Source organism: Brevibacterium mcbrellneri ATCC 49030 (assembly GCF_000178455.1).
GTDB classification, from domain to species: domain Bacteria; phylum Actinomycetota; class Actinomycetes; order Actinomycetales; family Brevibacteriaceae; genus Brevibacterium; species Brevibacterium mcbrellneri.
On sequence record NZ_ADNU01000007.1, the window covers coordinates 1 to 57,671 of the forward strand.

Genomic DNA, 57,671 nt, shown 5'->3' on the forward strand with positions numbered 1-57,671 from the left:
GAAGTACGTGTGGTGGGACCAGGACCAGCAACGCTGGACGGGAAGCGACATCCCGGACTTCCCAGCCGACCGCGCGCCCGACTACGAACCGCCGGAAGACGCTGTGGGACCGGCTGCTCTTGCCGGTGATGACCCGTTCATCATGCAAGCTGACGGTAAGGGCTGGCTGTTCGCGCCCACGGGTGTGGTCGACGGGCCGATGCCCACGCACTACGAACCGCCGGAATCCGCGATTCCGAACCCGCTGTACGACTCGCAAAACAGTCCAGCGCGCATGACGATCGCAGACGACATCAACCTGTACGCGCCGGGCAGCGGCGAAGCGGGCAAGGACGTGTACCCGCACGTGTTCACCACGTATCGCCTCACGGAACACCACACGGCTGGTGGAATGAGCCGCTGGTTGCCATACTTGGCGGAACTCCAGCCAGAAATGTTCTGCGAAGTGTCCCCTGAGCTGGCTGAACTTGAAGGTTTGACTCACGGGGATTGGGCCACGTTGATCACGCCGCGTTCGGCGATTGAGGCCCGCGTGATGGTCAGTGAGCGGTTCACACCTCTGGACATCAACGGGCGCACGGTTCACCAGATTGGTTTGCCGTACCACTGGGCGCAGGGTTCGCACGCGGTGGTGTCTGGGGATTCGGCGAATGACCTCATTGGTGTCACCATGGACCCCAACGCGCAGATTCAGGAATCCAAGTCGATCGCGGTTGCGATCAAACCGGGGCGCAGGCCACGTGGTGAAGCGTTGCGGGATTTGGTTGATAAGTACCGGGCCGAGGCGGGAGTCACCTTGGATACCGGACACGACCTCCCAACGCAGGAAGGTGCAGTTCCTCCGCCGGGCGAAGGGCCCACACCGGTCGAAGGCGCTGAGGCGACGCGGGAGAATCAAAAGTGGGATGATAAGCGTGCGCGATTTAATCGAGGTGACAAGTAATGGGCCAGCTAGCTGGAGCGACCGACCCGATTGCTGATGCCAACTGGCACACTCCTCACGAGCGCAAGGGCTTTTTCACCGACTCCTCCATTTGTATTGGGTGTAAGGCTTGCGAAGTTGCGTGCAAGGAGTGGAACCGGAACCCGCAGGACGGCTCCTTGGAGATGCTGGGTTCGTCCTTTGACAACACCGGTGGTCTAGGTGCGAACACGTGGCGACACGTGAAGTTCGTTGAGCAGGGCAAGGACGATATTGCTACGGCACGGGAATCCGGTCGCAAGCTGGTGAGCCTGGGTATGCCGCAGGTGCGCCCGGCTAACAGCTCCCCCGAGGCGCGGGCCACCTTGCCTGCCCCGTCAGAGGACCTGTCGAATGTCGATGTTTTGGGTGGTTTGGCTAATCCCACCGGCTCGGAGGCGACAGGCGCAGACGCGCAGCCGGATACCCCTGAGTTCCGCTGGTTGATGAGCTCGGATGTGTGTAAGCACTGCACGCACGCCGGGTGTTTGGATGTGTGCCCCACGGGTGCGCTTTTCCGCACTGAGTTCGGCACGGTTGTGGTGCAAAACGACGTGTGCAACGGGTGCGGAACCTGTGTTGCTGGGTGCCCGTTCGGGGTGATTGAGCGTCGTGACGATGGCACGGTGAACACGAACCCGGACCGTGAGCCGTTGGACCAGGAAGTACCCAATCCGGGCACGGCGAACAAGTGTACGCTCTGTTACGACCGGCTGGTAGAGGGTCAGACCCCTGCGTGCGCGCAGACGTGCCCCACCACGTCAATTAAGTTCGGTGACCATGACACCATGGTCGAAACCGCGCAAGAACGCGTGGCTGAGCTACGTGAGTCCGGCATGACTGAGGCGCGGTTGTACGGCGCCAACCCCAATGACGGTGTAGGCGGAACGGGCTCGGTGTTCCTGCTTCTGGACGAACCTGAAGTGTACGGTCTACCACCTGACCCACGGGTGCCCACGGCGGATCTGCCCAGTATGTACAAGCGTGCGGGAGTGGCTGCGTTGGGTATGCTCGCGGCGGCTACGGTTGCGTTTTTGGGAGGTCGCAAGTGACGCAAGAGTTCGACAGCTACCGGCCTCCGAAGCGCGAAAAGCGTTTCCGGAATTTCTTTGGGCAAGGTGGCAAGCGTAAAAAGCGCGGCCGAGGTGGCGAAGACCTCATGGTGGATGAGGCGCAGTTTGAGTCGTATTACGGTCGCCCCATTGTGAAAGCGCCACCGTGGAAGCATGAGATTGGCGCGTACCTGGTGCTGGGTGGAATCGCCGGTGGTTCTGCTCTGTTGGCGGCTGGCGCTCACGTGACGGGGCTGCACGAGCTTCGCCGTAACGCCAGGCTCACGGCTCTGGGTGCGATTAGTGCCGGTGCGGTGGCGCTGATTGCTGACCTGGGGCGTCCCGAACGTTTTCTTAACATGATGCGCACCGTGAAGGTCACGTCCCCTATGAGTTTGGGGTCGTGGATTTTGGGTGGTTTTTCCACAGGTGCGGGTGTGGCTGCCGCGGCCGAGGTCGTGCGCATGTTGGAAGGTCACATCCCCGGCGAAGATACTGCGTTGGTCAAGGCCGGTAAGAAGACCCTATTCGCTGTGGAAACCCCGGCAGGGTTCCTCGCGTCGGCTTTGGGTGCGCCACTTGCCGTGTACACGGCAGCGCTCTTGTCCAACACAGCAGTTCCCACCTGGAACGCGGCCAGGCGAGGGTTGCCGTTTGTGTTTGCCTCCTCGGCGTCTTTGGCAGCTGGAGGTGCGGCCATGGTCACCACCTCCCCAGCGCAGGCAGGGCCAGCGCGACTTTTAGCGCTCATGGGTGTGGCCGGTGACCTGATTGCGCTGACGTGGACCAAGAAGGACATGCACCCGTTGGAGGCCGAACCGCTTGAGATTGGGCACGCGGGCAAGCTCATGCACTTGTCCGAGGCGTGCGTGATCGCCGGTGGTGTGGGCACTGCCCTGGTGGGGCGCAACCGGGTGGGTGCGATTGTGTCGGGCGCGTGTCTGGTGGCAGGTTCGGCGCTGACCAGGTTTGGGGTCATGGACGCAGGGCACGCGTCAACGCAAGACCCTAAGTACGTGGTGGAACCGCAGAAGGCCCGATTGCGGGCACGTCAACAGGCGGGTATCACGCACGACTCAATCGTCACGTGAGGTGACTGGCTGAGCGTAAAGACTGCGTAAGCCTGCGGTCATAACTCTAAAACGTCGCCACTCCAGTTGCGCCGTAGCCACCTGTCGTGTGATGCAACCACGACTGCTCCTGGGTACCCCGGAATGGCTGCCTCAAGTTCAGTGACGAGCGCCAATGACAGGTGGTTCGTGGGTTCGTCCAGCAACAGCACGTCTGGCGGATCGGCCAGCTGGCTCGCCAGGGCCAGGCGACGTTGCTGTCCCACGCTTAAAGCTTCGACGGGACGGTTTTGGTCCCAGGGCGCGATCAGCCCAAACGTCGACAGAGGAACCTGCTCCGCCCGTGCAACTCCCACCATGTCTGTGTACGCCTGCGCTACCGTGCGACCTGACCCCCGGCGGTGAGGATCGGGGAGAGTGGTCTCCTGCGCCAGCATTCCTACGCGCACACCACTACGACGAGTCAGGACACCTCGGGACGGAGATAAATCGCCAGCAAGCACGTGAAGCAAAGTGGATTTTCCCACCCCGTTTGCACCGGTGACCAGCAGTTTTGTAGATGGACCAACCGTGAGGGACACTGTAGCAAGCCGGTTCTCAACGCTGACGTTGACGGCGCTGAGAACGGTACCAGTTTTAGCCGGTTCAGGTTGATTAGCGGCGGTCAGACCTTGGAACTCTAGCTCTCGAGGTGGACGCTGAATTTGTCGTTGTTGAAGCTCCTCTAACCGTGCACGAGCGTCGTTCACGCGGCGCGAGACAACTTTAGCGTTCCGGTCAGCGTAGAACTTTTTGGCCATTCGAATCTCACTACGAGGTTCGCGTCCCGGATGGCCGACCGTCCGGCTGTTACGCAACGTGGCGCTTAACCGTTTGAGTTCTGCTTGTTCTTCTTCGTATTGGAGCTCCCATCGGTTTCGGACCTGTCGACGTTCATCCAGATAGTCGGTGTAGGTGCCCGTGTAGCGAGTGACGCCCACGCCTGAAGCTGGACCGGCCGAGGTGTCTTGTGCCTTATGCGGTACTGGGCGGGGGTCAAGGTCAACCAAGCCGGTGACAGACTCATCGAGGAACGCGCGATCGTGACTTGCTATCAACACAGGTCCGGTCCACTCGGCCAACATTTGGAACAGGTGCTCGGAAGCTGCGTCGTCCAGATGGTTGGTGGGTTCGTCCAACAAGAGTACGTCCGGTCGAGAAAGCAACAGCCACACCAGGGATAGGCGGGCGCGCTCGCCACCTGACAAGGATCCAGTAGGAAGCTCACGGTCGAGGTGAGCGAGCCCGAATCCTGCCAGCGTTGTGCTGATCCGGGTATCTACTTCCCAGGCTCCCAACCGTTGAGCGGTTTCCAAGGTTGCGGAAAGGTGTTCGGCAGCACCTGGCGCATATGGATCTTCAGCCAGCGCTTGTGAAGCCTGTTCAACTGCTTCTGTGGCACGCCGGACATGGGCTACGGCAGATTCGAGGGCGTGAGCGACAGAATCGTCCATGTCAAACGGCGGACGCTGGTGTAATAGGCCCACCGTAGCCAGTCCCCCTGGCCGAGACACGCGGACAATTCCGGTGTCTGGTTGAGTGTGTCCAGCAATGATTCGCAATAACGTGCTCTTGCCAGAGCCGTTCTCCCCGATCAATCCCACACGGCTGTCAGCAGGAACGGAGAAAGAGATATCGGTCAGGACACGACGGTCGCCAAATGATTTAGAGATCCCCTCAATTTGAAGGTGAGCAGGGGATGACGCAGGTGAGTTGGTGGTAGACATTAGGATCCTCGTGGTCGCGCGGTCTCCCGCCGGGCACGGCCTCGGTCGCGGGAGCGGAACGAAGATCACTTGAGCATGAGGCCATCATACACAAGGGGCTTCACCAGATGTGTGGCAGGGGCCGTGCTTAGCTGATCTGGATGCCAGGTTCGTCCGTTGTGTAGCCAATTACCGGGTGGCCCGGAATCTCACCTACGAGCAATAGTCCGCCTGAGGTTTGAGCGTCAGCCAACAGGATCACGTCGTCATCGCTGATGCCCGAGTCCACCTGGAACTGTTCAGCCAGGTTCGACTTCACCCAGTCCAAGTTTCTGCGTGATCCACCGGGGATGAACCCTTCGCTCACGCTTGTTCTGGCGGCGTCCAATACGGGCACAGCGGACATGTCGATGCGGGCACCCACGCCGGATGCACGGCACATTTTGAACAGGTGACCCAGCAGGCCAAAGCCGGTGACGTCGGTTGCTGCTGTAATGCCAGCTTGTGTCGCGGCAACCGCAGCGTCACGGTTGAGCGTGGTCATGGATTCGACCGCTTCAGGAAACACGTCGCCGGTTGCCTTGTGACGGTTGTTGAGGATTCCCACGCCCAGTGGCTTGGTCAACGTAATGGGAAGGCCGGGCTTGGCAGCGTCGTTGCGCATGAGCGCGTCAGGGGTCACGGTACCGGTCACGGCCATGCCGTACTTGGGTTCAGGGTCGTCCACCGAGTGCCCACCGATCACGGGAACTCCCGCTTGTTTACCGACCTCTAGGCCACCGGCCAGCACGTCCTTGAGCAGCGACGGCGGCAGGACCTCACGAGGCCAGCCCACCAGATTGATGGCCACAACAGGGGTGCCACCCATCGCGTAAATGTCGCTGAGCGCATTAGCCGCTGCAATGCGTCCCCAGTCGAACGCGTCGTCAACGACCGGGGTGAAGAAGTCGGCTGTTGAGAGCACCAGAGTGTCGTTGCCAATGCTCACTGCGGCCGCGTCGTCACCGTCGTCTAAGCCAACGACAACCGAGTCGTAGTCTTGGCCGGCCAGTCCTTTCACAGCTTCTTCGAGTTCGCCCGGCGGGATTTTGCAGGCGCATCCGCCACCGTGAGCAAGGGACGTTAAACGTGGAAGATCGTGAGCAGTCATGGCCCCAGCGTATCCCAGGCTCACGTATTTCCAACCCCTACTTGTCTCAGATGGTAGGTTTTGCTCATGGAGGCGTCCGGGTCCTGGTGGGCCCCGCAGTCTTCAAAACTGTTGAAACCGAGTAGCTCGGTTTGGCGGGTTCGATTCCCGTCCGCCTCCGCCACAGGAAGGGGACACGTGTCTGAAGATCCGCGTCGCAATTTGCCACGCACCGATACTCTGCTGGCCAGCGACTGGGTTCGCGCGGCCTCAACCCGCCTCAACGCGACCACCACGCGGGCAATCGTCCGACGGCACTTAGACCGCGCACGCACGCAACCTTCTTTCACCTCGGCGAGCTTCCGTGACGACCTCGTCGCCGACCTCACCCGTTTCAACTCCGGCATTTACCGCGCCACGATCAACGCGACAGGCGTGGTGGTCCACACCAATCTGGGCCGCGCCCCGTTGAGCCCGTGGGCCTCGGAGGTTGCCGGGCACACCGCCGCGTACGTCGACATTGAGATGGACCTGGAATCCGGCAAGCGGGGGCGCCGAGGTGTCGAAACCACAGACGCTCTCACCCTCCACGTGCCGGCCGCTGAGGACGCGCTGGTGGTGAACAACTGCGCCTCAGCGCTCATGCTCGTGGCGGCACAAAGCCGCCCCGGGCGAATCCTGCTTTCGCGCGGGGAGTTCGTGGAAATTGGGGCGGGTTTCCGTTTGCATGAACTCATGCGTTCGGTCGGCGCCACCATCACCGAGGTGGGTTCCACCAACCGCACCCACCTGGCTGACTATCGGCGTGAGTGTGAAGCAGGTGAGGTGTCCGCGATTCTCAAGATTCACCCATCCAACTATGCGCAGTCCGGGTTCACGTCCTCCCCTAGCACGCAGGCGCTCGCACAGCTGGCGCGCGAATATGACGTACCGCTTGTTGTGGACATCGGTTCGGGCCTCTTGGCACCCAACCCGCACTTGCCCAACGAAGCCGATGCCACCTCGGAGTTGGAGGCGGGTGCAGACGTCGTGCTGTTTTCTGGAGACAAGCTGTTAGGCGGCCCGCAGGCCGGCATCATTCTGGGCAAACGCGAACTGGTCACGCAGCTTGCGACGCACCCGCTGGCGCGCGCGGTGCGGGCCAGCAAGTTCGTGTTGGCCACCTTGGCGGCAACGGTCGTGGGTGAGGAACCACCCGTCCACACGTATGTGGGGCTGTCGTCTGAGAAGCTCCGTGAGCGCACCGAAGCACTGGCGGCAACGCTCAACGCCGCCGAGGTGTCAGTCGACATCACGCCCCACGCCGGTCGCGTGGGTGGTGGCGGTGGCACCGGAGTGGAACTTCCCGGGTGGGCCGTGCGACTGCCGGAGTCGTTTGCGAAGCCGTTGCGCGTGGGTGAACCGTCCGTGGTCACGCACGTGCAGGACGGAGCGTGCCTGGTAGACGTGCGGTGCGTTGACCCGTCAGACGAACACGTGCTTGCGTCGCGGATTATTGAGTGTGCCCGGGCGGCGGGCAATGCAGGCGCGGGAACTGCACACACGGGTCACTGACATGTCGTTTGTTGTTGCCACGGCCGGACACGTGGATCACGGTAAGTCCGCACTGGTGCGCGCCCTGACCGGGTCGGACCCAGACCGATTAGACGAAGAAAAGCGGCGCGGTCTCACGATTGACTTAGGCTTCGCGCACTGCACGTTGCCCAGTGGCACGCACGTGTCGTTTGTTGATGTTCCCGGCCACGAACGCTTCATCGGCAACATGCTGGCTGGGCTCGGTCCGGCTCCTATCGTGTGTTTCGTTGTGGCCGCGGATGAAGGCTGGTCGGCGCAGTCCACTGATCACCGTGACGCGCTGGAGGCCCTGGGAATCACCCGAGGTGTCATCGTGCTCACCAAGTGCGACTCGGCAACGCCGGAACAGATCGATCACGTGAGTTCCCAAGCCCGCACCGAACTCAGCTGCCTGCCAGACGCGCCCCTGGTGACCACCTCGGCGGTCACTGGGGACGGGCTCCCGGAACTCCTTGCCGCCCTGGACGCGGTCACCAGCGCCACGCCCCCACCTGCTACGGACGGGCGGGTGCGTATCTGGGTCGACCGCGCGTTCTCCATCACCGGCGCGGGCACGATCGTCACGGGAACCCTGGGCGAAGGCACGGTGACTACCGAGCAGAACTTGGAGCTCACCTCGGCGCAGGCCCGCACCCGGATCACGGTCCGGGGGTTGCAGAATCACAACTCCGCAGTCAGTAGCATCGCGCCGGTATCCCGGGTGGCGCTGAACCTGCGCGGGGTGTCTGCACAGGACATTTCCCGAGGTGACGCGCTCATCACGCCGGACGCCTGGCACGTGGCGGACGTTGTGGACGTCGCAGGCGTGGCTGTGGACACGATTCCTACCGATGTCACCGTCCACATTGGCGCGGCCAGTTTTCAGGCGCACGTGCGGCCCTTGTCCCACCGCTTCGCACGCCTGAAACTGTCCCGCTCGATTCCCGTTCAGGTGGGTGACCGGCTGGTGGTGCGCGGAAGCGGGGAACGCGCGGTGCTGGGCGGTTTGACCGTGCTGGACGTGGACCCGCCCGAGCTTTTTCGTCGCGGATCTGCAGCTGAGCGCGCCCACGCCCTTGACCACTACTCCCCTGCCGATTTCACGGCTGAACTGACCCGTCGCGGATGCGTGCGGGAGTCCGCATTAACCACGTTCGGCTACGACGTGCCTGGTGAGGCTGATCAGCTGCCGGCGGGCGTTCAGCGCATGGGCGCGTGGCTGGTGCGCGATGACGTCGTGCGCACCTGGGTGGCCCAGGTTGCGCGCGTGATTGAGGACGACGCCCGCGATCCGTTGTCTCGGGGCGTGCCGCTTGCGCAGTTGGCGAAGAGTGTGGGTTGCCCGCGTGAGTTGGTGGAAGGGCTGGTTGAGTCCCCCGCCGAGGTGGTTTCCGGGTTTGCCCGTCTGCCGGGCTCAGGTTCTTTGGGGGCTGCAGAGGCTGGTGTCGCGGAGTTGGAGCGGCGTTTGTCTGAGCACCCGTTTGATGCGCCGGAAGCCCGGGATCTGGAGGATCTGGACTTGGGTGTGCGTGAGCTTGCGGCTGCCGAGCAGGCCGGCCGGCTGTTGCGTTTAGATGGTGGCGTTGTGGTGCTTCCGTCTACGCCGGCGCGCGCCATGCGGGTGCTGGCTGGGTTGGCGCAGCCGTTTACGTTGAGTCAGGCCCGGCAGGCCTTGGACACGACCCGCCGGATTGCCATTCCGCTGTTGGAACACACAGACGCCCGAGGTTGGACCACCCGTGTGGATGGCAACCTCAGGCGTGTGCGGGGTTAGTTTTCGTCGCCTTCTTCGTCGAACTCTTCGAGTTCGTCCTCATCGACGTACACCAGGCCGGAGTGGGCCAGCAGAACAGGGGTGTTCTGTCCTTCCCACGTGCCGATGAGCTGGCCTGGCTGGCTTGCTTCTTCTTCGCTTAAGCCGTCGAGGTCGAGTTCTGCGAACAGCTCAAGAACGCCGATGAGGTTTTCGTCGTCTTCTTCCTCTTCGAGTTCGATCTCACCGGTTCCGGTAACAGTCGCAAGACCCTCAGTGATGGGGGTTCGCGTGTCGCCTTCAACCAAGAACTGTTCTGCACCGCCCTGTTCTTCACTGATAGTGACATCGAGTGCTTCTGCGAACACGGGGTCTGACATGCCCAGGTACACGTAGCGTGTGCCCAGCACCGAGTGTTCCATGGTGGTGATGAGTTCGTCTTCTTCTGCGTCTTCCAGCGGTTCGGGGCGGTACACCAGTGGCACTTGAAGAACTGAGCCATCAGGGGTGCGCACAATGTGTACTTCCATGCCGATTTGCCCAGCAGGGTCGTCGAAACGGTAGCTTGCGAGTTTCTCGATGTCTGCTTCGTCGGTTCCTAAGACGGTGGCAAGCACCTGGTTCTTTGAAGGTTTAAGTTCTGCGTCGTAAATATCAGACATGGTGGGGCTCCTTTTATGCTTTGCGTGTGCCCGGAATCCACTCGCCGTCTTCCACCGTGTAGTCGGCGAAGATCGCGGGGGCTTCCTTCTTCATGATCTCACCGATCTTGTTAAACACGAGGCGAATTTCTTCCTCCGCACCCTTGGCGGTGCGCATCTCGATGACGTGGCGCAGCGTACGCAGGTTTGCGGTGAACACGATCCCGGTTGCCAGTCCTTCAGGAGCAAAACGGCGCATGAACGATGTCATGTGCTTCTTGTGTGTAAAGTTCTGGCCCTCTTCGTCCAGCCCAAAGTGTTCGCTCATCCACTTCTGGTGCTCTTCCATCCGGTCCAAGAGGTCCAAGCTACGCTTCATGAGCTCTTCATCTTCACGCGCCCATTCGGGGAACCAGAAAGGAATGTCCTCTAAGCGCACGTAACGCAAGGACTCTTGTGAGTATGCGGCACCTGCACGGTGACGGATGAGTTCGTGAGTAAAGACACGCGACACGTTGTGCAGAATGAACGTGTAGCTTGCGTGTTCCAGAACGGACCCGTGTTGTGACGCCACCACGTTGCCCAAGTACTGCGTGGAGTCCGTGCGAACACGACCCACGTTTGGGTTAAGACCCGGTTCCCACGAGCGGTAACACATACGTCCGGCGAATTCGAGAAGGTCTTCGCTGTCAGGGGAATCCTGTTCGCGTACGCGGTCTGACCACGCGGTTCCGCCCACTTCTTCAAGGTAGGCTGTGATCTCTTCCCAGTCGATTTTGGGGCGTGAAATCAGTTCAACACTGGGCTCAACGGGGCGCACATGGGCTCCTTCTGTTGTGGTACTTTTGACTGCCAGTCTAGTGGCTTATGCGTGTGGTTCACGCGTGCGTTTATGGAACTCGTCTGGTCCACTCTTCGGTACCGAATTTCGTGTCGATGAGTTCGCGTGCTCGCTCCAGTTCCTGCGCGGTGACGCCGCCGCTGCTGGCCCCCGTTCTGCGGGTGAACGTATCGATCATGGTGTCGATGACGAGTTCCCGGCTTACACCCGTTTGGCTGCGCAACGGGTCCACGCGTTTCTTCGCCGAAGCGACACCCTTGTCGGAGATTTTCGCCTTTCCGATGCGCAGAACTTCCACCATTTTGTTCGCGTCGATGTCGTAGCTCAACGTGTCATGGTGGAGAACAGCTCCTGTGGACACGCGCTTCTGGGCGGCTCCCCCTATTTTGCCGTGTTGGGAAACGATGTCGTTGATGGGTTCGTAGCTTGCCTTGACCCCCAGTTGGGTGAGCGCATCCAGAATGAACTGGTCCATAAAAGCGTAGGACTCTTCGTAGCTCAGTCCAGCTACCAGACTGTCTGGGGCGTAGATCGAGAAGGTCACACAGTTGCCACCTTCCATGAACATCGCTCCCCCACCTGAAATTCGTCGAACGACTTGCACGTCGTAGCGCGCAATCCCTTCGGGTTCGACTTCGTTGGAGTACGACTGGAACGACCCAATCACAACCGCGGTGTCGTCCCACTCCCAGAAGCGCACGGTGGGCTTCCTGCGCCCGGCAGCCACCTCTTCCAGAAGCACCTGGTCGAGTGCCACATTTTCGACCGTGGGGCGTGATTCGTCGTGGAAAACTTCCCACTCGTGGTCCCAAAAATCGGTGGCACCCGTCAGACCGCGTCGCACCGCGAACGCAACATCAGCGGTAGTGAAACCTTGCAAGTCCACCTGGGCGCCCACCTCGGCGGCGGCCTGAGTGACAGCCTTATCCAGCCGCTCAGTGATGCTCTCACGGCTGTCCGCAATGCTCACGCCCACCAGGGCGGGGGCCAACGCAAAGTACGCTTCTTCAGGCTCGAAGAAAAAGTCCCCTGAGACCTGCGCGTGGGTGATGACACCGTCGGTGAGTTCACCGTCAACAACGACGAGTTTTCCGCCAGGGACTTTTCTTTCCGTGTGAAACGTGTTCATACAGTCGAGCCTACCGCTTTGGGACCAGGTAGCGGGAGCCTCGCCCGCCGAGGTGGGTGCCAGCTTTAGTCGAGTTCCTCGCCCGCGGTTTCACGGCCAAAGGCCACCATGACGATCACGGCTACGACCACCAGGGCGCCGGTGAGCGCGAACGTATTGACCAACCCGATCGTTGGCCACAGGAGCGAACCGAACACGATGGGGGCGATACCAATGGCCACGCGACTGGCGGACGAGGCCCAGCCGAATCCGGACGAGCGCAGGCGTGTGGGGTACAGCTCGGTGACGTAGGTGTAGAGAGCGGGAACGGAAACTTGGATGAGGAATCCAAACAGCAGAATGGCGATCACTGCGGCGCGCGAAAGCTGGGTGCCGGAATTCTCGAGTTCGAGCGCGAACCACACCAGTGCCCCTGATGCGAGCACAGCGGAGGAGCCCAGCACCCATTTGCGGCCAAGGACTTCGATGAGGAGCGCTGAAGCGACCACACCGGCGATTCCGATCGCGGTCATGCCGCCCGTGGTGATGAACGCGGCTTGGTCGGTGAGTCCTTGTTTCTTAAGGATTCCCGGTAGCCAGGTGAGTGCCGCGTAGTACAGCAGAAGCACTGAAATGAACAAGATCCATGAAGTGAGCGTAATCTTCCAGGAGTACTGCCACAGCAGGTTCACCTGTCCGGTCATGGCGCGCAGGCGTTGCATGAGCGGTGCAGCCTTGGGGGCTTCTTCAACGCCGTCGTGGGACCATTCGGTGACGTTGGCGCCGGTGCGTGTGACGAGTTTTCGGATGACGGCGTCGGCTTCCTGGTGGCGGCCCTGGGACAGCAGGTACATGGGTGACTCTGGGATGAAGAAGCGAACTGCGACGATCAGCAGGGCAGGTAGCACCATGACCAGCATGATGGTGTGCCATGACGCGAAGCTCACGAGCCACGCTGAAACAACGGCGCACAGGGTCGCGCCCACCGGCCACCAGCCGTCCATGGCTGTAAGTACGCGCCCGCGGTGTTTGGTGGGGGTGAACTCGCCTACCAGAGCGTAGTCCACTGGGATACATCCGCCTAGTCCAAATCCGGCGCAGAAGCGGAAGATCAGGAACAGTGCGTAGTTGGGCGCAAAGGCTCCCAGAACCGTGAACGCGGAAAAGATGAGCAGGGTCAGTGTGAACGCTTTTTTGCGTCCCATGCGGTCGGCGATTCCGCCCCAGATGAAGGCTCCCAGGGCCATACCGATGAGGTTGGCGGTTGCGATCCAGGCTGCCTGCCCAATGCTTAAGCCCCACTCTTTTGCCAACAGTGGGATGAGGAACCCGTTGAGGGCCACGTCCCACGCGTCGAACACAAACCCAAGGCCACCCACAATGAAGATTGCGCCTTGAACATTCCATTTCCAGGGGAGGTTTGAAACCACCTGTTGTGCCGTTGGCACTTCCGTTGCCACACGATTCATGACAGTTATTCCTATCTGAAGTGGCGCGCCGATCAGATCTGCCGACCGGAATTTGTGTGCCGTCACTGCGGCCTGGAAGTTGATTGGCTATTGAGCCCTTCCACGAGCTAGGTCACACACCTTACGCGCTTAGCGGTACAGCCTACTCCATTTTTTGAGCGTCATGAAATTGGTGAGGGTCTAATGTGAGACGGCGCGAGGGCCCCCGAAGGGGCCCTCGCCAGGGGTTTAAGCAGGAGTTTAGACCAGGAGCTTAAGCCAGCTTGACCATCCAGCCTTCAGGGCCTTCTGCGCGGCCATACTGGATGTCGAGCAGGGTCGAGCGGAGTTTCATTGCCGCTTCACCTGGTTCGGTGCTCTGCTCAATCGTGAAGTCGTCTGACACCAGACGTCCGATTGGTGTGATCACAGCAGCGGTTCCACATGCGAACGCTTCAACGATCTCACCTGCGGCAGCACGTTCACGCCATTCGGCAACCTCAATGTCACGCTCAACAGGGGTCAGGCCAATCGAAGGCGCCAGTTCCAGCAGTGAACGGCGGGTCACACCGTCCAGAATCGTTTCTGAAACGCTTGGTGTGATCAGTTCGTTGTCCTTTGTGACCAGCATGAGGTTCATGCCACCCAGTTCTTCCAAGTACTTGGATTCTTTTGCGTCGGTGAACATGACCTGCTGGCACCCCTTTTCAGCCGCTTGGTTACCGGCCTGCAGAGATGCCGCATAGTTACCACCGCACTTGGCGAACCCGGTTCCACCGGTGCCAGCACGCTTGAGGTCCTTGGATAGCCAGATGTCAACAGGCTTGATACCGCCTGCGAAGTACGGTCCGGCTGGTGACGCGATCACGTAGTAGTCGGCTTCGTGGCTTGCGCGGACACCCAGGAACTTTTCGGAGGCGATCATGAAGGGTCGCAGGTACAGCGAGACTTCGTCGGCTGCGTCCTTCGGGGTTGCGACCCACGCTTCGTCGAGTTCAACCAGCGCACGGAGGGATCCTACGAAGTCCTCGGCGGAAATTTCAGGCAACGCCAGACGGGCTGCTGACTTGTTCATGCGTTCCGCGTTCTTGGTGGGGCGGAACGTCCACACGGAACCGTCAGCGTGACGGTATGCCTTCATTCCTTCGAAGATTTCCTGCGCGTAGTGGAAGACTGCAGCGGCAGGGTCCAGAACCAGTGGGCCGTATGGCTTCACGGTGTGTGCGTGCCACCCTTGGTCCTTGGTGTAACGGACGTGGCTCATGTGGTCAGTGAAGTAGTCACCGAAACCAGGCTTAGCCAGGATTGCTTCGCGTACACCCTGTGGAGCGGGTTGCGAGTTCTTCTGCTGGACAAATGTGCTCATAGTAAGTCTCCATTAACTCGATTCGCTTCTGTGACCGATGTTACTCCCTTACCCGATGCGTTGCGCGATCGCATCTCCGATTTCTGAAGTTGAACGCTTCGCATCGCCTCGTTCAACGATGTCAGCTTCGACTGCGGTCTCGATTGCTTTGGCTACAACATCCATGCCCAAGTTCTGCGCCATGAGGGCTGCAGACAGGATGGTTGCGGTGGGGTCTGCGATTCCTTCACCAGCAATATCGGGGGCAGATCCGTGGATGGGTTCGAAGAGGGACGGCCCGGTTCCGGTGACGTTGAGGTTTGCCGAGGCGGCAAGACCAATCCCGCCCGTCACCGCGGCTGCGAGGTCGGAGATGATGTCACCAAACAGGTTGTCGGTGACGATGACGTCGTAGCGCTGCGGGTCGTTGACGACGTACATGGTGCAGGCGTCGGCGTGTTCGTAGTTAACGGCTACATCAGGGAACTCCGGCGCGATGTCTTTCACGACTCGTTCCCACAGGTTTCCCGCGTGGACCATGACGTTGGTTTTGTGCACGTAGGTGAGCTTCTGACGGCGTTTGTTGGCCTGCTCGAACGCGTAGCGGACGGCGCGTTCTACTCCGTAGCGGGTGTTGACGGAAATTTCGTTTGCCACTTCATGTTCAGTGTGAGCACGCAGGAAACCGCCCTGCCCTGAATATGAACCTTCGGTTCCTTCACGCACCACAATGAAGTCGATGTTGCCGGGGTCTTTCAGAGGCGAGCTGGTGCCTGGGAAGTAGCGGGAGGGGCGCAGATTAATCGCGTGGTCGAGTTCGAAGCGCAATTTGATAATGACGCCACGTTCAAGAACACCAGATGGCACGCGCGGGTCGCCGATAGCACCGAAGAAAATCGCGTCATGGGCGCGCAGCTGTTCGAGTTCTTCGTCCGTGAGAGTTTCGCCAGTTTCCAAATAGCGTTCGGCGGAGGGCCCGAATTCCTTGAGGTCGAGTTCAACGGAATCACCGCTTGCTTCGATTGAACGTTTGAGAACTTTCAGTCCTTCTGGGACTGTTTCTTTTCCGATTCCGTCGCCGGGGATTACTGCAATTTTGAACGTAGTCATAGGGTTCACAGTAGCCGCACAGTCTCACTATTCAGTAACACATCTCACAACATGGTCGATTTGGTGCGAGTGTTACATACACTGCTCATATGCCCACAACCATTCGCAACAAGAGAGCCGCAGCTCTGCCCGCAAAACTGTCCCGAAGCTGGCTTCTGGTCAACGCGATCCGCCCCGAATCGTTTGAACCAGCTCAAACGAGCGAAGCAGACTCCGTGATTTTCGACCTCGAAGCAGCCGTTCCAGACGTTTCCAAGGATCAAGCGCGTGCCAATGTTGTCAAGGCTTTGTCCACCGACATGGCAGGGTGGGTACGCGTCAACTCGATCACAACGCCTTTGTGGGAAGAAGACTTGGATGCCCTCAACGGGCTCCCGGGCCTCAAAGGGGTCATGTTGCCCAACACTGAGGAGCCGGACCAGGTCACCCTGACCGCAATGCGGGCCGGTGCGGGCATCCCAGTTTTAGCGCTCATTGAAACGGCCATTGGTATCGAGGCGGCGACCCGCATCGCACAGGCACCGGGCACGTTCCGCCTGGCCCTGGGTACTAATGACTTCCGCAAGGACACGGGTGTGGGCGATGACCCTATGGCGCTTGCGTACGCGCGTTCGCGGTTGGTCGTTGCCACTCGCGTGGGTGGTTTGCCCGGCGCAATCGACGGCCCCTCCCCCGCGAGCGCGAACTCCAAGGCCCTGCTCCATGACTGTGGATGGACGTTGAAGATGGGCATGACGGGCAAGCTCATTTTGAATCCGCAACAGGCCGTGACCACGAACGACGCGTTAGCACCCAGTGAGGATGACCGTACGTGGGCGCGCAAAATGCTAGAGGAAGCAGAAACCGCCGGCGATGACGCGATCGCCGACGGTTCCTACCTGCCACGTCTGGCCCGCGCAAAGAAAATCGCGCAACTGTCAGACTCCTATGGGCTGTGGAAGAACTGAGTTACTCCTCTTCGATGTTCGCAACCCGAGCGAAGCTCGCCCCGATTTCAGAAGCGACGGTGTTAACGACCTCGGCCGACACTTCCGAATCAACCGCGAGCACGGCCAACGCCTGATCGTTGTTGGGCGAAACCTGCATGGCTTCAATGTTGATGTCCAGGTTGCCCAACGCCTGACCAAACAGCCCAATGACGCCGGGGCGGTCGTCATATTTGAAGAAGACGAGGTGGTCGCTGAGTTTCATTTCGAGGTCGTAGCCGTCGATTTCGGTGAGTTTCTGCACGTCCTTGGGGCCGGTGACGGTTCCAGCGACGCGGATTTGTTGCCCCGCCGAGGTGGCAGCGACGAGCGTGACGACGTTGCGGAAGTTCTCGCTTAGGGGTTCGGTGGCGAGTTCGACGGTGACGCCGCGTTCTTGCGCAAAAAGTGGGGCGTTGACGTAGGACACTGCGCCGTCGACCACGTCGAGGAACAGTCCCTTAAGGGCGGACAGTTTGAGGACGCTGACGTCTTTTTGGGTGACTTCGCCGCGCACTTCGACGCGCAGGTGAGTGACCGGATCGCCGGCCATGGCTGAAACGACGCGACCCAGGCGTTCCGTCAGGGCGATGCCGGGGCGGACTTGCGGGTCGATTGCGCCACCGGCGACGTTGACAGCGTCTGGCACGAGTTCACCAGCCAGGGCTTTGCGCACGGACTGAGCCACAGCGATGCCGGCTTTTTCTTGGGCTTCGGCGGTGGAGGCGCCCAGGTGTGGGGTGACGTTGATGCGGTCGTGTGCCATGAGAGGTGAGTCCACGGGTGGTTCTTGGGTGAACACGTCGATACCGGCGCCACCTACGCGGCCGTCTTCAACGGCTTTGGCGAGTGCTGCTTCGTCCACGATTCCTCCGCGGGCAACGTTGATGATGCGCACGGTGGGTTTGACTTTGGTGAACGCTTCTTCGCCGATCATGCCGATTGTTTCAGGGGTTTTTGGCATGTGAACGGTGATGAAGTCGGACTGTTCGAGGACTTCGTCGAGGCTCACAACGGTCACGCCCATGGCAGCTGCGCGTGCCGCGGAGATGTAGGGGTCGTAGCCGATGAGGTTCATGCCGAAGGCTTTTGCGCGTTCAGCGACCAGGCCACCGATGCGTCCCAGGCCCACGATGCCCAAGGTCTTTTCGTAGAGTTCGACGCCGGAGAGTTTGGAGCGGTTCCACTCCCCTGCTTTGAGGGACGCGTGGCCTGCACCGTAGTTGCGTGCTGAACCCAGGATGTGGGCCATGGTGAGTTCGGCTGCCGAAATGATGTTGGAGGTGGGTGCGTTGACGACCATGACTCCGGCGCGGGTGGCGGCGGGGATTTCTACGTTGTCAAGACCAACACCGGCGCGAGCGATGACTTTGAGTTCAGGTGCTGCTGCGATTGCTTCGGCGTCCATTTTGGTTGCGGAGCGGATGAGCACGGCGTTGACGTCTTTGAGGGCGGGCAGGAGTTCGGCGCGGTCTGCCCCGTTACATTTCCTGATTTCAAAATCTGGCCCTAGCGCGTCAACGGTGGCTGGCGATAGTTCTTCTGCAATTAGGACAACGGGTTTCACTGTGCCTCCTGAACACGTGCTGACGACCCAGGTGCGGGATACGGGCCTATACGTATCTTATTCATGGTGATGAATATGTTTTACAGCGGGGGTAACGCTCTCCGCCGAACATTTCATACCGCGGGACGATGAACAGCGCTTTCCTTCTACCTAAACTTATGGTCATGGGACAACCGTGGCATGTGAGGGCATCACAGTTTATGTCGGCCCACATGTGGGTGGTTGACTCGCTTATCTTCGCTGCCCCGCTGGTCCTCTTCACAGTTGTGTTTCCGGCGTATGAGCCCGGTCTGCGTGGGGTGATTCAGACCGTGGTTTTGGTCGCGATGTGTGCGTCGCTTGTGTTTAGGCGAACGTTTCCCCTGGTCACGGGATGGATTGTGGTGGCGACTGGGTTTGTTTACGCTTTGACGTTTGCGTTCCCGCACCACGCTCTTATCACCGTCCCGGTGACGGTGCACGCGGTCACTGCTTATGCACCTCGGCGGTGGGGAAAGATTTTCCTGGGCATTGGAATTGTGGCGGCGTTCGTTTTTGCGGCCAGTAATTTCACTTACTTTCATGTGTCGGGTGCCAGGCTTTCGGATGCCACCGCTGGTGAACTGCTATTCATAGTTTTGGCGGCGTTGGTTTTCCCCATGGTGACGGTGGCGCTTGCGTGGACGCTTGGGGATATCCATTGGCGTAAGCGTTATGATGCGCAGAGGATTGCCGAGCGTAACGCGCTGCTGGAGCGTGAACGTGAGAATGAGATTCGCCTGGCTTCTGATGCTGAGCGGATGCGAATTGCACGGGAGATGCACGACATTGTTGCCCACTCGATGTCGGTGATTATTACGCAGGCCGACGGTGGTCGTTATGCGGCGAAGGCTTCACCTCAGGCTGCTGTAGATGCGTTGGAAACGATTGCAGAGACTGGCCGTGAAGCGCTGGGTAATTTGCGTGGGATGTTGGGGGTTCTGCGTGATCCCAGTGCCAGCGCGCAAACGACACCGATGCCAGGTATTGAGGACCTCGGGGCGCTTGTTGAGAATGTGCGGGCGGCGGGCCTTGAGGTGACGTTGCATGTTGCGCCGGATGTGCCTGCGCTTGCACCGGCGGCTCAGTTGGCGGTGTTTCGGATTGTGCAGGAAGCGCTCACCAACACGATGAAGCATGGTGGGCCAGAGGCGCGTGCAGAAGTCACGGTGGAGCCGGGCGAGTTGGGAGTCGTGGCGCGGGTTGTTTCTACCGGGCGGGCCGAGTCTGCTGTTGCACCTGGGTCCGGGGCGGGCATCCAGGGTATGAAGGAGCGCGCGCATATTCATGGGGGTTCACTGGTTGCTGAACCCACGGAGACTGGTTTTTTGGTTGAGCTGTCGTTGCCGGAGGATGTTGCATGACTGTTCGGGTGTTGCTTGTTGACGATCAGGTTTTGGTGCGTGCGGGTCTTGCGATGGTGATTGATTCGCAGGATGACATGCGGGTGGTTGCGCAGGCGGAGAACGGTCGTGAGGCGGTTGAAGCTGTGCGGGCGCATGCGGTTGACGTGGTTCTCATGGATATTCGCATGCCGGTTTTGGATGGGCTTTCTGCAACGCAGGAGATTGTGGCCTTGGGTGATGCTGGGGCGCTGCCGCAAGTGCCCACGATTATTGTGTTGACGACGTTTGATACTGATGATTATGCGTTGACGGCGTTGCGGTCGGGGGCGAGTGGGTTTTTGTTGAAAGATGCCCGGCCCGAGGTGTTGCTGGACTCGATTCGTCAAGCCCACGTGGGTGGCGCGGTGATTGCGCCGACGACGACGCGCCGCCTGTTGGAGACGGTGGTCGCGGCACCTACGGTGCCTGATGAGCATGCCCAGAAGTTGGAGCGGCTCACGGCGCGTGAGCGTGAGGTGTTTGAGCTGGTGGCGCGTGGGAAGTCCAATGCTGAAATTGCGGGCGAGCTGTTTATGGCGGGCCCCACTGTGAAGACGCACGTGAGTCATATTCTGACCAAGCTCGAGGTGCGCGACCGCATCCACGCCGTCATATTCGCCTACGAAGCCGGAGTGGTGTGAAGGAGTGAGCCGCCGTTTTGATTTGGCTGACCCCAAGACGCCCCGCGGGTTAGAGCAGCTCCGGCTTACACACCGTGGTTAGAAGGGTGGTGGTTCTTCGCTGGGTTCCCAGGGGCGGGTGTCGCCGTTGAACACCTCCGCTGCGATTGCGTACTCGTCTGCGATCTCGCGGGGGTACTCGTGGGCCCGCCCTCTACTTGGCGCAGCTGCTGGTTCGGGACGGTTCACGACCGTGGACTCAGGGCTATCTGCCTCCGCGGGTTCTGCACCATGACCAGTCCCAGTTTCAGGGCGGTGGGCGGTTTGGTGTTCGGTTGCTAGGTACTCATTAATGGTGTGGCTGATGTCTTGGTCGCCGGTGTCGAAGTACTCGAGTAACCGTTCGTACTGGAGTTGGTTAATCCGTGATTCTGGTGGGTAGACCAGCATGGCACCAATCCGTGGGAACACCCGCGCCAGGGAACCGTCATCCATCTTGTCGACGCGTAAGCGTTTCTGGGTTTTCTCCTGATGATGCCGCTTACACAACGGGTGCAGATTCTCCATCACAGTCAACCCACCATTTTCAGGGTCTTTGTGGTTGAACGGTTCGATATGGTCTTTTTCGCACACTCTGGCAGGTGTAGCACACCAGGGGACACTGCAATCAGGGTGCCTGGCTTCCACCATGCGTTTTAGAGCTGCTGGGATGTAATACTTCGTCGGTGTGGATTCGAGGACTACCCCGGTTTGTGGGTCGGTGAACATCCGGTACGCCCACTTCGCCTGCGCGATCAGCTCGTCAGCGGTCTTTGCGTCTAATGGCACCCGGCCATTCATCATCACCGGAACCCGTGCACCTGGGTCCACCTTGACCGGCAACCCAAAATCAAGCCCACTACCCGCGCCATCGCCCGGTGGCGCATCAGTCCCTGGTGGCGCACTACTCCCTTGGTCCTCAAATACTTGTTCTTCGGTTCTTTGTTTTCTGGACTCGTGGATTCTTCCGGATTGTCGATCTTCGGTTTCATATCTTCCGGAATCTTGGTTTTCGGGTCTGTGTCTGTCTGGCCCGGGGTCTTTTCCTGAACCTGCGCCCCGATATTTGTCTCTGTTTTTGTTTGGGGGCGGGGTGCCCATGAGGAAGTGCAGGACCGGGACTGTGACGGTGATACCGGCTTGGGCTTTGAGCCATTCGTCTTTTTCAGGCATGGATACGCACAACTCAAGCTCGTACACGTCTTCCGCCTGCCTGGCTTCACGTTTCTCAGCCCACACAGAACCAGACTCACCCGGGCCAGGGCCACCCGCATTGCCACGGGTATCCATTCCGGGAACGCCAGCTTCGAATGCACCATCGGATTCCGCACCCTTGTCGCTACGGGCGTTTTCCGTTCCTGGTGTGTCTGGGCCGAAGGTGTCTTTGGTGTAGGTGACTGTGATCGGGGCGTGTTTACCTGTCGGAACCACGCGGACACGCAGTGTTGTTGAGGGTTTAGCCCCGGTAATCAAATCCAGGGTCAACTGATCCATGAGCCGGTCGTCATCAACCTCAACCCGACCCAAATCCCCAACACGTATCTCAGTCGTTTCACCATTGTTTTCAGTCATGAACAGGGCTTGTTGTTCATCCGTCAACCTGGCAGTAAACGGTTCTATGTGGTTGGCCAGGATCGCCCTGGCTGTTCCACGCACACGCTGATAAAACGCTTCCATCTCCAACACAGGCCCCGTCAGCGACAATGTGGCTGTACCGTCATCATTCACCCAATACGTCACTCCCCGGTTACGCCGAGCGTTCTCCACCCGGGTTTCAGGAGTCATAAGCATCGCAAGGATTTCATTGACGTGGCGCCTGTAGGTTTTCCAGGGCACGTTCACACGCTTGTTGGTGAGCATGTCATCAAACACCGGGATACACACCCCAGCACGAACAACCCTGCCAGCCGTATACAAAACCCGGTCGAAGCTGATCACACCGGCCTTTGCTAGGGCCCAGAGTTTGGGCATGAGCACGACCGCTGTCATGACCTTGCGTAACCGGGTTATGAGCTGGGATCGTGTGCAATCCAACAGCTTCGCCAACACCCCTTCTGTCGGAGTCGGCAACACGTCCGGCACCCGTTCGACACTGGCCACTGTGGCCACCTCACCCGTAGGCAACACCACACACGCCACCACATCATCCACACCAACAGACCCACCAGCGGTCGGGCCTGCACTTAAGCTTTCTCCTGCCGCGCCGTTTGTGACGAGTGGGCCAGCACCGGGATTAGAGGTAAACACCGCGTGTAGACCATGAGTGAAGTCATCCAACGGCACTATGTGGGCGCTGATGACTGCTGCGACGGCTTCTGCTTGTTTCACCTGTGCTTCGTCCATGATGCGCGTGGTGTCCTTGACTGTTTCGAACAGTTCCACAGCGGGGCCGTCGTGCATGTCGTTGCGTGTGTGGGTGTGTGTTGTGGTCATGTGGGTTCACCTCCTTGTGTGGTTCTATTCTATTTGCGTTCGAATGCGTGAGTCAAGGGTTTTGTTCATTTTGTTTCTATTTGTTTTCGAACGAGCATTCAGTTGTGGCGACGAACGGCGTTGAGTTGATGAGACGACAAGCGCTCAGCTGCGGGCACGACAAGCGCTCAGTTGTTAACCCTCCATCGAACCTCGCCAGTGAATACGCCACGCCCGTACCTCTACATACGCAGTCGGCGCAAAAAACAAGACTGCCCATGAAGACACACAGCCGCCACACGATCACAGTGAATACAGAGGATGGCGGTGAGCACGCGCTCACCGCCACACAAAGACCTCAGATCTCAGTCAGTCGACAGGACTGACACGAATAAGATTGCCGTCGGGATCGGCAATGACGAAGGTGCGACCAAACACCTCATCATACGGCTCCTTGACCACACGTACGCCCTTTCCGACCCACTCTTTATAAACGTCGTCGAGTGCCACTGACGACTGCGGAACCATGAGGCCGACCTCGCTCGTGCGAGGTGTGCCGCGGGTGACATTCTCATTGTGCCCGGTCCAGACGGCGAACAACACCCCTGGCGCCACCTCGAAGGCGACGTAGCGCGGACTCGTGAAAGTGGGTTCGATATCGAACAAGTCACTATAGAAGACGGTAGACCGTTCGACATCGCTGACATAGATCAGAAACAGATTAGGTGCAGACATAGATCTCTCCTTTTGTTGCAGATTGGCAGACCTCATTAGACCAGCAATAGACGACAACTACGGTCATGTTTTCTGTTAAATTCGAGACCGTGAAAGCGTCCCGGCTGTTGTCGATCCTGCTGCTCCTGCAGACACACGAGCGAATGACCAGCAAAGAACTTGCTCGACGGTTCGAGGTCTCGCCACGCACCATCCTGCGCGACGTCGAAGCCCTGTCAGCCGCAGGCGTTCCAGTCTTCACGGAACAGGGCCGGAATGGTGCGATCGTGTTGGACCGCCGGGCACGGCTTGATCTGGCACGCCTCAACCCAGTCGAGTTGCAACTCATCACAGTCGCAGGCGTGGACCCCGACCTTCTCAAGCAGATCGGGCTTCAAGCGGTCCACTCCAGCGTCCACGAAAAGCTGACAGCTGCCACCTCGCGCACACACCTATCTCCCACCTCACAGTTGTCTGACGTACTCCTTATCGATTCGTCCGGGTGGTTCACGACCGGCACAGAACACGACCTGACTGGCCTGCTAACCGCCGCTAGAGAACAACGACGCATACGCCTGTGCTACCGACGTAGCGGAGAACCTCGTGGGAATTGGATCACAGTGGACCCCTACGGCCTCGTGAGCAAGGCGAACTCCTGGTACCTGGTGGCCGACGTCAACGAAGAGCCCCGCATGTTCAACACCTCTCGCGTCGAAGGCCACGAACTTCTCGCGGATGTCGCCACACTGCGACCGGGCCACGATTTGCGGTCGGTATGGGCAGACCTGTTAGCTAGCTTTCGTCCCACACCTCATATCGAGATCCGCGCACTCCTGCGCTCAACCCGCCTGGACCTTGCTCAACGAATCCTCGGCACCCGAATCGCGAACGTCACCACGACCTCGGGTCAGTGGACGCCAATCGCCGTCCACTATCCCGACGTCGAATCAGTACGCCAACTCCTCCAGTTTGGCGACCACATCCGAATCCAGAGCCCAGCCAGCGCCGTCAAGCGGTTCCACGAACTCGCAACCCAAATCGCGCAGGCCCACGCGCCAACCAGCTAACCGCGCGCCCCACCAAACCGCGCCCCACCAAACCACCACCTCGCCACAAAGAATCTCATCCTCAAGGATGAGTCGCACGCCCAAAGCTATATCCCGCAGGCTGATGTTTCCGCCACACAACTTCGCGAAAGTAGAAGCATGAATAAATCTTTAACAACCGCACAGCCCGCGATCTGTGCCCGCGGACTCAGCAAAACCTACGGCACCGGCGAGGCTCACCTCACCGTGCTTGACAACTTCGACGTCGACATCCGTTCCGGCCAGTTCACCGCGATCATGGGTCCGTCTGGTTCAGGTAAGTCGACGCTCATGCACATCCTGGCCGGGCTGGACACCCCCGACTCCGGCACAGTCACGCTCGCTGGCCTCGCCATCACGGGCATCAGCGACACCAAGCTCACTCGCATCAGGCGCGCCCACATGGGCTTCATTTTCCAGGCGTTCAACCTGGTGCCGGCCATGACGGCGGATGAAAACATCATGCTCCCGTCCAAACTCGCCCGTAAGAACATCGACCTAGACTTCAAGAACGCGATCGTGGAAAACCTGGGCCTGGGCGAACGCCTCACCCACCGTCCGCACGAACTCTCAGGTGGCCAGCAGCAGCGCGTGGCCGTGGCTCGCGCCCTGGTGAACCAGCCGGATGTCATTTTCGCTGACGAACCCACGGGCGCGCTGGACAAGCGTTCCGGGACCGAGGTGTTAGAGACGTTGCGCTCATGTGTATCCGAGATGGGTCAGACAGTTGTCATGGTGACGCACGACCCGGCCGCGGCCGCGTACGCCGACCGTGTCGTCCTGTTGGCTGACGGACGTATCGCCGGCGAGGTCTTCGACCCCACCGTTGAAGAGGTTTCCCAGGCCCTCCTGGAGGTCACCAAATGATCGTCAAAGCGAATCTTCGTTCCGGTGGTTCGCGTCTGGTAGCTGCCGGAATCACCGTCATGGTGTCGGTGGCATTCGTCGTTGCAGTGACCAGCTTGCTCACTGCGTTTAACAACACAATGCGCGACCAGTTCAGCGTGCAGTACTCCGGCGCCGACCTCCTGGTCTCCCCTGACGAAAACGAACTGACGGACAAAACTCAGAAGACCGTCTCGTCAGTGGACGGCGTCAAAGACACTCAGATCATCGACCAGGGCTCCGTGTTCACCACCTCGGACGAATTTGCGTTCGTCTCAGTGTGGCCAAAGCACAGCGGTATCTCAATCACAGAGGGCCAGGCCCCTTCTAAAAAGGGCGAACTTCTGTACGACGCGAAGTTGGCCGAAAAGCATAACAAGAAGGTGGGCGACAAGGTCGAACTCGTCGTGCCCTCTGAAGACGGCGAGGGCAAAGACACCCACACCTTCACAATCACCGGTCTGGCACAGGTTCCATCCAGCGTCCCCATGTTCTTCGCCACGGACGTTTCGAACCTGTACTCGGCCGCTGACCACATGCGCGTTTTCGTCGACAACCCGTCTGAAGTGGCCCAGGTCCAAGACGCCGTCGCGAAAGCACTGGCCGGTTCAAAGGACGTCAAGACCGAGGACACCGGTGCCAAATCAGCCGGCGGCCTCCAGGTTTCTACCCCCGACCAAATCGTGCAACAGCGCATGAAGGAAATGACCGGTCAAGCAACGACCCTAGTCGCTTTCATCGCCGCCTTCATCATCGTCGCCCTGTTCGTCGCCGGGCTGGTCATCTCAAACACATTCCAGGTGCTGGTCGCCTCACGCACCCGCACCCTGGCACTCCTGCGCGCAGTGGGCGCCACCCGCTCCCAACTCCGCAACGCGACCCTCGCTGAAGGCGCAGTCCTGGGTCTCATCAGCGCGATCCTCGGTGTCTTCGTGGGTTGGGGCTTCGCGATCCTGCTGACACTGGCCGCACGTGCCTTCTTCCAACCCACCTTCGCGTTGGCGCCGCTCACCCTCCTCGCCGCTGTTCTCGGACTGGCCGTGGGTGTCACCGTGACTGTCATCGCCTCGTTCTGGCCCGCGCTCAAGACCACGCGCGTGTCCCCTATCGACGCGCTGGCACCCGCCGACATCCCAGCCCCGGCCTCCCGGTTCCCGTGGATCCGTCTGGTAGTAGGGACACTCCTCACCGTGGTTGGAGTCGCCGTGCTCCTTCTAGGCGCCGCCATGGGAGAACTCCTCCTGGCACTGCCCGGCGGCATCCTCGCCTTCAGCGGTGTTCTGGTGCTCAGCCGCGTGTTCGTACCGCCCATGGTCGCCATGATCGGTCGCGCCGGAGAAGCGATTTTCCGCTCCCCGGCCTTGGGCCTCGTCGCACGCAACGTCAAACTGTCGCCGCGACGCACAGCCTCAACGACCTCGGCGCTTCTTGTGGGCGTCACCTTGGTGGCGACCATCCTGGTGGGCGCGCAGACCGCCCGCACCACCGTCAACAACGGACTCAACCAGAACGACCCCATCGATGTGGTGGCGACGTCGACCTCGGACAAGACTGCCGACACCATCAAAAAGTCGGACGCCGTAGACAAGTTCGTCAGCCTCCCGGGTGTGCAGGCCAAAGCGTCTGTGCCATTGGGGCACGACCTCGACGAGAAAGACGAATCTCTGACCCAGGTCGTGGGCGTCGACACACACGACCAAGCCATCAAGGACGTTCCACGCGACACGCACTTCCTGCCCGAACCCGGCACCGTGAACGTGCGCGACACCCCGGACACAAAGAAGCACGACGGCAAGAAGGTCGACCTCACGGTTGGAAACAAGAAGGTCAGCCTCACACTCAAGACCGTCGAAGGCGTGCCACCAAACACGGTTGTTGCCAACAAGGCCGACGTCACCGACCTGGGCCTCGAAGATTCGAACGGTCAGACGTGGGTGCGCGTCACCAACTCCGCATCCGTGCCGGACTTTTCAAAGCTCCAGGCAGAACTGGAAAGCGCCGGTGTGGTCGCGTACATCGACGGTGCCAGCCTGCGAGCGATGTTCTCGCAAATCCTCAACATCATGACCGGCATTGTGCTGGGACTGTTGGCAACCTCGGTCATCATTTCGATCGTGGGCGTGGGTAACACGCTGTCCCTGGCGACCATGGAGCGCAAGCGGGAGACGGCCCTTCTACGGTCCATGGGGATGTCGCGGTGGTCGGCGGCGTTCATGGTTGCCGCCGAGGCGGTCCTCATGGCCCTCACGTCACTGGTCGTTGGTCTGGGGCTGGGGATCCTGTTCGGCTGGACCGGCGTGCAGTCTCTCGTGGCTGCTGGCGGCGTCGCGGTTTCGCTTGGGATTCCGTGGCTCATGCTTGCTGCGGTCGCGGTGGTGGCGCTCGTAGCGGCCCTGGCAGCCTCGGTGGTGCCCGCGATCACCGCCTCGCGCACCCAACCGGCGCAAGGCGTTGCGATGCAGTAACGCGGGTTTCCTACCGGGAAACGAAAAAGGAAGCGTGGATGCCACGCTTCCTTTTTTGTGTTGTTAGCTGGTGAGCTAGACGGACTTCAAACTCCGGGCTTTGACGCTAGAACTCCGAACCTCAACCTAGAAGTCGTTCGGGGTGTACGGTGCGCGTTCCAGCGCAAACAGCGAACGAGCCTCCAGCGCCGCATCTGGGCGGACTTCCGTGATGCGTCCGGCGCGGGCAAGCACCACTGGGTCGGCTCCACCCAGGTACAGGGAGCCCAGTTCAGACACGTTCATTTCAAGGTCAGCGGGTTCGCCGTCGTCCAGCTTGGTCACGGTAGCTTCTTGACCGTTTGAGACCAAGCGGTACGTGCCGTCGGCGAATCCCATGTCGTCGTTGATGCGCAACGTCAGTTCCCCACCAACTAGCCACGCGCGTGCTTCGAGCGACTTCTTCACGTCGAGGATGCGCAACCAGATTCCGTCGTTTTCGTTGACGATCTTGGCACGGCGCGGGTCGGTCAGGAGCCACGGCAGAGGTGACTGGTGCGCGGCGTTGTTGAACTTCACCTTCACGCTCAAGTCGATGGCACCCAGGAATGCCCACAGGGCTGAGTACGCGTCGTTGCTCACTGCGATGAAGTCAAGCAGTTCCAAGGTTCCGTGTGACCAGTCGTCACCTGCGTTGTGCTTAAACGAAACGAAACCGTCTGGCTTTCCGTTTTCGTCATAGTGCAGGGCGCCGCGCACGGCATCATCTGCTTCTCCGGTCTCAATGTCGTGTCCGGCAGCGAAGTCGTAGAGTGCCTGCTGACGGCCAATAGCACCCGGTGATTTTTTCTGGAATTCCGCGTAGATCTGTGGCGCGAGTTCCTGCAGGGCCTGCGCATCACACATTTCGACGCGGCGGTCAGGCTCGGAGATGAGTTGGAAACCTGGTGATGTGTCCACTTCCAGGTCCGTGAGCCAGGACGCTGCCCCAAAGCCGAAACGGCGGTAGATTCCACCTTCGGTAACCGTGAGCGCTGCGAACGGGTAGCCTGCGTCGGCTGCGTTGGAGAGGTTTTCGGTCATGAGGCGACGCAACAGTCCGCGCCTACGGTGGGTGGGGCGGACCGTCACCCATGTGATGAGGTGTGCAGGAATGAGCTTTCCGCCACCAACGTTCACGTTCTTTTCAAAGTGCGCGAACGTTGCGACTGGGATGTCCGAATCCAGCGCGTGATCGTATGACTCTTGGCTGTAAGCGGCGGTGAACACGCGATCATCAGCGATCGCACGCTTCACCCGTTGCAGAAGTTTTTCTCCCGACACGCGTTTGTCGTGGAACCCCGCACGCACCGCATGAATGTAGTTGGTGGTTTTCTCATCCGGGGTGTTGTCGGTGATGGTGGGCTTGAACGTCTCAAAAATGTATTCGGTCACAAACTTCAGACTAACGTACCTGGCGGAATAAATGGGAAGTACAACCGGTTATGCGGTTGGCTATGTCCCTGCCCACAACCTTTACCCGTACAGAGGAACCGAATGGAACGTGTTGCGACGCGCATCAAATGGCCGCGCCTGATGAGCAATTCAACTGCTCGCGCAGGATTCGTCATTGTCGTGTTCTTTCTGTGTATGGTTCCTGCAGCCCCAATTCTGACGGCGCTGACCGGTAACGACCCGCACTCGTTTAACACTGACCTACTACGCCCGGACGCCGTTCCGGCTGGCACTTTCGGTGGCATGAGCTTCCAGCACCCGCTGGGCGTTGAGCCAAAGACCGGGCGTGACTTGCTCGCGATCGTCACCTGGGGATCGCACGTGTCCCTCTTCATCGGGCTCGCCTCAACCGCGGTGTCAGTACTGATCGGAGTGGTTGTTGGCGTGGCCGCAGGCTTCTTCGGTGGTGTGTGGGACCGGCTACTAAGCCGCATCACCGACATCGTGTTCGGCTTCCCGTTCCTTATTTTTGCCATCGCATTGGCAGCCGTCATCCCACCTGAAGTCAATCGGTCATTGGTCCTGGTGGCGGTCATTGGACTCTTCGGCTGGCCATCAATCGCCCGGGTTGTGCGCGCAGAAACCCTGAGCCTACGCACCCGAGGATTCGTCCGCGCAAGTATCGCCCAGGGCGCAAGTGGCATCCGCACCATCACACGTGAAATCCTGCCTAACCTCCTGGCCACGATCCTGGTTTTCACTACCCTTTCCATCCCCGGCAAGATCGGCGCTGAGGCCACACTCAGTTTCTTGGGCGTAGGCGTTGACCCCTCCACACCGTCATGGGGTCGCACCATTTCAGACGCCATCGACTGGGTCCAAGTCGACCCCGCCTACCTCCTGTTCCCGGGACTCGCGATCTTCCTCATCACGCTGGGGTTCACTCTCTTAGGCGACGGACTACGCGACGCAGTGGCAGGTGAAAAAGCATGAAGTGGTGGCCCGTTACTCGTTTCCTCTTGTCACGTCTGGCCGGTTCCCTAGTGGTGCTTCTGGTCATCGCAGTGGCAAGTTTCGCAATCTTCTACATGCTCCCGAACGACCCAGCTCAGCTCAGCTGCGGCAAGCCGTGCACGCCGGAACGCCTCGCTGAAGTGCGTGCATACATGGGCATCGACAAACCGTGGCTGGTCCAGCTGGGCGCGTTCTTGTGGGGCATTGTGGCCGGTCGCACCTTTGGTTCCGGCCAAGCCGCCATCGAATGCGCCGCCCCATGCTTCGGCTATTCCTTCCGCTTGCGCGCTGACGTCAGCGACCTCCTCGCGGACCGCATCCCGGTCACCTTGTCGATTGCAATCGGCGCCCTGGTGCTGTGGACGGTCGTGGGTGTTGCCATGGGCACGTGGGCGGCCCTCCGCCGAGGTCGTTTCACCGACCGTGCCCTCACCAGTCTGTCTGTGGTTGGCGTTTCGGCCCCCACCTATTTAGTGGGCTTGCTGTTCATTCTGCTGTACGGGTTCACCCTCAACGTGCTCCCCATTGGCGGGTACGTGGCGTTTACCGATAGCCCGTTCCAGTGGGCGTTCCACCTGATTCTGCCGTGGGTCACATTGGCGATCGTCAACGCCGCGATCTACGTCCGGTTCACCCGTGGTTCAATGCTTGACATTATGAGCCAGGACTTCATTCGCACTACCCGCGCAATTGGCCTCACCGAAGGCCAGGTTGTGGGCCGGCACGGTCTGCGTAACCTCGTAGTCCCCATTGCGACTCTTGTGGCCCTGGACTTCGGTTCCCTTCTAGGCGGCGCGGTTGTGACGGAAAAGGTCTTCTCAATCCAAGGTGTGGGCTCACTCCTCCTGGACGCTGTGAACAACTTGGATGTCCAGCTGGTGGTGGGCGTGACCCTGTTCGCCGCACTAGCCGTGGTTCTTGCGAACTTCCTCGTCGACATCATCTACGGGATTCTCGACCCAAGAATCGGGGCTCCCACGTCATGATGATTCGGTGGTACTTAACCAGAAGCCCGCGCATCGCGTTTGTGTTTCCACCCGGAACCCGATGTTGAGAGCACGCCAACACACCCACTCGGTAGACACCCCTACGTGGCTACCTCAACAACTTTCTTGACACAAAGGAAACAATGAAACACCTAAAATCTCTGTCTGCCATTTTTCTTGCAACCACCATGGCAGTCACCGGTTGCAACGCAAACAACTTTGACGAACAGAAATCCGGGCTGGGAGAAACCGCTAAGGGCGGAGACTTAACGATCCTCACCTCGGGCACGGAAATGGACATGGACCCAGGTAAGAGCCAAGGTCTGGCCATTACGTCCCTGGGCCTGGTGGCACGGCGTTTGACCACGTGGAAGATCCAGCCTGATACCACCCCCGAGGTCGTTCCTGACTTGGCTACGGACACCGGGACTCCCAGCGAGGACGGTAAGACCTGGACGTTTACCCTGAAAGACGGTGTGACGTTCGAAGATGGCACCCCGATCACGTCGAAGGACATCAAGTACGGGATCGAACGGTCCTTCTCGAAGGAGCTTTCTGGCGGTCTGAGCTACCACAAGACACTCCTGAAGGGGGCGGACAAATATGCCGGCCCGTTCGATGGTAAGGAGCTCGACTCGATCGAAACACCGGATGACAAGACCATCGTGTTCCACCTCAACGAAGCGTTTGGTGACTGGCCGTGGATCGCCTCGATGCCCGCTTTCACCCCTGTCCCTAAGGACAAGGACAAGCCCGCGGAGTACGGGAACGCGCCTGTCGCCTCGGGACCCTACCGGGTTGAATCAAACACCCCGGGCACCTCAATGGTTCTCAAACGCAACGACAACTGGAACCAGGACACCGACAAGGTTCGCACAGCCGGCCCAGACACCATCACGTTCAAAATGAGCCAGGACCCCACGGTGGCAGCGCAGTCGCTGATCAGTGATTCGAATGAAGCGCAAACCTCGTTTGGTGCGGACTTCATCCCTGCCGCTCAGTTGGCACAGGCTCAGAAGAACCCGTCCGCTAAGTCACGTTTGGTGACCAGCGATGATGGGGCGTTGAAGTATCTGGCGATTAACACCGAACGCATCTCAGACGCGGACGTTCGCAAGGCGCTGAACTACGCGGTCGACAAGAACGCGGTCCGCATTGCCTCCGGTGGTGAGATCTCCGGTAGCTTCGCCTCCACGCTCATTTCACCCGGAATTCCTGGGCGCCAAGAGTACAACCTGTACGAGGCACCGGACTCTGGGGACGCGGAAAAAGCCAAGCAACTGCTCGAAGGTAAGGACGTGGGCACGCTGACGCTGCTGACCCGCAACGACCCGATCTCGTCAGCCCAAGCTCAAGCGATTTCGCAAAGCCTCAGCAAGGCAGGCGTGAAGGTGCGGATCAAGGCTGAAGACACCAACTCGTTCTCCGCAGACGCGACACAGGGCGAAGGTGACTACGACCTGGCGCTGTCGTCGTGGCAGCCGGACTTCCCATCAGCCAACGCCAACATTGAGCCACTGTTCGCGTCGTCGCAGATCGGCAACGGAAACTACAACATTTCGCGGTATTCCAACCCCAAGGTTGACGACATGATCAGCAAGGCAACGCATACGATCGACGATAAAGAGGCGCAGAAGTTGTGGGCTGAAGTCGACAAGGCGATCATGGAAGACGCGCCCGTAGTTCCGCTGATGTACACCAAGAACTCGTTCATGCACGGTTCTAAGGTGGAGAACTTCATCATCGGTTCGTTCCCTGCTTACCCCAACTACCTCAAGGTGTCACTATCTCAGTGAATGCTTTAGAGATTCGGAATGTGTCGGTGTCGTTTAACGGCGCCGAGGTCACCCACGACGTGAGTTTTGACGTGCCGGCTTCGTCGGTGGTTGCGCTTGTGGGTGAGTCTGGTTCCGGTAAGTCGGTCACGGCACTTTCGCTGTTGGGTCTCACCGGGGCTTCGGTCACCGGTGAGGCCCACCTGGCCGACGGCCCGGAACTCATTTCTGCCTCACCTCAGCTGTTGCGTTCCGTGCGTGGGAAGCGCATTGGCATGATCTTCCAAGAGTCCATGGGGGCGTTCGACCCCATGTACACGATCGGGTATCACGTGCGTGAAGCCATGCGAGCGCACGGAACAGAAGCGTCCGTTACCGAGGTGCTAAAAAAGGCTGGTCTGAAAGATCCTGACAGGATCGCTGGGTCATATCCGCATCAGCTTTCGGGCGGGCAGTTGCAGCGTGCGATGATCGCGCTTGCCACTGTGCATTCGCCTGAACTTCTCATCGCCGATGAGCCCACCACGGCCTTAGACGTCACGGTTCAGGCGGGAATTCTGAATCTGTTGCGCGACGTCGCTCAAGAACGCGCAGTCCTACTGATTACGCACGATATGGGTGTCGTTGCCGATGTTGCGACCCATGTTGTGGTCATGAAGGACGGTCGTGTGGTTGAGACTGCGGGTGTCCGTGACCTGTTCGAAAACCCGCAGCACCCGTACACGCGCAAGCTGTTGCAGTCGGTGCCCCGGATTACGGACCGTGCCGCGGAAGAACAGGACGCGAGTGAGACTGTTGCGGCTCGAGTGGAGCACGCCCGGGTTGAGCACGGGTCGACGGTTGCGCTTAACGACGTTTCGCTGACGATCCCCGCCCACACGATCGTGGGGTTGGTTGGTGAGTCGGGCTCCGGTAAATCGACGATCGCTAACGTGCTCACGGGGGCGCAGAAACTTGCCAGTGGAACCGCCGAGGTCGCAGGAACTGCCGTAGTTCCGGGGACTTCCCGGCAGCAACGGCGGTTGCGCTCACGGGTCGGAGTTGTGTTCCAGGACCCGGCTGGATCTCTGAATCCTCGGCGCACGATCGGGGCTCAGATTGCCCAGCCGTTCGAGTTGCACACGCGACTGTCGCGCCGAGATATCGCGCGCAAGGTTGATGGGTTGCTGGGCGACGTTCAACTGCCTGTGGAGTTTGCGCGCCGTTTCCCGCGGGAGCTTTCCGGCGGGCAGAAGCAGCGCGTGGCGATCGCTCGAGCTTTGGCGCTGGAACCCGACCTTCTCATCGCAGACGAACCCACCTCGGCCTTGGATGTTTCTGTGCAGACCGGGATCCTGGACCTGCTTGCCGAACTGCACGAGAAGCGTCAGTTCGCATCCTTGTTCATCAGCCACGACCTGGCGGTGATCAGTCAGGTGGCGTCGCGTGTGGTTGTTTTGCGCGATGGGCGCGTGGTGGAAGAAGGCGAAACGGGGCAGGTTTTGGGGGCGCCCAGTTCGGACTATACGCGGTCGCTCATCGAGGCAGCGCCCGTGCCGGACCCTGTTGAGCAAGAATTGCGTCGCGAAAAGTCGCGCGGATATCGTTGAAGCATGACTACTTCTCATGGCGTAACCCCACCGAACGTTCCACATTCCCACAACGGGCCGTTTGAAACTCCTGCGCAGGAGCCACGTAGCGAACCGTTCGAGAACCACTACCGCACCGCGCACAACCGCTGGTGGATGGGGCTCGTGGGGATTGTTGCGACCCTCATCGTTTTCTTTTTCGTGTCGATTGTGGGTGGCATTGTCGCGGTGGCGATCGACATTGCGACTGGTGCGACTTCACAAGAAGACGCCATGGCCGGCAAGATCACCAACACCCCGCTGCTGCTGTTCACGGTGAACCTGTCGCTCATTTTGGGTGGCCTTGTTGCTTTGTTAGCGCACCGGATTCTGCACAAGCAGCCGTGGTCGCGCATGTTCTCGGTGTTGCCGCGTATGCGTTGGAAGTGGTGGGGCTTGAGCCTGGCGTGTACGGTGCCGTTGTTTGCGCTGTACATGGGAGTCGGGTTTCTCTTTGACAACGGCGCAATTCAGGGGTCTGGTGACTCGTCGTTCACGTTTGACGGTACGGCGTTGGCGTATTTGCTCATCATTGTTCTGACCACGCCGTTTCAGGCAGCGGCTGAAGAGGTCATGTTCCGTAGCTACGTTCCGCGCGTCTTTGGTTCGTGGATCCCGCGCGTGGGAGGGATAGTTGGTGTCATTGTTGCCACGATCCTGTTCACGCTTGCGCACGGGGCTTCCGACCCATGGCTGTGGGCGTACTACGCGGTGTTTGGGCTGGTCATGGCTGCGCTCACGCACTTCTCTGGTGGGATTGAGGCTCCCGTCGTCGTCCACGCAGTGAACAACGTGACTATGTTCATCATTGCGTTGTTATCAGGCGACATTTCTAACGCTTTTGATCGAGGCGAAGGATCCGGTGGTGCGTTCATGCTGTTCCCCATGGTGGCGCTCATTGTTATTGCCGGTGTTTTGACGCTTGTTGCGCGTTGGAGGAAGGTCGCGACGGCGGCCCCCGTTCACGTTCGCCCGGTTAAGCAGGCCCAGGTTCCTTATGGCGTGCCGGGGCAGGGTGCTCCAGGTCAGCCGGGCGTGCAGGCTGGGCAGCCTCAGGGTCAGTTGCAAGGCCAAGTGTCCCCAGCTCAGCCTGGTCAGGCTCCGCAGGGCCACCTGCAGCAGTCGTTTGAACCTCCAGCAGATCCGACGAACCGCCCGCACGCCTAACTCGCATCTGACAACCCAACTCCGCCACCTCGGGGCCAAACGAAACGGCGCAAAGTGAGCCTAGCCGTCGCTATAACTCACTGCTCCGGTTCAGAGTGAGCGCAGGCGATCCACATGTCGCGTCGCAGAGGCAGAATCTGGTGCCGTGATGTGATACCCCAGAGCCGTCAAAGCCTCTACAGCGGCACCCGGAGCGTCCCGAACCGCCGCCTTTGTTTGTGTCATACGCCATGCTGCTCGAGCTTCGGCCAACACATCCCGGGCACCTCGCTCGTGGTCAACGTTGAACTCGTCAATCAGCATCTCGAGAATGTCTTCCAAAGCCGGTCGGAACCTATGCCCACCCAGTGGGAAGTGCAGGTCCTGCAACGCTGGAATTCCGTCTTTACCACCTCGGCGTTGGGGACGGCGAGTGGTTCGGCCAACCTTGGTCATCACGTAAGTCATAGCGTCGCGGTGCGCGTGGACATGTAGATGCGCCGAAGGCACATTATTTGGGTCACGCAAATATTCGTAACGAAAAAGTGGCTGGGTACTTGCGCTCGTGAGCACCTTAATTGTCGAACTCTGAACCGCGAGGAACTGGTTCTCGCGATTCCACTCACAGTAGAACTCTGCTTTAAGCACCAGTAGCGGTTGACCATTAAACGTTAAGACAATGCCCTTATCTGGGCACTGTCTTACCACAAGGCGATTATTGCTGTGGGTCGCTTCAAAACCATCGCAGCGCGGGGTGACTGCGCGGATCGTTCGCGTCATGGTGTCCGCGAATTTCTGCGCGTGTCGTACGAGGCCGTTAGAGAACTCAGTCTCGTCTGAGCAGGAACTCAAGGTCACGCAATTCGTCATAGATCGCGGCATCGTCAGCGTCTAAGTCATAGTTCGCTCCACGCACCTTGAACTCTTCCAGGTCGCCAACTCGACTTGCGAGCTCGTTATAACGCGCCTGTAGCTGCTCAGGAGACATGTACGTCACTGTACTTTCGCTCATGATCGCCCACTTTTCTTCTCGCAAAATGTCTGTGTCGGTATATTTTACCAACACGCTCCCCGCAGCAGCCGTTCAAACCTCCAGTAGACCCGACGAACCGCCCAGACCCGTAGCGCGCGTTTACCCAGCTCACGCCACCTCGGGGCCAAACGAAACGGCGCAAAGTGAGCGAAACTACGCGTTATATTGCGTAGTTTCGCTCACTTTGCGCCTTCTGGGCTTAGCTAAATCACCTGGACCTTCTCTCACGTAGGTTCAAAAGCCAGTTAATCTACACAGCTCAATCTGAAGTGTAGAGTAAACACCACTTTTGTTCGTTTTGTTCACGTTTTCGACCCATAATCGGCACGTTACTCTACACAGCTCACGGAAAAGCGCGGACTCATGTAGACAAACGGACAGAACCAGCCCCTACAGCGAAGCACCCTCCCTCCCAGACACGCACCCCACTAGAGCAGCATCCAGGCTCGTCACCGGAAGATCGGCCAGCACCCCCGCGTGAAGAACCTGCGGCGAGTCCCACAAGTACTTTTGGTTGTGTAGTTCGCGGAAGGTTTGCGAAAACAAGCCCGTCACCTTCATCACAGTCCAGGGAATCTGGAACACGCCAGACGGCTCAGGCTTTGAAGCCACTCGCGCAAACGCACGCGCCAACTCAACTTGCGATACCGGCCCAGCCGCCGGCGCATGAACGACAGACGGTAGGTCATGTGCGTTTTCAACCGCATACATCATTCCACGGACCAGATCGGGGATATACGTGATACTGCGAGGTGCCCTCACGTCACCCATACCAAGCGGGTGGCGACCTTTCATCACACGATCAAACACCAGCTGATGAAACACCGCCCCAGCCAATGACGCAGTGGGACCAATGAGGTCCGCGGCAACAACGGAAACGGTCTTCCCACCGTACGCCTCGCGGTTGCGTAGCAGTTGAGCTCGCACTTCTCCTAATGGCGACGCAGGCTCAACTGGTTCCCCTTCCTTCAGCTCCTGCGCTCCGGCCCCCCACGCATACACGGACTCGGGGAAAACCACCGGCACGTCACCAGCCCATTCGAGCAATTGTTTCTCGCGCGGAATCAGCGCGTCCCGCCAGGCACGCGCACTATAAGGCGCGTGCATACAGTTAAACACCCCGTCGAACCCCTCCGAACCCAACTCAGAGAGCGCATCTTGCACATCACCCTGTATAACCTCAGCTCCCCTGCGCTGCGGCATACCTGACCGCTTCACGACCGTGACGCGATCCCCACGCTCAGTCAGTTGCCGAACAAGCTCCCGCCCAATCTGGCCATACCCAACTACCAAAAAACTCATTTCGCCCTCCACAATTTAGCGAACACCGTTCACATAATTAACCTACCTCATCCATCCACAATTGTGAACACCGTTCACATACAAATCGTCTCAACCTTTGCCACACTGTGTACATGACCACTCGAAAGCCTCACGCAGAGTCACGCGCCCAGATGCGCAAGGGCATCATCACGCACGGCACACGACTTCTTGAGAAGCATGGGCACGCAGGACTATCACTCCGCGAAGTCGCGCGATCCATGGGCGTCGCCCCATCTGCGCTGTACCGGCACGTGAAAAACCGCGACGAACTCCTCACCGTCCTCCTCGTCGAATCTTTCAACCGCGTAGCAGACCACGTCGAGAAAGCGACACACACCGCCACAACACCCCATGCGCGCCTTCACGCACTCACCCACGCGCTACTCGAATGGGCGCAACGACACCCGCAACTGTGGGCCCTGATGTACGGCACGCCGGTCCCCAACTACGCCGCTCCCGCAGAGTCCACCACCGAACCCGGCACCCGGGTCCTCACCTTGTTCGTTCACACGGTTGCCCACTTCGACCTCGGGACGGAACCTGCCTCACCCGCTCTTATAGAAGAACTCGCCCGAGGCGCCACGGACCTGGGCGCGGAAATGTCGCCTGAGCGCGCCACGGGTGCGGTGCTAGCGTGGACGTCACTCATTGGCCTGATTAACGCGGTTCAGTTCGGCCAACTTGGCCCGGAACTTACTGACCTTGGAAGCGATCTGCTCGATTCGTGGCTACGGAATTTACTTGGCACCCGAACAGGCCGTACTCTCTGATGTGACACACTCCACTTTTGCCCCATATCTATTGAGACAAGGAGAACCATGAACGGTGCGCACAGCCTGACGCAAACCCTGCTCGCCAACGGTGTCGACACGGTGTTTGCCAACCCGGGTACCTCGGAAATGCACTTCGTTGCAGCACTCGATGACACCCCGGAAATCAACTGCATCTTGGGCCTGTTCGAAGGCGTAGTTACGGGAGCCGCTGACGGTTACGCACGCATGAAGGACACCCCGGCTGCAACGCTCCTGCACCTGGGCCCTGGCCTGGCAAACGGACTGTCCAACCTGCACAACGCGATCCGCGCACAGTCCCCCATCGTCAACGTCATTGGTGACCACGCGATCTACCACCGCCAGTACGACGCCCCGCTCACCTCGGACGTCGAAGGTGCCGCACGCCCGTTCAGCCACTGGGTACGGACCACCGCGAACGCCGACTCCGTCTCCCACGACACGGCCGCAGCGATCGCCGCGTCACTGACCAACCCTGGCCAGATCGCCTCGCTCATCCTCCCGGCCGACTCCGCGTGGAACCCGGTGGAGAACCAGCAAGAACCAGAAAAGGCATTCGTGCCCGCCGCCGGAATCCCTGCTGACGACATCATCGAAGGCGCAGCAGCTGCCCTCAAGAAAGCCAAGAACCCGGCAATTCTCCTAGGCAAGAACGCCCTGCGCGAGGTCCCACTGCGCAGCGCGGGCCTGATCGCAGAAGCAACCGGAGCTGACCTGCTGTGCCCCAACATGGTCGCTCGCGTCACCCAGGGTGCTGGCCGTGTGCCAGTCAAGCGCGTCCCGTACGCCACCCCTGCAGCCGTTGACTTCCTCAAGGACTACGACCTGCTGGTCCTGGTTGGCTCGAAGGCCCCAGTCGGGTTCTTCGCCTACCCCAACCGCCCCAGCGCGCTCACTCCCCCAGCCATGCACGTGGTGGAACTCGCCCAGCCACGCCACGATCTCACGGCTTCACTTGAGGCCCTGGTCACAGCGGTAGGCGCAGACAGTGCGAAAGAGGCGACGACCTCGGCGCTGGACCTGCCCGACCTACCCACCGGCTCCATCACCAAGGAAAAGCTGGGCGACCTGCTGGCCAACATGATCCCGGAAAACGGCATCGTGATCGACGAAAGCATCACCACCGGCTTCACGTTCTTCTCCACCGCAGCCACCGCCCAACCGCACGACTACATGCTGGGAACCGGCGGGTCTATTGGTTACGCGCTCCCCACAGCAGCCGGCGCGGCGGTGGCCTGCCCGGACCGCAAGGTGATCTGTCTGGAGTCCGACGGCTCCGGCATGTACATGCCACAGTCGCTGTGGACCTATGCGCGTGAGGGACTGGACATCGTGGTGGTGATCTTCTCGAACCGCAAGTACCAGATCCTGCGCGACGAAATGCGCAATGTGGGCGCCGATTTTGGTGGCCCGCGCGCCGAAGCCCTCATGGACCTCACCAACCCCACAATCGACTGGGTGTCATTGGCCAAATCGATGGGCGTGGATGGCCAGGCCGTTGACAACATGGACGACCTCGCAACCGCCTTCCGCGCAGGTCTGGACGCGCAAGGCCCGTACCTCATCGAAGTCGTGATGTAACGCAAGGTCAACCGCCGCCGAGGTGGCAGCACCTCCCGGCCCCTCCCGGGCCCCGCAAAACAACTGTGGCCCTCAGCTCAAGGTGAGCTGGGGGCCACATGCGCCGCAAGGGCAAGCGCTACGGGTTAGCGTGCAGCGGTGCCTTCGGTGTAGTCGTCGTCGGAGTCCTTGAGCCATGCGAACATTTTGCGCAGTTCGCGGCCGGTGGCCTCGATTGGGTGCTGTTCTTCCTTAGCGCGCAGTTCGTTGAATTCCTTTGCGCCGTTCTTCTGGTCGTCCATGAAGCGCTTGGCAAACGAACCGTTCTGAATGTCGTCCAGAACAGCCTTCATGGAAGCCTTCACTTCTGGGGTGATGACACGTGGACCGGACACGTAGTCACCGTATTCTGCGGTGTCAGAGCAGGACCAGCGCTGCTTAGCGATTCCACCTTCAACCATGAGGTCAACGATGAGCTTGAGTTCGTGCAGAACCTCGAAGTACGCGATCTCGGGCTGGTAGCCAGCTTCGGTCAGGGTTTCAAAACCGGCCTGAACCAGGTGCGAAACACCACCGCACAGTACGGCCTGTTCACCGAACAGGTCGGTTTCGGTTTCTTCTGTGAACGTGGTCTTGATTCCACCTGCGCGCAGACCACCAATGGCCTTGGCGTAGGACAGAACGGTGTCCCATGCGCTTCCGGTTTCGTCCTTTTCGACAGCGACAAGCACGGGGACACCTCGGCCGTCAACAAATTCGCGGCGCACAATGTGGCCGGGACCCTTAGGCGCAACCATGATGACGTCCACTCCTTCAGGAGCCTGGATGTAGCCAAAGCGAATGTTGAAACCGTGGCTGAACACCAGGGTCTTGCCAGCGGAAAGCTTGTCCTTGATTTCGTTTTCGTAGATGTCGGCCTGAACCTGGTCGGGAGCAAGGATGACGACGACGTCAGCCCAGTCTGCAACCTCTCCTGGGGTTCCCACTTCGAAGCCCTGTGCGGCAGCCTTGTCGCGGCTCTTTGAACCTTCAGCTAGACCAATACGAACGTCAACGCCTGAGTCACGAAGGCTCAGTGCGTGTGCGTGGCCCTGGCTTCCGAATCCAACTACGGCAACTTTCTTACCCTGGATAACTGACAGGTCTGCATTGTCGTCGTAATAACGCTCTACCATTGCTTCTCCTTGTTTTTGTGCGTGTGTTTTTGAGTATATGAGGTTGGTTTAGTTCCGCAGGGCCTTGTCCGAAATGGACTTGCCTCCACGTCCGATTGCCACGGTTCCTGATTGCACGATTTCTCTGATTCCAAACGGTTCGAGCACCCGTCGCAGCGCGTCAAGCTTGGACTGTTCGCCCGTTGCTTCAACGCACACTGCGTCAGCTGACACATCGATGATGTGGGCGCGGAACAGTTCGCATGTGCTGGCGATGTGCGCGCGCGCTTGTGGATCAGCCTTGACCTTGAAGATCACGTGAGCGCGCCTGACGGATTGCTCAGGCGCCAGCTCCACGATCTTGATGACGTTGATCAGCTTGTTGAGCTGTTTCGTCACTTGTTCAAGGGGCGTATCGCGGACGTCAACCACGACCGTGATACGGGAAATCTCTTCAATTTCTGTTGTTCCCACTGCCAGGGAATCAATGTTGAAACCGCGACGGGCTAGCAACCCGGTGAAGCGCGTGAGCGCACCGGGTTTGTTTTCAATCAGAACCGAAAGGGTATGGCGGCTCACTGTCACAACTCCTCCATGGGGTCGTCAAAGTCTGGTTGCATGTCGCGGGCGTACTGGATCTGGTCGTTGCTCACACCGGCAGGGACCATGGGCCACACCATGGCGTCAGCCGGAACGGTGAAGTCAATCACTACGGGACGGTCGTTGGTTTCAAGCGCAGTCGCAATGGCTGCGTCTACGTCTTCGTTTCGGTCAACGCGCAGCCCCAAGCACCCGTAGGCTTCGCTGAGTTTCACAAAGTCAGGGATGCGTACGGATTCGTGACCGGTGTTGAGGTCTGAGTGGGAGTACCTACCGTCGTAGAACAGGGTCTGCCACTGGCGCACCATCCCCAAGGACGAGTTGTTAATTACTGCGACCTTGATAGGGATGTTGTTCAGCGCGCAGGTGGCCAGTTCCTGGTTGGTCATCTGGAAGCATCCGTCACCGTCGATTGCCCACACGGTGCGTTCGGGTTGCCCCACTTTCGCCCCCATGGCGGCAGGCACGGAGTACCCCATGGTTCCCAGGCCACCGGAGTTGAGCCACGAGTTGGGCCGGTCGAAGGTGACAAACTGGCTGGCCCACATCTGGTGCTGTCCAACACCTGCGACGTAGGTTCCTTCCGGCCCGGTCAAGGCCGAAATCCTCTCGATCACGTACTGCGGGTCGCACAGTCCTTGATCGTTGGGCTCAAATCCAAGCGGGTAAGTGCTCTTCCACGTGTTCAGTTGCGACCACCACGCACCTCGGTCGTTGTCCAAAGCTGCCGACTTCGAGGCGGTGAGTTCGGCCGTCAACTGGGCGAGCACCTCGGCGGCGTCCCCCACGATGGGCACGTCCACCGCGCGGTTCTTCCCAATTTCAGCCGGGTCAATGTCGATGTGGATGACCTTTGCGTTTGGGGCGAAGGATTCCAGGTTGCCGGTGACGCGGTCGTCGAACCGAGCGCCCACGGCGATCAGCAGGTCTGACTTTTGGAACGCCGTCACCGCGCTCACGGAGCCGTGCATACCGGGCATTCCCACGTGCAGCGGGTGGGAGTCGGGGAATGCGCCGCGTGCCATCAGGGTGGTGGCAACGGGGATTCGAGTGGCTTCGGCCAGTTCTTTCAGCTGCGGGCTGGCTTCGGCGCGGATCACTCCGCCACCCACGTAGAACACAGGTCGCGCGGACTGTTCGATCAGCTTGATCGCTTCCTTGATCTGCTTGGCGTGTGGCCGGGTGGTGGGCCGGTAGCCGGGCAGGTTGGGGGCGTCGGGCCACACGAATTCGGCGACGGCGTTCTGGGCGTCTTTGGTGATGTCCACCAGAACCGGGCCGGGGCGTCCGGTTGATGCGATATGATAGGCCGACTGGATCGCGTGCGGGATGTCTTCTGCGCGGGTGACCAGGAAGCTGTGTTTGGTGATGGGCATGGTCATACCCACAATGTCGGCTTCTTGGAACGCGTCGGTTCCCAGCAGGGCTGAGGACTGCTGCCCCGTGATGGCCAGGATTGGCACGGAGTCCATGTGTGCGTCGGCTAACGCGGTGACCAGGTTGGTTGCCCCGGGCCCCGAGGTCGCCATGCACACGCCCACACGTCCCGTCGCAGAGGCGTAACCTTCCGCTGCGTGTCCGGCACCTTGCTCGTGGCGCACCAGGACGTGGTTGATGGTTTTGGAGTCCAGCAGTGGGTCGTAGGTGGGAAGTATCGTACCGCCGGGGAGGCCGAATACCGTGTCGACACCAAGGAGCTCGAGGCTGCGAATGACGGCTTGTGCGCCCGTGAGATTCTCTGGCGAGGTTCGTTTTGGTACCGGGTGGGCCCTGGTGGCCGAGGCCGGTGCCGGTTGCGTTGTGGCCAAGATAGCTCCTTAGTCTGGGTGGTCGTCTGACCAATAAAAACGCCCCTTACCGTTTTCCGGAAGGGGCGCGCGGGTTCGTCCTTGTTAGAACGCTTGGAGTAACTCCGCGCGCTTGCTAATAAGGACGACAATGTTGTTCATATCACTTAGTGTATGGGGCACCCACCGTGCGGTGTCAAACATTGACACATAAGGACCAAGGTGTGAGATGTGAGAAAGTGGGAGGCGTGGATTGTTCGTATTTTGACGCCGGCTTGTGCCGCTCCTGCACGCTTCTTCCTACGCCTATGAGTACGCGTGTGGAGTCGCAACAGGCCGAGGTCGCTGAACTGTTGGCACCGTTTTGGGCAACAGGGGAAACGGAGACACCGGAACAAACCTGGCTGCCCCCGGTTGTGGGCCCGGAGTCCGGTTTCCGCATCAAGGTCAAGATGGTGGTCGCGGGAACCACCGAGCACCCCACGTTGGGCATCTTGGACGACGACGGGGCGGGAATCGACCTCACCGACTGCCCCTTGTACCCCGAGTCGATCCACACCGTGATTCGCACACTCCCCTGGCTCATCAAGCGCGCGCAGGTCCCGCCGTACAACGTGCGCAAACGCAAGGGTCAGCTCAAGCACGTGATCGTCACGGCAGGTGATGACAACCGAGTGATGGTGCGGTTCGTGTTGGCGTCACAGTCTGCCCTGCCGCGCATTCAGGAACACTTGCCCGCGTTTATGGATGCCTGTGAAGGGGTCGAGGTGTTTTCGGTGAGCGCGAACATCAACCCTGTTCACACGGCGATCATCGAGGGTGACGAAGAGATCGCGTTGCACGGCCCGCAGTGGTTGCCGGTGACACAGGGGCGGGTGCAGTTGAAGGTTCGGCCGCAGTCGTTTGTGCAGACAAATACTGTGGTGGCGTCTGGTCTGTATGAGCAGGTGCGTGAGTGGGTTTCCAAAGCCCAGGCTCCCGCCACGTCCCACGGCCGTGACCTCAGGGTGTGGGATCTGTTTTGTGGGGTGGGAGGTTTCGCTTTGCACGTCGCAGGGCCGGGTCGGCAGGTCACGGGTGTCGAGGTGGCCCCCGCCGCGGTCGAGTCCGCGCGGGAGGTGGCAGGTGAGAACGACCTCGGGCTGAACTTCATCTGTGCCGATGCCGCCCAGTGGTCCCGCCAACAGACACAGGTGCCGGACGTGTTGATTGTGAATCCACCTCGGCGCGGGATGGGCGAGGACATGGCCGGGTGGGTCGAGCAGTCCGGGATTCCGCACGTGATCTATTCGAGTTGCAATCCGCGCACCTTGGCGGCTGATCTTGCAAAAATGCCCGGGTACAGGATTGAACAGGCGCGGTTTTTGGACATGTTTCCGCATACCTCCCACGCCGAGGTGGTTGTCAGGTTGGCGCGTCAGGCTGGTGGGAGCACTGACGCCGAATAGATAAGCGCGAGGAGAGGGATGTCGGAACTAGATAAGATGCTCGCTGGTGAGATGTATGACTCGTCTGATCCGGAGCTGGCTGCGCTTCGGGTTAAGGCTCGGAAGTTGGCCAGGAAATACAACTTGACCGATGAAGACGAGCCTGAGGCGCAGCGCGAAATTCTCGAAGAACTACTGCCTTCTGCTTCCGTGATTCCGGCCCTGCAGGCGCCGATCTACTTTGACTACGGGTGCAACACGGTGTTTGGTCAGCTATGCGAGGTGAATTTCAACTTCACGTGTCTTGATGTGTGCCCGGTCAGTATTGGTGATAACGCGTTTATTGGCCCTAACGTCACGATCGCAACGCCCATGCACCCGCTTGTGCCCAGCGAGCGCAATGCCCGGAAGCGTGCGGACGGTTCTTCCTACACGCTGGAGTACGCCAAGCCGGTCACGATTGAACGCGACTGTTGGATTGCGGCCAACGTCGTTATTTGCGGCGGGGTGACCATAGGTGAAGGTTGTGTGATTGGTGCGGGAAGTGTCGTCACTCGAGATATTCCTGCGTATAGTTTTGCGGCGGGAAACCCGTGTAAGGTCATTCGCGCTATTCCCGTTCACGGGAAGACGAGCCCGGAATAGCGGGCGGGTGAACGGACTAGAATGGGAGTGAGCGTACAAGGCGAGGGGACGATATGCGACTAACGAAAATTCAGGCGCGTTTAGAAGAGTCACAAACCAACGGAACCCTTGTACAAATCACCCGTGAAGGCGTTGAAATGTGGCCGCTGGTTGGCGTGGTGGCAGGTTTCGACAAGTGGGTGCTCGTGGCGACCGTGAACCGGCAGTTGCAGGCGCAGGGTTTTGACGCTGTGCGCCTGCGCGACATTACGCGAGTGGATCCACCGTTGACCGAACCACTGATTCAGCGGGTTGCTGAGAAAACAGGAAAAGAACTGGTGCGCCAGCCGGCTCACACGTTGGAGTTGGGGTCGACGAAGGCGCTGGCGCGTACGGTCATCGACGCGAAGGCGTTTGTGGGCCTGTTTACGTATTCGCACGGCACTGGGCATGAGATCGATGCGTACAGTGGGCGGATTGGCGAGATTCGTAATCGGATTGTGGCGTTTGACCGGATTTCAGCTAATGGTTCGTGGGACCCAAGTCCGTTGTCATTGCCCATGGCCGAGATTGCGCGGTTCGGGTTTGACTCTGTGAGGCAGCGGACGTTCCAGTTGTTCGGTAAGGACTACCCGGGTGGCCCACACCAGCCCATGGACACCAGTGCGACTTTGCCCCAGTACGACGACGTTCAGGCGGAGGGCAAGAACGACGACTTCCTCGGTTCGCTGTTGCGGTAGGTGGAGTGGCGACGACCTCGGCGGCGGCGCAACGCGAACACACGAAAAGGCGCAGGCATTGCCTGCGCCTTTCGCTACCGGAAACCTACTTCAGCACTTCTCACAAAGTTCCAGTTTCTCCTGCGACTGGCTTTTCAGGTGTGAGGTCATAGAACCGCTTGAGCGTGGCCTCGGACGCAGGTTTGGTCAACAGTGAACCGACAACCAGGAACAGGACGTTGACTCCAAGACCCCAGATTCCTGCGTGGATACCGAACGGGTGCACAATGAAGAACGAAAACACCACGGTCACCACAAACCCTGCCGACAGCCCGGCAATCGCTCCAACCTTAGTTGCCCGCGGCCAGAAGAAAATCCCTGCAAGCAACGGGAACAGCTGTGCAATAAAGCCGTACCCAATGAGAAGGATGTAAACAAGGCTCGCTGGTTCAGCAATAGAAATAGGGGCGATGATCAGACCCATAATCGGGAAGATGAGCCAGCGTGACAGTTTCCCTGCCGTCTTGTCCGACAGCTTAAACATTGGCTGAAGAATGTCCTTACTGTACGTCAGCGCAGTAGCGTGAATGTTGGGCTCACTCGAAGACATGGACGCAGCCAGCGTTCCCGCGCCCAACAGCCCCGCCAAAACAACAGGCATGTTGTCAACTGCCATTGTGATCGCAACTTGGTCCGATTTCGCAATGTCTGGATATTCAAAAATCCCGATGAATCCCACAAAGATCATAGGAATCAAGACCAAGTAGTACAGGGGCAAATACGTGACTGCTTTCTTCAGCCCAACCCCAGATTTAGCACCCATCCACGAAATCCAGTGCGACTGCCAAATCGAGAAGAACGAAATCAAGATCGACGACGTCCAGAACGCGTAACCCATGTCTCCCAGCGCACCGGGCAAAGTCAGGAACTCAGGCGCTTCTGCCTGTAGACGCTCGAAAATGGGACGCGCACTGAACCCACCCGTGAAGTGGTTGACTGCCCACATACCCACAAGCCATGCCACAACAAACATCAGCGCACCCTGGAATGCATTGGTAAAGCCAATTGCCCGCAGGCCACTGCGATACAGGTAGATGGAAATGACGGCCAACGTCACCAGCACACCGGCCCAGACTGGGATAAGCCCAAAGCTCATCACATTGAGAATGTACGCCGAACCAATCGTTTGAAGAACCGCATAGGCCAGTCCACCAATCGATCCAACAAAACCAGACAAACCACCCAAAAAGGTGCTTTCATACCGGTCAGCAATCGCCGAGGCCTGTGTAATGTGCCCATATCGGCGCCCAAGTTCCCACACTTTAGGGCCGAAGTACCACGCAAGGATCGCCATGTATGACAGGTACACAACAACGTAGAGCGCTGGGACACCCTTGTCGTGCGCCCAACCAGGTGAACCCATAAACGTGTATGCGCTCACTCCCCCGGCCGCGACCAACAGATAGACAACGATTGGCCCCATGCTGCGACTACCGGCACCCCACGCTTCGGTCGTGTTCATGTCATAGCCGCGCCCCGCACGAAAACCAATGACGACAGCAATCACCAAGTACGCTGCAGTGATGATAAAAGGAATGTGCTGGATCATTCTTTTTCACCTTTCATGATCAGGTTGCACACAGCCATCACCGCAGTCGTCAGAATGACAATCGCTACAGACCACACCATCAGAACTGGCATTCCAAAGATGATTGTGTCGGAGTTAAACAGTGGAATAACCGGCCACACGCCTATCACAATGACGCCAACCACAAGGCCAAAGCACACCCACTTCCGTGCACTGTCCGGCCATCTGATTCCCATTTTCATAACGTCTCCTTGCTCTTAGTAGTTTCGGGTTGTGCAGAAAAACTGGCGCCCAAACTCTCAACCGTCACGTTCAGTGACTGGGCAATGGTTTCGACTGCTCGCCGCAGGGCTGCCATTGCGCCCGGTTCGGCTGCGATGAGAACGAACTCTGTGTAGCCCTCCCCCGCCGAGGTGTTCCCCGGGACTTCTGTGTGTGTCACTTGTCTGTTGGCAAGTTGGACGGAGTGAAGGTTCCCGGCGGTGTCACGCACGTGTCCTTTTGCTCTGGCGAGTGCAGGTGCCAGGGAGGTGAGTGTGTCAGCAAAGTGCGCTGCGGATGTCACCGTGGGCAGGCGTACCGTCACCGTGGCATGGGCGACGTTGTGTTCGGCAACCGTAACTGCCAGTGAACCTTCCGCACGTTCACTGGCAGACGCTGCGGCCTCTTCATTCACTAACGCCTGGATAAACCAATCCGGCAGTGTCTCCCCAACTGTCCATTCGAGAACCGGGGCTTTCGACGCGAACTTCGCTGACACCTCGGCCGCCTGACGCCGAACCGCACCCGGGGCAACCGTCCCACCGCTCAACACCACGATGTCCGCGGTGCCAAGCTGCTGAGTGACCACATCAGACACGTATTGGTCCCACACCAGCCGAGGAATGGCCGTCACGTTCGCGACGATCACCACGGGTCCGGAGTGGAAGCCCGGGAAGTCGCCCCACCTGCGCATGCGCTCCGGCTGCCCGACCCCGCTGACTTCACACAGCACGGTGTCAAAGCGGTTCATGCGGGCCAGCACCGCCATCGTGTCGATCATGTCAGTGCTGATCTGGCAACAGATGCACCCGTTGGTCAGTTGCATGACGTCGTCGTCGACTGCTTCGATGAGGTCCGCGTCAATGTTGACGCTGCCGAAGTCGTTGACGACCACGGCGGTTCGTCCCAGCCGGCCATCTCGAAGGAGGGCATTCAACAGCGTCGTTTTACCCGCTCCGAGGTAGCCCCCGAGGACGATCAGCCGTGCTGTCTGTAACGGCGTGTGGGTCATGAGCGCGTTGCTGGTGGGGCAATCAGGCTTGTGTAGTGTTTCCCGCCAACCACGGTTCCGCGAACGTAAATATCGGGCAGACGTTCCGGTTCTACTTCAAGCGGGTCTTCGTCAAGGATCGCGAAGTCTGCGAACTTTCCGCCCTCAATTGATCCCACTTTATCGTCGATTTTGAGCATGTAAGCAGCACCGATCGTGATTGCTTCAAGTGCTTCTTGAACACTGATGCGTTCGTGCTCTCCCATGACGCGGCCCGATTGGGTCAACCGGGTTACAGCGTGCTTCGCGGTGCTCAACGGCCCCAGTGGTGTCACCGGAGTGTCCGAATGAATGCTGATGGGCACCCCGATCCGCAGCGCGGTTGCCGATGCGTTGTTGCGACGGGCACGGTCTGGCCCCACGGTGACGTCGAGGTGCTGGTCACCCCACGCCCAAATGTGGTTGGCAAACACATTGGCGCACGCACCCAGGGCCTTGAGGCGACGATACTGGGCGGGGCGTGTCATCTGTGAGTGAGTAACGGTGTGCCGGTGGTCTGGGCGCGGGTGACGTTCCAGCACCGTCTGCAGGGTGTCGATGAACAACTGCGTCGCTTGGTCTCCGTTGCAGTGCACGTGGATGAGCAGCCCGGCTTTGTGGAACGTTTCGAACGCTTCAAGGTATTCCTGTGGCGTCACGTTCCACATACCGTTTTCGTCGGTTCTGTAGTACCCGGGTTCTAAAACGCGTGCGGTGAGTCCCTGCAACGTGCCATCGAGCATGAGTTTGATGTTGCCGAACTGCAGACGGTCTGTTGACTGTTCGCGTAGTTCAACGATTCGGGCGGCAGCTTCGGGAAGTGAGTGGGACACCGGCCCCACTCCTGCCCCAAAGTGGAACACGTTAAGGCGCACGGGGAAATCTTCGTCGACCGTGTCGGTGTAGATCGCCACACCATCGTCCATGAGCCTTTGTGAGCCCAAGTCAGTGAGCGTTGTAGCGCCCACGTTCACTCCGTTTTGAGCGTACTGTTTGATCGCCCGTGGGCTCACCGACAGCACCCCACCGCCTTCTGTCAGGCTTGCGACCAGGCCCATTGCGGCGAACTCATGCAGTTCTCCCGTGGGGTTCCCGGAGCTGTCTTTCATGACACCTTCGACGGTGGTGGACGCGTCGACGCCACATTTCTTCAGCGCAATCGTGTTTACCGCGTACGCGTGCCCGCTGGTGTGGGAGATACAGATGGGGGTGTGGGCCGAGGCGCGGTCGAGTTCCGCTGCAGTTATTGGGGTGTCGGGGAAAAAGATAGGGTCGAGTCCCCACGCGGTGAGTGGACGGTTGGGGTCATGGTCGCGTAGCGCCTCACGCAGACGGTTCACAATGTCGTCAACTGTTGTGCATCCGGGCCAGAACTTTCCGTCTGGGTCCGTGCGGTCTAAGTAGCCGACGTACACACTGTCCCACACTGTGCCTGTTCCTGCGTGTCCGTGCGCTTCGACGAAGCCGGGAAGAATCACGGCGTCTGAGTAGCGGTCGTCTAGCTGTGCGTCCGGGTACTCCATCAGCTCTTGGACAGTTCCTACAGCGCGAACAAGCCCGTCGCGTACCGCAACTGCTTCTGCCGTGGGGCACGCGGGGTCCATGGTTCGAACCATCCGAGCCGGGTAAACAGTGGTGAACGTCATCGTACTCCTAACAACCCTGAGTGATTGACGTCATACCTTACAGAGTAAATGTTCGGCGCGCAGGCTTTCTCACATGGCGAAAAAAGAGTTCACCACAGCGAAACTGCAGGTGAGCGGGCGGTTGCTAAGACCTCGGGGGCGGTACAACGCACACACGAAAGGCGCAGGCAATGCCTGCGCCATTCGTTACCGTAACCTAGATCAGCACGTCACCGCGCCGGTGGATGCCGACTGCACCAGCTTGGCGTACTTGCCCAGCACACCGTGCAGGCGTGGGTTTTCCGGAATCACCCACGACTTCTTCCGCTCGGCCAGCTCCTCTTCGCTCACGTCAAGTTCGATCGTGCGCGCGGCGATGTCAACGCGGATCGTGTCCCCATCCTCAACCAGAGCGATAGGGCCGCCGTCGACCGCCTCGGGAGCCACGTGCCCAATGCACAGCCCAGTGGACCCGCCCGAGAACCTGCCGTCCGTAATCAACAGCACATCCTTGCCAATCCCTGCACCCTTGATCGCGCCCGTGATCGCCAGCATTTCACGCATACCCGGGCCACCCTTGGGGCCCTCATAACGGATTACAATCACATCGCCAGCCTTGAGTTCACCGTTAAGCACAGCGTCCATCGCGGGCTGTTCCTGGTCGAACACGCGAGCGGTGCCCTCGAACACCTCGGCGTCGAACCCAGCCGACTTCACGACCGCGCCTTCAGGGGCCAGCGAACCCTTCAACACGGCCAACCCACCGGTGGCGTGAATCGGGTTGTTCAGCGCGCGCAGGATCTTTCCGTCCGGGTCAGGTGGGTTGATCGACTCGAGGTTTTCAGCCACGGTCTTCCCAGTCACCGTGAGCGCGTCACCGTGCAACAGTCCCGCATCCAGCAGGGCCTTCATGACCACCGGCACGCCGCCAATCTTGAACACGTCGTTCATGACGTACTCACCAAACGGCTTCACGTTACCCAGGTGAGGCACCTTGTCACCGATCCGGTTGAAGTCATCCAAGGTGAGCTCCACCCCAGCTTCGTGAGCGATCGCCAACAGGTGCAGCACCGCGTTGGTGGACCCACCAAAAGCCATCACCACAGAGATTGCGTTTTCAAATGCTTCACGTGTGAGGATGTCGCGCGTGGTGATGCCCTTGCGCAGAAGCTCCACAACGGCCTCACCGGACTGACGCGCAAACACGTTGCGGTTCCGGTGGATCGCCGGCGGGGCGGCTGAACCCGGCAGCGACAAGCCCAACGCTTCAGCGGCACTGGCCATGGTGTTAGCGGTGTACATACCACCGCACGCACCTTCACCAGGGCAAACGGCGCGTTCAATCGCGTCAACGTCAGCTTCCGTCATCTTGCCCGCACGGCACGCACCCACCGCTTCGAATGCGTCGATGAGCGTGACTTCTTTTTCGGTTCCGTCTGAAAGTTTGGCCGTACCCGGCATGATCGAACCGTTGTACAGGAACACGCTGGACAGGCCCAGGCGAGCTGCTGCCATGAGCATGCCGGGAATCGACTTGTCACATCCGGCCAGCAACACTGAACCGTCCAGGCGCTCAGCACCAAACACGGTCTCTACCGAGTCGGCGATGATTTCACGCGACACCAGCGAATAGTGCATGCCTTCATGCCCCATGGAGATGCCGTCGGACACCGAAATCGTGCCGAACTCCAGCGGGTATCCCCCACCGGCGTGCACGCCTTCTTTAGCGAACCCGGCCAACCGTTCCAGTGACAGGTTGCACGGGGTGATTTCGTTCCACGAACTCGCCACACCGATCTGGGGCTTATCCCAGTCGTCGTCGCCCATTCCCACGGCGCGCAACATGCCTCGCGCGGCGGCTCGTTCCAGGCCGTCGGTGACGTCGCGGGACCGTGGCTTGATGTCTACTTTGTTATCTGAAGCACTCATGCCTGAAGTCTAGCCCGCACGCCACACGTCTCATTTATCGCATCACCATGTGGTATGGAAGAGGCCGGGGCCTTACCCCTCAACGACGTTGATGAGTGGCTCACCTGCGATGATTCGGCGTACTTGTTCCGTGAGCATCTGTTCAATGCGGGGTTCAAACGCCGAGGTGTCCCCTCCCACGTGCGGAGTGATGAGTGTGTTTGGGGTCCCCCACAGTGGGTGTTCGTGTGGCAGGGGTTCGGGGTCGACCACGTCGAGTGCCGCAGACAGGCGCCCGGCACGTAGCTCAGCGACCAAAGCGTCAGTATCGACAACCTTCCCGCGCCCCACGTTCACCACCAGCGCGTTGTCCGGCAGCTGGCTGAGGAATTCCGCGTCAATGAGCTTTTCAGTCTGCTTGGTCAGTGGCGTGACCGCAATAAGGACCTCGGTGTGTGGCAACAGTTTGGGCAGGTCTTCCGGCCCGTAGATACGCCCGTGCTCATCCGTGCGAGCGTGCGAAGCCACGCGCGTGATGTGCGCTTCAAACGGGACCAGACGCTGGCGGATCGCTTCACCAATCCCACCGGCACCCAGAATCATGACGCGCCGGTCAGCCAACGAACGCATACGCGCATGGTTCCACGACCTCGAAGCCATGCTGCGTACCGCCGTATCGATTCCGCGAAGGCTGGCCAGTGCGAGGCCCACGGCCAGTTCCGCTGTGGCTGCGGCGTGCACGCCCGAGGCGGTCGCCACTGTGGTGTCCGTTCCCACCAGATCTGCGACCAGGTCATACCCGGTGGTCTGCGTCTGTACGAGCTTGAGGTTTGGCAACTCCCCCAGCCGGGCAACGGTGGGCTGAGCGTCAATGTAGGGCAAGATGATCGCGTCGATGGCTGCGCGGTTCACTTCTACCGTGGGGTTTTCTGCCGACCACACTACAAACTCAATTCCTGTCTGCTGGTGATCGGTGATGCGTCCATCTACTTTGGCCAAAATGTCAGGGTCGGGGAAAGCGATTGTGCGAATATCCAGTGTCGACATGTTTCCATTATGGGCAGGCGTGTCAAGGCCCACACAATCACGCGTCCACGTGCTGAACGTTCAACGCCCCGCCCCGCATACGGGCGTGGCGCACACTGAGCACAATCACCCACGCGCATATCAACACCAGGGACAGTCTTTGCACGGCACCTGTCCACCCCACGTGCGGAACCAGTGCCAACACGCCACTAACTCCCAGCAAGACCAGCAACGCAACGTTGAGAACAACAGGCAAGCTCGCAAAACTCCGCCCGGAGCGCACCAGCATGACAATGTCGGCAATCACGGCCGTAGCGAACCCAAAGCCCACCAGGGCCGAGGTCACCGAGTGCAACTGGTGGGCAAGACCCACGGTGCCTGCGACCTCGGCGGCGGCGCATTCTTCACTCAGACTGGGCGCACATTCATACGAAAGCAAGGTGTCCCCGACCGTGGCCGCACCGGCCACAACCAAACCGGCGCACAGCATGAGCGACAGCGCGTGCCGCCTGCGCAAGAACACGCCCAACACAACCAGGAGCACACCAGCCACCGCGTCGCCCACGCGAATGAGCACGGCACCGGGTCTGCCCCACACGGCGTATTCGGACACGAACGAATGCAACACGTCCAGTTGCGGGTCGATCGCCAAAAGAACCGTCCACGTCGAATAGCTCAACGTGAACAGCACTGCCACAACGATAAAACGCACACACACCTCCTCGACACAGTGTAGATGGGTGTGCGTATTTTAGAGTCAGTGCGTCGATTGGGCAGGTACCCCAGGGCAGGCCAGCCTCGACCCACTCAAATCCAGATGGCGGGGTCCTCAAGCACGTGGTTCTGGGGAGTGTCAGTCCCCTTGGGTGCGCGGTTCTTGGCGGGCACGCCCACGGCCACATGGTTGGCGGGCACATCCTTGACCACAACCGCGTTGGCACCTACGGAAGCTCCGTCGCCTATGGTGATGGGCCCCAGGATCTTGGCACCGGCCCCCACCAGCACGTTGTTCCCCAGCGTGGGGTGGCGTTTGGTCTGTTCCATAGAGGTGCCACCCAGCGTGACCTGCTGGTACAGCATGACGTCGTCGCCGATTTCAGCCGTGGCCCCCACCACGATCCCGTCGGCGTGGTCAATGAAGAATCTGCGCCCGATCTTCGCCGCCGGGTGGATCTCAACCCCGGTCAGGGTGCGCACGGCCTGGGACAGAATGCGCGCGGGCACTTCCCCACCTGGCATTTTGTTGAGTTCGTGCAGTCCGCGATATGCCCACACGGCGTGCAGGCCCGGGTAGCTGACCGCGGTGACAAAGTCGCTGCGCACGGCGGGGTCGCGCCTTCGGGCGGTGTCCAGGTCTTCTCGTAGGGCAGCGCGGGCGCGCTTGCCCACTGTGGTGGCCGAGGTGGCAGCAACTACCGCTGCCCCTACCCCGGCCATCACGGCGAGTTTTTTGAGAAAACTCATGCGTCCATGTACTCCGCGAACAGTGGAGTGGACAAGTAGCGTTCACCGAACGATGGAATGATGACGACTACGCGTTTGCCCTTGTTTTCTGGGCGTGCAGCCACGCGCTTGGCAGCGTTGATAGCTGCACCGGAGGAGATTCCAACAAGCAGACCTTCGGCCTTGGCGGTTTCGCGTGCGGTTTCAAGCGCTACTTCGTTTTCAACGGTGACTACTTCGTCGATGATGTCGCGGTTGAGGACACCTGGAATAAAGTTCGCACCGATTCCCTGGATGGCGTGTGGGCCAGCCTTACCTTCTGACAGAAGTGGCGATGCTGCTGGTTCTACGGCAACGATCTGGACGTCCTTGTTCTTTTCTTTGAGGACTTCACCCACACCGGTGATGGTTCCTCCGGTACCGATTCCGGCGACGAAGATGTCGACTTCGCCGTCGGTGTCGTTGAGGATTTCCTGTGCGGTGGTGTCGCGGTGGACCTGCGCGTTGGCTTCGTTTTCGAACTGGCGAACCAGTACGGCGTTGTCTTGTGAGCCGATTTCTTCAGCCTTTGCGACAGCTCCCTTCATCCCGTCAGCCTTGGGGGTGAGAACGAGTTCAGCACCGAATGCGCGGAGCAGGGCACGGCGTTCTTTCGACATGGATTCTGGCATTGTGAGGACTACCCGGTATCCGCGTGAAGCTCCGACCATGGCAAGGGCGATTCCGGTGTTACCGCTGGTTGCTTCGACGATCGTTCCGCCTTCGCGCAACTCGCCTGACTTTTCAGCCGCGTCAATCATGGCAACCCCAATACGGTCTTTCACCGAGTTGGCAGGGTTGTGAAATTCGAGCTTTCCAACGATTTCCGCGCCAGTTTCTTCACTGGCCTTCTGAAGTTTGACAAGTGGAGTGCGACCAACGACTTCTGAAACGTTCGCGTAAATGTTCACCAGCGGTCCTTTCTTTGGTGTCTGTTTGTACCCGGACCGCGCATGGAGGTGATCAGGCGGTCCTTCACACCAGCCAATGGCTTCAGCTGTTGTTAATGCGTCATCATGCGTAACGCAACAGCTTCTTACTATATTCCACGCTGGCGAAAATCCTTTCAGCACTATGATGTAACCCATGGCTATCCACCCGATTGTTGTCTACGGCGAACCTGTTCTGCACCGAAAAGCTGACCCTGTCACGGAGTTTGGCGATGAGCTCCACACACTTGTCGCTGATATGTATGAGACCCTCACAGCTTCTAACGGCGTCGGTTTAGCCGCACCGCAAATTGGGGTGGGCAAGCAGATCTACGTGTACGACGCTGATGACGAGGTCGCCGGTGTGAGGCGTCGTGGCGTTTTCATCAACCCAGTTTTGGTGGCGTCGAAGGTTCCCACCACCAACCCGGATCCCAGCGAGGACACGGAGGGGTGTTTGTCAGTTCCCGTTTTGGACTACCCGCTGAAACGGGCAGATAAAGTCACCGTCACCGGTGTTGATGAGAACAATCAACCGGTGTCGCTCAGTGTTGAAGGCTGGTTCGCCCGCATTATGCAGCACGAATTCGACCATTTGCACGGAACCCTATACGTGGACCGGTTAGACACCAGGTGGGCCAAGCGGTGGAAGAAGGAACAGAAGAAGCACGGGTATAACGTTCCAGGGAACTCGTGGCTTCCGGGCACCGACCCCGACCCGTTTGGTCACGGCCAATAACCAGAACGACCACGCTCACTTCGCGCCGTTTCAGTTGTTCGCTTTGCCTTCGCGTTCGGCTTGCGCCAGCTTCCGGTCCAGGTCATCAAAGTTGTCGAACTCTTCGACCGATTCCTCAAGCTCACCCAGCATGCCCCGGATTGCGTCCGCGTGCGACTCAGCCTCGAGGTTGAGGTCACTGAACTGCTTCTGCGCAGTGTCGTCGTTGACGG

Annotated in this window: 50 protein-coding genes and 1 tRNA gene (1 of these 51 running past the window's edge); 23 read left to right on the forward strand and 28 right to left on the reverse strand. The window is 59.6% G+C overall.

All coding sequences use genetic code 11. The features are described 5' to 3' along the window. The 3 genes from HMPREF0183_RS00410 to nrfD all read left to right on the forward strand — a co-directional run. Window positions 1–943, forward strand: a 943-nt coding sequence (locus HMPREF0183_RS00410; protein ID WP_005881576.1) for a molybdopterin dinucleotide binding domain-containing protein, incomplete at its 5' end; no start/stop codon positions are given. Then, window positions 943–2,013, forward strand: a complete 1,071-nt coding sequence (locus HMPREF0183_RS00415; RefSeq protein WP_005881578.1) for a 4Fe-4S dicluster domain-containing protein — start codon at window positions 943–945, stop codon at window positions 2,011–2,013. The genes HMPREF0183_RS00410 and HMPREF0183_RS00415, both read left to right, overlap by 1 nt. Further along, on the forward strand, window positions 2,010–3,104 hold the full coding sequence (gene nrfD, locus HMPREF0183_RS00420) for an NrfD/PsrC family molybdoenzyme membrane anchor subunit (RefSeq protein ID WP_005881580.1): 1,095 nt from the start codon (window positions 2,010–2,012) through the stop codon (window positions 3,102–3,104). Before HMPREF0183_RS00415 ends, nrfD begins: the two co-directional genes overlap by 4 nt. A gap of 38 nt (window positions 3,105–3,142) precedes the next feature. Here the strand turns inward: nrfD and HMPREF0183_RS00425 are convergent, their stop codons facing one another. Next, complete coding sequence (locus HMPREF0183_RS00425) at window positions 3,143–4,849, reverse strand: ABC-F family ATP-binding cassette domain-containing protein (protein ID WP_005881582.1); 1,707 nt, start codon at window positions 4,847–4,849, stop codon at window positions 3,143–3,145. Between the two features lie 127 nt (window positions 4,850–4,976). Further along, a complete protein-coding gene (selD, locus tag HMPREF0183_RS00430) occupies window positions 4,977–5,978 on the reverse strand; it encodes a selenide, water dikinase SelD (RefSeq protein WP_040347532.1) in 1,002 nt (333 codons plus the stop codon). Between the two features lie 68 nt (window positions 5,979–6,046). Between selD and HMPREF0183_RS00435 the strand changes: the two genes are divergently transcribed. The 3 genes from HMPREF0183_RS00435 to selB all read left to right on the forward strand — a co-directional run bounded on the left by HMPREF0183_RS00435 (window position 6,047) and on the right by selB (window position 9,285). Next, window positions 6,047–6,141: transfer RNA gene (locus HMPREF0183_RS00435), tRNA-Sec, on the forward strand. A gap of 14 nt (window positions 6,142–6,155) precedes the next feature. Continuing rightward, window positions 6,156–7,511, forward strand: coding sequence for an L-seryl-tRNA(Sec) selenium transferase (gene selA / locus HMPREF0183_RS00440; RefSeq protein WP_005881586.1), 1,356 nt, complete (start codon window positions 6,156–6,158; stop codon window positions 7,509–7,511). A 1-nt stretch (window position 7,512) separates the two neighbouring features. After that, on the forward strand, window positions 7,513–9,285 hold the full coding sequence (selB, locus tag HMPREF0183_RS00445; RefSeq protein WP_040347533.1) for a selenocysteine-specific translation elongation factor: 1,773 nt from the start codon (window positions 7,513–7,515) through the stop codon (window positions 9,283–9,285). Here selB and HMPREF0183_RS11915 read toward each other — a convergent pair. From HMPREF0183_RS11915 to HMPREF0183_RS00475, 6 genes are all read right to left on the reverse strand, one after another. Next, window positions 9,282–9,926 carry a maltokinase N-terminal cap-like domain-containing protein gene (locus tag HMPREF0183_RS11915; protein ID WP_005881590.1) on the reverse strand — a complete coding sequence of 215 codons (645 nt, stop codon included), beginning with the start codon at window positions 9,924–9,926 and terminating at the stop codon, window positions 9,282–9,284. The genes selB and HMPREF0183_RS11915 overlap by 4 nt on opposite strands. Before the next feature lie 13 nt (window positions 9,927–9,939). Continuing rightward, window positions 9,940–10,725, reverse strand: coding sequence for an FAD-dependent thymidylate synthase (gene thyX, locus HMPREF0183_RS00455; RefSeq protein WP_005881592.1), 786 nt, complete (start codon window positions 10,723–10,725; stop codon window positions 9,940–9,942). Window positions 10,726–10,795: 70 nt separating this feature from the next. Next, window positions 10,796–11,875 (reverse strand): lipoate--protein ligase family protein, encoded by a 1,080-nt coding sequence (locus tag HMPREF0183_RS00460; RefSeq protein WP_005881594.1) that lies wholly within the window; start codon window positions 11,873–11,875, stop codon window positions 10,796–10,798. Between the two features lie 65 nt (window positions 11,876–11,940). Then, window positions 11,941–13,323 (reverse strand): MFS transporter, encoded by a 1,383-nt coding sequence (locus HMPREF0183_RS00465; RefSeq protein WP_005881596.1) that lies wholly within the window; start codon window positions 13,321–13,323, stop codon window positions 11,941–11,943. Between the two features lie 253 nt (window positions 13,324–13,576). After that, window positions 13,577–14,668, reverse strand: coding sequence for a branched-chain amino acid aminotransferase (locus HMPREF0183_RS00470; RefSeq protein WP_005881598.1), 1,092 nt, complete (start codon window positions 14,666–14,668; stop codon window positions 13,577–13,579). Window positions 14,669–14,716: 48 nt separating this feature from the next. Continuing rightward, window positions 14,717–15,757 carry a 3-isopropylmalate dehydrogenase gene (locus HMPREF0183_RS00475; protein WP_005881600.1) on the reverse strand — a complete coding sequence of 347 codons (1,041 nt, stop codon included), beginning with the start codon at window positions 15,755–15,757 and terminating at the stop codon, window positions 14,717–14,719. Between the two features lie 89 nt (window positions 15,758–15,846). Here HMPREF0183_RS00475 and HMPREF0183_RS00480 point away from each other — a divergent pair, with 89 nt between their 5' ends. Then, complete coding sequence (locus tag HMPREF0183_RS00480; RefSeq protein WP_005881602.1) at window positions 15,847–16,704, forward strand: HpcH/HpaI aldolase/citrate lyase family protein; 858 nt, start codon at window positions 15,847–15,849, stop codon at window positions 16,702–16,704. A 1-nt stretch (window position 16,705) separates the two neighbouring features. Here the strand turns inward: HMPREF0183_RS00480 and serA are convergent, their stop codons facing one another. Then, on the reverse strand, window positions 16,706–18,289 hold the full coding sequence (serA, locus tag HMPREF0183_RS00485; RefSeq protein WP_005881604.1) for a phosphoglycerate dehydrogenase: 1,584 nt from the start codon (window positions 18,287–18,289) through the stop codon (window positions 16,706–16,708). Between the two features lie 164 nt (window positions 18,290–18,453). Here serA and HMPREF0183_RS00490 point away from each other — a divergent pair, with 164 nt between their 5' ends. Together HMPREF0183_RS00490 and HMPREF0183_RS00495 are read left to right on the forward strand one after the other, a co-directional pair. Continuing rightward, window positions 18,454–19,671, forward strand: coding sequence for a sensor histidine kinase (locus tag HMPREF0183_RS00490; RefSeq protein ID WP_156798014.1), 1,218 nt, complete (start codon window positions 18,454–18,456; stop codon window positions 19,669–19,671). Next, window positions 19,668–20,333, forward strand: coding sequence for a response regulator (locus HMPREF0183_RS00495; protein ID WP_005881608.1), 666 nt, complete (start codon window positions 19,668–19,670; stop codon window positions 20,331–20,333). The genes HMPREF0183_RS00490 and HMPREF0183_RS00495 overlap by 4 nt, the downstream gene beginning before the upstream one ends. Before the next feature lie 78 nt (window positions 20,334–20,411). On the opposite strand, the gene HMPREF0183_RS00500 is transcribed toward HMPREF0183_RS00495, so the two are convergent. Together HMPREF0183_RS00500 and HMPREF0183_RS00505 are read right to left on the reverse strand one after the other, a co-directional pair. After that, window positions 20,412–22,784, reverse strand: a complete 2,373-nt coding sequence (locus HMPREF0183_RS00500; RefSeq protein WP_040347514.1) for an HNH endonuclease signature motif containing protein — start codon at window positions 22,782–22,784, stop codon at window positions 20,412–20,414. Between the two features lie 348 nt (window positions 22,785–23,132). Further along, window positions 23,133–23,498 carry a VOC family protein gene (locus tag HMPREF0183_RS00505; RefSeq protein WP_040347517.1) on the reverse strand — a complete coding sequence of 122 codons (366 nt, stop codon included), beginning with the start codon at window positions 23,496–23,498 and terminating at the stop codon, window positions 23,133–23,135. 65 nt (window positions 23,499–23,563) lie between these two features. On the opposite strand from HMPREF0183_RS00505, the gene HMPREF0183_RS00510 reads away from it, so the two are divergent. The 3 genes from HMPREF0183_RS00510 (at window position 23,564) to HMPREF0183_RS00520 (ending at window position 27,912) form a co-directional block, all read left to right on the forward strand. Beyond that, window positions 23,564–24,544 (forward strand): helix-turn-helix transcriptional regulator, encoded by a 981-nt coding sequence (locus HMPREF0183_RS00510; protein WP_005881614.1) that lies wholly within the window; start codon window positions 23,564–23,566, stop codon window positions 24,542–24,544. Window positions 24,545–24,682: 138 nt separating this feature from the next. After that, the gene (locus tag HMPREF0183_RS00515) at window positions 24,683–25,429 is read left to right on the forward strand and encodes an ABC transporter ATP-binding protein (protein ID WP_005881616.1); all 747 of its coding nucleotides are present in this window, start codon (window positions 24,683–24,685) and stop codon (window positions 25,427–25,429) included. After that, entirely contained in the window at window positions 25,426–27,912 is a 2,487-nt protein-coding gene (locus HMPREF0183_RS00520) for an ABC transporter permease (protein WP_005881618.1), read from the forward strand. The genes HMPREF0183_RS00515 and HMPREF0183_RS00520 overlap by 4 nt, the downstream gene beginning before the upstream one ends. A 126-nt stretch (window positions 27,913–28,038) precedes the next feature. On the opposite strand, the gene HMPREF0183_RS00525 is transcribed toward HMPREF0183_RS00520, so the two are convergent. Further along, window positions 28,039–29,325: a GNAT family N-acetyltransferase gene (locus tag HMPREF0183_RS00525; protein WP_005881620.1), complete on the reverse strand. Its 1,287-nt coding sequence runs from the start codon at window positions 29,323–29,325 to the stop codon at window positions 28,039–28,041. Window positions 29,326–29,427: 102 nt separating this feature from the next. Between HMPREF0183_RS00525 and HMPREF0183_RS00530 the strand changes: the two genes are divergently transcribed. The 5 genes from HMPREF0183_RS00530 (at window position 29,428) to HMPREF0183_RS00550 (ending at window position 35,874) form a co-directional block, all read left to right on the forward strand. Then, the gene (locus HMPREF0183_RS00530) at window positions 29,428–30,318 is read left to right on the forward strand and encodes an ABC transporter permease (RefSeq protein WP_005881622.1); all 891 of its coding nucleotides are present in this window, start codon (window positions 29,428–29,430) and stop codon (window positions 30,316–30,318) included. Then, the gene (locus tag HMPREF0183_RS00535) at window positions 30,315–31,325 is read left to right on the forward strand and encodes an ABC transporter permease (RefSeq protein ID WP_005881624.1); all 1,011 of its coding nucleotides are present in this window, start codon (window positions 30,315–30,317) and stop codon (window positions 31,323–31,325) included. The genes HMPREF0183_RS00530 and HMPREF0183_RS00535 overlap by 4 nt, the downstream gene beginning before the upstream one ends. Before the next feature lie 143 nt (window positions 31,326–31,468). Further along, on the forward strand, window positions 31,469–33,121 hold the full coding sequence (locus HMPREF0183_RS00540) for an ABC transporter substrate-binding protein (protein ID WP_005881626.1): 1,653 nt from the start codon (window positions 31,469–31,471) through the stop codon (window positions 33,119–33,121). After that, on the forward strand, window positions 33,118–34,689 hold the full coding sequence (locus HMPREF0183_RS00545) for an ATP-binding cassette domain-containing protein (protein WP_005881628.1): 1,572 nt from the start codon (window positions 33,118–33,120) through the stop codon (window positions 34,687–34,689). The genes HMPREF0183_RS00540 and HMPREF0183_RS00545 overlap by 4 nt, the downstream gene beginning before the upstream one ends. A gap of 3 nt (window positions 34,690–34,692) precedes the next feature. Continuing rightward, window positions 34,693–35,874 (forward strand): CPBP family intramembrane glutamic endopeptidase, encoded by a 1,182-nt coding sequence (locus tag HMPREF0183_RS00550; RefSeq protein ID WP_005881630.1) that lies wholly within the window; start codon window positions 34,693–34,695, stop codon window positions 35,872–35,874. A gap of 90 nt (window positions 35,875–35,964) precedes the next feature. On the opposite strand, the gene HMPREF0183_RS11920 is transcribed toward HMPREF0183_RS00550, so the two are convergent. The 3 genes from HMPREF0183_RS11920 to HMPREF0183_RS00565 all read right to left on the reverse strand — a co-directional run bounded on the left by HMPREF0183_RS11920 (window position 35,965) and on the right by HMPREF0183_RS00565 (window position 38,188). After that, window positions 35,965–36,321 carry a hypothetical protein gene (locus HMPREF0183_RS11920; RefSeq protein ID WP_156798016.1) on the reverse strand — a complete coding sequence of 119 codons (357 nt, stop codon included), beginning with the start codon at window positions 36,319–36,321 and terminating at the stop codon, window positions 35,965–35,967. Window positions 36,322–36,679: 358 nt separating this feature from the next. After that, entirely contained in the window at window positions 36,680–36,865 is a 186-nt protein-coding gene (locus tag HMPREF0183_RS00560; protein ID WP_169309644.1) for a hypothetical protein, read from the reverse strand. A 411-nt stretch (window positions 36,866–37,276) separates the two neighbouring features. Beyond that, window positions 37,277–38,188, reverse strand: coding sequence for an NAD-dependent epimerase/dehydratase family protein (locus tag HMPREF0183_RS00565; RefSeq protein WP_005881636.1), 912 nt, complete (start codon window positions 38,186–38,188; stop codon window positions 37,277–37,279). Between the two features lie 113 nt (window positions 38,189–38,301). On the opposite strand from HMPREF0183_RS00565, the gene HMPREF0183_RS00570 reads away from it, so the two are divergent. Together HMPREF0183_RS00570 and HMPREF0183_RS00575 are read left to right on the forward strand one after the other, a co-directional pair. Continuing rightward, window positions 38,302–38,979, forward strand: coding sequence for a TetR/AcrR family transcriptional regulator (locus HMPREF0183_RS00570; protein WP_005881638.1), 678 nt, complete (start codon window positions 38,302–38,304; stop codon window positions 38,977–38,979). Between the two features lie 48 nt (window positions 38,980–39,027). After that, window positions 39,028–40,581: an acetolactate synthase large subunit gene (locus HMPREF0183_RS00575; RefSeq protein ID WP_005881639.1), complete on the forward strand. Its 1,554-nt coding sequence runs from the start codon at window positions 39,028–39,030 to the stop codon at window positions 40,579–40,581. Window positions 40,582–40,706: 125 nt separating this feature from the next. Here the strand turns inward: HMPREF0183_RS00575 and ilvC are convergent, their stop codons facing one another. Genes ilvC through HMPREF0183_RS00590 form a run of 3 tightly spaced genes read right to left on the reverse strand, consistent with a single transcriptional unit; the run spans window position 40,707 to window position 44,122 of the window. Next, window positions 40,707–41,735 (reverse strand): ketol-acid reductoisomerase, encoded by a 1,029-nt coding sequence (ilvC, locus tag HMPREF0183_RS00580; protein WP_005881642.1) that lies wholly within the window; start codon window positions 41,733–41,735, stop codon window positions 40,707–40,709. 48 nt (window positions 41,736–41,783) lie between these two features. Then, entirely contained in the window at window positions 41,784–42,293 is a 510-nt protein-coding gene (gene ilvN, locus HMPREF0183_RS00585) for an acetolactate synthase small subunit (protein WP_040347551.1), read from the reverse strand. 2 nt (window positions 42,294–42,295) lie between these two features. After that, window positions 42,296–44,122, reverse strand: a complete 1,827-nt coding sequence (locus HMPREF0183_RS00590; protein ID WP_005881645.1) for an acetolactate synthase large subunit — start codon at window positions 44,120–44,122, stop codon at window positions 42,296–42,298. A 287-nt stretch (window positions 44,123–44,409) separates the two neighbouring features. Between HMPREF0183_RS00590 and HMPREF0183_RS00595 the strand changes: the two genes are divergently transcribed. From HMPREF0183_RS00595 to HMPREF0183_RS00605, 3 genes are read left to right on the forward strand one after another with little or no spacing between them, the layout of a single operon-like run. Next, the gene (locus HMPREF0183_RS00595; protein ID WP_005881646.1) at window positions 44,410–45,549 is read left to right on the forward strand and encodes a methyltransferase domain-containing protein; all 1,140 of its coding nucleotides are present in this window, start codon (window positions 44,410–44,412) and stop codon (window positions 45,547–45,549) included. A gap of 18 nt (window positions 45,550–45,567) precedes the next feature. After that, the gene (locus HMPREF0183_RS00600; protein WP_005881648.1) at window positions 45,568–46,173 is read left to right on the forward strand and encodes a sugar O-acetyltransferase; all 606 of its coding nucleotides are present in this window, start codon (window positions 45,568–45,570) and stop codon (window positions 46,171–46,173) included. A 53-nt stretch (window positions 46,174–46,226) separates the two neighbouring features. Further along, complete coding sequence (locus tag HMPREF0183_RS00605; RefSeq protein ID WP_005881650.1) at window positions 46,227–46,892, forward strand: hypothetical protein; 666 nt, start codon at window positions 46,227–46,229, stop codon at window positions 46,890–46,892. A 100-nt stretch (window positions 46,893–46,992) separates the two neighbouring features. Here the strand turns inward: HMPREF0183_RS00605 and HMPREF0183_RS00610 are convergent, their stop codons facing one another. The 9 genes from HMPREF0183_RS00610 to cysK all read right to left on the reverse strand — a co-directional run bounded on the left by HMPREF0183_RS00610 (window position 46,993) and on the right by cysK (window position 56,702). Then, window positions 46,993–48,480 carry a sodium:solute symporter family protein gene (locus HMPREF0183_RS00610; RefSeq protein ID WP_005881652.1) on the reverse strand — a complete coding sequence of 496 codons (1,488 nt, stop codon included), beginning with the start codon at window positions 48,478–48,480 and terminating at the stop codon, window positions 46,993–46,995. Continuing rightward, on the reverse strand, window positions 48,477–48,701 hold the full coding sequence (locus tag HMPREF0183_RS00615) for a DUF3311 domain-containing protein (RefSeq protein WP_005881654.1): 225 nt from the start codon (window positions 48,699–48,701) through the stop codon (window positions 48,477–48,479). The genes HMPREF0183_RS00610 and HMPREF0183_RS00615 overlap by 4 nt, the downstream gene beginning before the upstream one ends. Beyond that, window positions 48,698–49,732, reverse strand: coding sequence for a CobW family GTP-binding protein (locus HMPREF0183_RS11925; RefSeq protein ID WP_005881656.1), 1,035 nt, complete (start codon window positions 49,730–49,732; stop codon window positions 48,698–48,700). The genes HMPREF0183_RS00615 and HMPREF0183_RS11925 overlap by 4 nt, the downstream gene beginning before the upstream one ends. Further along, the gene (locus HMPREF0183_RS00625) at window positions 49,729–51,396 is read right to left on the reverse strand and encodes an amidohydrolase (protein WP_005881658.1); all 1,668 of its coding nucleotides are present in this window, start codon (window positions 51,394–51,396) and stop codon (window positions 49,729–49,731) included. Before HMPREF0183_RS00625 ends, HMPREF0183_RS11925 begins: the two co-directional genes overlap by 4 nt. Before the next feature lie 201 nt (window positions 51,397–51,597). Then, window positions 51,598–53,304: a dihydroxy-acid dehydratase gene (ilvD, locus tag HMPREF0183_RS00630; RefSeq protein WP_005881660.1), complete on the reverse strand. Its 1,707-nt coding sequence runs from the start codon at window positions 53,302–53,304 to the stop codon at window positions 51,598–51,600. Between the two features lie 72 nt (window positions 53,305–53,376). Beyond that, on the reverse strand, window positions 53,377–54,330 hold the full coding sequence (locus tag HMPREF0183_RS00635) for a 2-hydroxyacid dehydrogenase (RefSeq protein WP_005881662.1): 954 nt from the start codon (window positions 54,328–54,330) through the stop codon (window positions 53,377–53,379). A gap of 37 nt (window positions 54,331–54,367) precedes the next feature. Continuing rightward, window positions 54,368–55,021: a DUF998 domain-containing protein gene (locus tag HMPREF0183_RS00640; protein ID WP_005881664.1), complete on the reverse strand. Its 654-nt coding sequence runs from the start codon at window positions 55,019–55,021 to the stop codon at window positions 54,368–54,370. A gap of 95 nt (window positions 55,022–55,116) precedes the next feature. After that, entirely contained in the window at window positions 55,117–55,773 is a 657-nt protein-coding gene (gene cysE / locus HMPREF0183_RS00645) for a serine O-acetyltransferase (RefSeq protein WP_005881666.1), read from the reverse strand. Then, window positions 55,770–56,702, reverse strand: coding sequence for a cysteine synthase A (gene cysK, locus HMPREF0183_RS00650; protein WP_040347528.1), 933 nt, complete (start codon window positions 56,700–56,702; stop codon window positions 55,770–55,772). Before cysK ends, cysE begins: the two co-directional genes overlap by 4 nt. Window positions 56,703–56,877: 175 nt before the next feature. Between cysK and def the strand changes: the two genes are divergently transcribed. Further along, window positions 56,878–57,459 (forward strand): peptide deformylase, encoded by a 582-nt coding sequence (gene def, locus HMPREF0183_RS00655; RefSeq protein WP_005881671.1) that lies wholly within the window; start codon window positions 56,878–56,880, stop codon window positions 57,457–57,459. A gap of 30 nt (window positions 57,460–57,489) precedes the next feature. Here the strand turns inward: def and HMPREF0183_RS00660 are convergent, their stop codons facing one another. Beyond that, window positions 57,490–57,671, reverse strand: the 3' end of a protein-coding gene (locus HMPREF0183_RS00660; protein WP_005881673.1) for a hypothetical protein. Its footprint extends 856 nt past the window's final position; 182 of the gene's 1,038 nt are visible here — the last part of the coding sequence; its start codon lies off the right edge, out of view; it ends in the stop codon at window positions 57,490–57,492.

Coding starts and splice junctions, on each gene's coding strand:
- HMPREF0183_RS00535 (WP_005881624.1), top strand. CDS start 30,315: ATGAAGTGGTGGCCCGTTACTCGTTTCCTCTTGTCACGTCTGGCCGGT.
- HMPREF0183_RS00480 (WP_005881602.1), top strand. CDS start 15,847: ATGCCCACAACCATTCGCAACAAGAGAGCCGCAGCTCTGCCCGCAAAA.
- def (WP_005881671.1), top strand. CDS start 56,878: ATGGCTATCCACCCGATTGTTGTCTACGGCGAACCTGTTCTGCACCGA.
- HMPREF0183_RS00615 (WP_005881654.1), bottom strand. CDS start 48,701: ATGAAAATGGGAATCAGATGGCCGGACAGTGCACGGAAGTGGGTGTGC.
- HMPREF0183_RS11920 (WP_156798016.1), bottom strand. CDS start 36,321: ATGACTTACGTGATGACCAAGGTTGGCCGAACCACTCGCCGTCCCCAA.
- selB (WP_040347533.1), top strand. CDS start 7,513: ATGTCGTTTGTTGTTGCCACGGCCGGACACGTGGATCACGGTAAGTCC.
- HMPREF0183_RS11925 (WP_005881656.1), bottom strand. CDS start 49,732: ATGACCCACACGCCGTTACAGACAGCACGGCTGATCGTCCTCGGGGGC.
- HMPREF0183_RS00560 (WP_169309644.1), bottom strand. CDS start 36,865: ATGAGCGAAAGTACAGTGACGTACATGTCTCCTGAGCAGCTACAGGCG.
- HMPREF0183_RS00520 (WP_005881618.1), top strand. CDS start 25,426: ATGATCGTCAAAGCGAATCTTCGTTCCGGTGGTTCGCGTCTGGTAGCT.
- HMPREF0183_RS00605 (WP_005881650.1), top strand. CDS start 46,227: ATGCGACTAACGAAAATTCAGGCGCGTTTAGAAGAGTCACAAACCAAC.
- HMPREF0183_RS00635 (WP_005881662.1), bottom strand. CDS start 54,330: ATGTCGACACTGGATATTCGCACAATCGCTTTCCCCGACCCTGACATT.
- HMPREF0183_RS00610 (WP_005881652.1), bottom strand. CDS start 48,480: ATGATCCAGCACATTCCTTTTATCATCACTGCAGCGTACTTGGTGATT.
- HMPREF0183_RS00475 (WP_005881600.1), bottom strand. CDS start 15,757: ATGACTACGTTCAAAATTGCAGTAATCCCCGGCGACGGAATCGGAAAA.
- HMPREF0183_RS00540 (WP_005881626.1), top strand. CDS start 31,469: ATGAAACACCTAAAATCTCTGTCTGCCATTTTTCTTGCAACCACCATG.
- ilvD (WP_005881660.1), bottom strand. CDS start 53,304: ATGAGTGCTTCAGATAACAAAGTAGACATCAAGCCACGGTCCCGCGAC.
- HMPREF0183_RS00505 (WP_040347517.1), bottom strand. CDS start 23,498: ATGTCTGCACCTAATCTGTTTCTGATCTATGTCAGCGATGTCGAACGG.
- selD (WP_040347532.1), bottom strand. CDS start 5,978: ATGACTGCTCACGATCTTCCACGTTTAACGTCCCTTGCTCACGGTGGC.
- HMPREF0183_RS00530 (WP_005881622.1), top strand. CDS start 29,428: ATGGAACGTGTTGCGACGCGCATCAAATGGCCGCGCCTGATGAGCAAT.
- ilvC (WP_005881642.1), bottom strand. CDS start 41,735: ATGGTAGAGCGTTATTACGACGACAATGCAGACCTGTCAGTTATCCAG.
- HMPREF0183_RS00515 (WP_005881616.1), top strand. CDS start 24,683: ATGAATAAATCTTTAACAACCGCACAGCCCGCGATCTGTGCCCGCGGA.
- HMPREF0183_RS00490 (WP_156798014.1), top strand. CDS start 18,454: ATGGGACAACCGTGGCATGTGAGGGCATCACAGTTTATGTCGGCCCAC.
- HMPREF0183_RS00575 (WP_005881639.1), top strand. CDS start 39,028: ATGAACGGTGCGCACAGCCTGACGCAAACCCTGCTCGCCAACGGTGTC.
- HMPREF0183_RS00500 (WP_040347514.1), bottom strand. CDS start 22,784: ATGACCACAACACACACCCACACACGCAACGACATGCACGACGGCCCC.
- HMPREF0183_RS00565 (WP_005881636.1), bottom strand. CDS start 38,188: ATGAGTTTTTTGGTAGTTGGGTATGGCCAGATTGGGCGGGAGCTTGTT.
- HMPREF0183_RS00600 (WP_005881648.1), top strand. CDS start 45,568: ATGTCGGAACTAGATAAGATGCTCGCTGGTGAGATGTATGACTCGTCT.
- HMPREF0183_RS00415 (WP_005881578.1), top strand. CDS start 943: ATGGGCCAGCTAGCTGGAGCGACCGACCCGATTGCTGATGCCAACTGG.
- HMPREF0183_RS11915 (WP_005881590.1), bottom strand. CDS start 9,926: ATGTCTGATATTTACGACGCAGAACTTAAACCTTCAAAGAACCAGGTG.
- cysE (WP_005881666.1), bottom strand. CDS start 55,773: ATGAGTTTTCTCAAAAAACTCGCCGTGATGGCCGGGGTAGGGGCAGCG.
- HMPREF0183_RS00425 (WP_005881582.1), bottom strand. CDS start 4,849: ATGTCTACCACCAACTCACCTGCGTCATCCCCTGCTCACCTTCAAATT.
- HMPREF0183_RS00495 (WP_005881608.1), top strand. CDS start 19,668: ATGACTGTTCGGGTGTTGCTTGTTGACGATCAGGTTTTGGTGCGTGCG.
- HMPREF0183_RS00570 (WP_005881638.1), top strand. CDS start 38,302: ATGACCACTCGAAAGCCTCACGCAGAGTCACGCGCCCAGATGCGCAAG.
- HMPREF0183_RS00550 (WP_005881630.1), top strand. CDS start 34,693: ATGACTACTTCTCATGGCGTAACCCCACCGAACGTTCCACATTCCCAC.
- HMPREF0183_RS00460 (WP_005881594.1), bottom strand. CDS start 11,875: ATGAACACGTTTCACACGGAAAGAAAAGTCCCTGGCGGAAAACTCGTC.
- HMPREF0183_RS00595 (WP_005881646.1), top strand. CDS start 44,410: ATGAGTACGCGTGTGGAGTCGCAACAGGCCGAGGTCGCTGAACTGTTG.
- HMPREF0183_RS00465 (WP_005881596.1), bottom strand. CDS start 13,323: ATGAATCGTGTGGCAACGGAAGTGCCAACGGCACAACAGGTGGTTTCA.
- HMPREF0183_RS00470 (WP_005881598.1), bottom strand. CDS start 14,668: ATGAGCACATTTGTCCAGCAGAAGAACTCGCAACCCGCTCCACAGGGT.
- HMPREF0183_RS00510 (WP_005881614.1), top strand. CDS start 23,564: ATGTTTTCTGTTAAATTCGAGACCGTGAAAGCGTCCCGGCTGTTGTCG.
- HMPREF0183_RS00625 (WP_005881658.1), bottom strand. CDS start 51,396: ATGACGTTCACCACTGTTTACCCGGCTCGGATGGTTCGAACCATGGAC.